The organism is Amycolatopsis xylanica (assembly GCF_900107045.1).
Taxonomy (GTDB): Bacteria; Actinomycetota; Actinomycetes; order Mycobacteriales; family Pseudonocardiaceae; genus Amycolatopsis; species Amycolatopsis xylanica.
This window is the reverse complement of record NZ_FNON01000001.1, coordinates 690,032-745,327: the sequence shown is the minus strand read 5'-3', so window position 1 is coordinate 745,327 and position 55,296 is coordinate 690,032. Positions and strand designations below refer to the sequence as shown.

At 69.8% G+C, this 55,296-nt stretch carries 60 protein-coding genes and 2 riboswitches (2 of these 62 only partly in view); of the genes, 25 read left to right on the top strand and 35 right to left on the bottom strand.

The annotated features are described in order from the left end of the window. Both BLV57_RS03205 and BLV57_RS03200 read right to left on the bottom strand, forming a co-directional pair. Nucleotides 1-879: the 5' portion of a glutamate-cysteine ligase family protein gene (locus BLV57_RS03205; protein ID WP_091287841.1), read on the bottom strand. Its footprint begins 372 nt before the window's first position; 879 of the gene's 1,251 nt are visible here — the first part of the coding sequence; its start codon is at nt 877-879; its stop codon lies beyond the left edge, outside the window. A 116-nt stretch (nt 880-995) separates the two neighbouring features. Further along, on the bottom strand, nt 996-1,904 hold the full coding sequence (locus BLV57_RS03200) for a LysR family transcriptional regulator (protein WP_091286355.1): 909 nt from the start codon (nt 1,902-1,904) through the stop codon (nt 996-998). 100 nt (nt 1,905-2,004) lie between these two features. On the opposite strand from BLV57_RS03200, the gene BLV57_RS03195 reads away from it, so the two are divergent. The 7 genes from BLV57_RS03195 (at nt 2,005) to BLV57_RS03165 (ending at nt 8,860) form a co-directional block, all read left to right on the top strand. Next, nucleotides 2,005-3,198: a Glu/Leu/Phe/Val dehydrogenase dimerization domain-containing protein gene (locus tag BLV57_RS03195; protein WP_091286353.1), complete on the top strand. Its 1,194-nt coding sequence runs from the start codon at nt 2,005-2,007 to the stop codon at nt 3,196-3,198. 187 nt (nt 3,199-3,385) lie between these two features. Beyond that, on the top strand, nt 3,386-3,982 hold the full coding sequence (locus tag BLV57_RS03190) for a TetR/AcrR family transcriptional regulator (protein WP_091286350.1): 597 nt from the start codon (nt 3,386-3,388) through the stop codon (nt 3,980-3,982). 27 nt (nt 3,983-4,009) lie between these two features. Further along, a complete protein-coding gene (locus BLV57_RS03185; RefSeq protein WP_091286347.1) occupies nt 4,010-4,582 on the top strand; it encodes a TIGR03086 family metal-binding protein in 573 nt (190 codons plus the stop codon). Between the two features lie 138 nt (nt 4,583-4,720). Further along, the gene (locus BLV57_RS03180; RefSeq protein WP_091286344.1) at nt 4,721-6,061 is read left to right on the top strand and encodes a hemolysin family protein; all 1,341 of its coding nucleotides are present in this window, start codon (nt 4,721-4,723) and stop codon (nt 6,059-6,061) included. Beyond that, nucleotides 6,058-7,101 (top strand): hemolysin family protein, encoded by a 1,044-nt coding sequence (locus tag BLV57_RS03175; protein ID WP_091286341.1) that lies wholly within the window; start codon nt 6,058-6,060, stop codon nt 7,099-7,101. The genes BLV57_RS03180 and BLV57_RS03175 overlap by 4 nt, the downstream gene beginning before the upstream one ends. After that, nucleotides 7,098-7,958, top strand: coding sequence for a 3-methyladenine DNA glycosylase (locus tag BLV57_RS03170; protein ID WP_091286339.1), 861 nt, complete (start codon nt 7,098-7,100; stop codon nt 7,956-7,958). The genes BLV57_RS03175 and BLV57_RS03170 overlap by 4 nt, the downstream gene beginning before the upstream one ends. 209 nt (nt 7,959-8,167) lie before the next feature. After that, on the top strand, nt 8,168-8,860 hold the full coding sequence (locus BLV57_RS03165) for a hypothetical protein (protein WP_245757126.1): 693 nt from the start codon (nt 8,168-8,170) through the stop codon (nt 8,858-8,860). 6 nt (nt 8,861-8,866) lie between these two features. On the opposite strand, the gene BLV57_RS03160 is transcribed toward BLV57_RS03165, so the two are convergent. After that, nucleotides 8,867-9,697, bottom strand: coding sequence for an aldo/keto reductase (locus BLV57_RS03160; protein WP_091286335.1), 831 nt, complete (start codon nt 9,695-9,697; stop codon nt 8,867-8,869). A 27-nt stretch (nt 9,698-9,724) separates the two neighbouring features. Beyond that, a complete protein-coding gene (locus BLV57_RS03155; protein WP_091286334.1) occupies nt 9,725-10,525 on the bottom strand; it encodes a helix-turn-helix domain-containing protein in 801 nt (266 codons plus the stop codon). A 116-nt stretch (nt 10,526-10,641) separates the two neighbouring features. Between BLV57_RS03155 and BLV57_RS03150 the strand changes: the two genes are divergently transcribed. Next, nucleotides 10,642-10,995: a nuclear transport factor 2 family protein gene (locus BLV57_RS03150; protein ID WP_091286331.1), complete on the top strand. Its 354-nt coding sequence runs from the start codon at nt 10,642-10,644 to the stop codon at nt 10,993-10,995. 350 nt (nt 10,996-11,345) lie between these two features. On the opposite strand, the gene gcvP is transcribed toward BLV57_RS03150, so the two are convergent. Both gcvP and BLV57_RS03140 read right to left on the bottom strand, forming a co-directional pair. Next, entirely contained in the window at nt 11,346-14,228 is a 2,883-nt protein-coding gene (gene gcvP / locus BLV57_RS03145; RefSeq protein ID WP_091286329.1) for an aminomethyl-transferring glycine dehydrogenase, read from the bottom strand. Nucleotides 14,229-14,264: 36 nt separating this feature from the next. Then, nucleotides 14,265-14,384: riboswitch (glycine riboswitch) on the bottom strand. Further along, a riboswitch (glycine riboswitch) is annotated at nt 14,385-14,484 on the bottom strand. Nucleotides 14,485-14,517: 33 nt separating this feature from the next. Then, nucleotides 14,518-15,096, bottom strand: a complete 579-nt coding sequence (locus BLV57_RS03140) for a MerR family transcriptional regulator (protein ID WP_091286327.1) — start codon at nt 15,094-15,096, stop codon at nt 14,518-14,520. A 244-nt stretch (nt 15,097-15,340) separates the two neighbouring features. Here BLV57_RS03140 and BLV57_RS03135 point away from each other — a divergent pair, with 244 nt between their 5' ends. Further along, nucleotides 15,341-15,964: a TetR/AcrR family transcriptional regulator gene (locus BLV57_RS03135; protein WP_091286325.1), complete on the top strand. Its 624-nt coding sequence runs from the start codon at nt 15,341-15,343 to the stop codon at nt 15,962-15,964. Between the two features lie 50 nt (nt 15,965-16,014). Here the strand turns inward: BLV57_RS03135 and BLV57_RS03130 are convergent, their stop codons facing one another. The 6 genes from BLV57_RS03130 to BLV57_RS03105 all read right to left on the bottom strand — a co-directional run bounded on the left by BLV57_RS03130 (nt 16,015) and on the right by BLV57_RS03105 (nt 19,299). Next, nucleotides 16,015-16,488, bottom strand: coding sequence for a bifunctional nuclease family protein (locus BLV57_RS03130; protein ID WP_091286322.1), 474 nt, complete (start codon nt 16,486-16,488; stop codon nt 16,015-16,017). 241 nt (nt 16,489-16,729) lie between these two features. After that, nucleotides 16,730-17,485, bottom strand: coding sequence for a transcriptional regulator FtsR (gene ftsR, locus BLV57_RS03125; RefSeq protein ID WP_176968478.1), 756 nt, complete (start codon nt 17,483-17,485; stop codon nt 16,730-16,732). Next, a complete protein-coding gene (gene garA, locus BLV57_RS03120; protein ID WP_091286317.1) occupies nt 17,482-17,952 on the bottom strand; it encodes a glycogen accumulation regulator GarA in 471 nt (156 codons plus the stop codon). The genes ftsR and garA overlap by 4 nt, the downstream gene beginning before the upstream one ends. A 136-nt stretch (nt 17,953-18,088) precedes the next feature. Then, on the bottom strand, nt 18,089-18,469 hold the full coding sequence (gene gcvH / locus BLV57_RS03115) for a glycine cleavage system protein GcvH (RefSeq protein ID WP_091286316.1): 381 nt from the start codon (nt 18,467-18,469) through the stop codon (nt 18,089-18,091). Between the two features lie 49 nt (nt 18,470-18,518). Further along, nucleotides 18,519-19,130 carry a cardiolipin synthase ClsA gene (gene clsA / locus BLV57_RS03110; RefSeq protein ID WP_091286313.1) on the bottom strand — a complete coding sequence of 204 codons (612 nt, stop codon included), beginning with the start codon at nt 19,128-19,130 and terminating at the stop codon, nt 18,519-18,521. A 22-nt stretch (nt 19,131-19,152) separates the two neighbouring features. After that, nucleotides 19,153-19,299: a hypothetical protein gene (locus BLV57_RS03105; protein ID WP_245757125.1), complete on the bottom strand. Its 147-nt coding sequence runs from the start codon at nt 19,297-19,299 to the stop codon at nt 19,153-19,155. A 285-nt stretch (nt 19,300-19,584) separates the two neighbouring features. Between BLV57_RS03105 and BLV57_RS43830 the strand changes: the two genes are divergently transcribed. Together BLV57_RS43830 and BLV57_RS03095 are read left to right on the top strand one after the other, a co-directional pair. Next, complete coding sequence (locus tag BLV57_RS43830) at nt 19,585-20,067, top strand: hypothetical protein (protein ID WP_245757124.1); 483 nt, start codon at nt 19,585-19,587, stop codon at nt 20,065-20,067. A 20-nt stretch (nt 20,068-20,087) separates the two neighbouring features. Continuing rightward, nucleotides 20,088-20,501: a hypothetical protein gene (locus BLV57_RS03095; protein WP_091286309.1), complete on the top strand. Its 414-nt coding sequence runs from the start codon at nt 20,088-20,090 to the stop codon at nt 20,499-20,501. Nucleotides 20,502-20,557: 56 nt separating this feature from the next. On the opposite strand, the gene BLV57_RS03090 is transcribed toward BLV57_RS03095, so the two are convergent. The 3 genes from BLV57_RS03090 to BLV57_RS03080 form a co-directional block, all read right to left on the bottom strand. Continuing rightward, nucleotides 20,558-21,433, bottom strand: a complete 876-nt coding sequence (locus BLV57_RS03090) for a bile acid:sodium symporter family protein (RefSeq protein ID WP_091286307.1) — start codon at nt 21,431-21,433, stop codon at nt 20,558-20,560. A 247-nt stretch (nt 21,434-21,680) separates the two neighbouring features. Continuing rightward, on the bottom strand, nt 21,681-23,354 hold the full coding sequence (locus BLV57_RS03085; RefSeq protein WP_091286304.1) for an AMP-binding protein: 1,674 nt from the start codon (nt 23,352-23,354) through the stop codon (nt 21,681-21,683). 9 nt (nt 23,355-23,363) lie between these two features. After that, nucleotides 23,364-24,203, bottom strand: coding sequence for a crotonase/enoyl-CoA hydratase family protein (locus BLV57_RS03080; RefSeq protein ID WP_091286301.1), 840 nt, complete (start codon nt 24,201-24,203; stop codon nt 23,364-23,366). A gap of 87 nt (nt 24,204-24,290) precedes the next feature. Between BLV57_RS03080 and BLV57_RS03075 the strand changes: the two genes are divergently transcribed. Further along, complete coding sequence (locus BLV57_RS03075) at nt 24,291-25,187, top strand: alpha/beta fold hydrolase (RefSeq protein ID WP_091286300.1); 897 nt, start codon at nt 24,291-24,293, stop codon at nt 25,185-25,187. Nucleotides 25,188-25,216: 29 nt separating this feature from the next. On the opposite strand, the gene cobA is transcribed toward BLV57_RS03075, so the two are convergent. Genes cobA through rpmB form a run of 5 tightly spaced genes read right to left on the bottom strand, consistent with a single transcriptional unit; the run spans nt 25,217 to nt 27,422 of the window. Continuing rightward, complete coding sequence (gene cobA, locus BLV57_RS03070) at nt 25,217-26,434, bottom strand: uroporphyrinogen-III C-methyltransferase (RefSeq protein ID WP_091287838.1); 1,218 nt, start codon at nt 26,432-26,434, stop codon at nt 25,217-25,219. Nucleotides 26,435-26,486: 52 nt separating this feature from the next. Then, complete coding sequence (gene rpsR / locus BLV57_RS03065; protein ID WP_218134571.1) at nt 26,487-26,708, bottom strand: 30S ribosomal protein S18; 222 nt, start codon at nt 26,706-26,708, stop codon at nt 26,487-26,489. Between the two features lie 5 nt (nt 26,709-26,713). Beyond that, a complete protein-coding gene (gene rpsN / locus BLV57_RS03060) occupies nt 26,714-27,019 on the bottom strand; it encodes a 30S ribosomal protein S14 (protein ID WP_091286294.1) in 306 nt (101 codons plus the stop codon). Continuing rightward, nucleotides 27,019-27,186, bottom strand: coding sequence for a 50S ribosomal protein L33 (gene rpmG, locus BLV57_RS03055; protein WP_091286291.1), 168 nt, complete (start codon nt 27,184-27,186; stop codon nt 27,019-27,021). The genes rpsN and rpmG overlap by 1 nt, the downstream gene beginning before the upstream one ends. Continuing rightward, the gene (rpmB, locus tag BLV57_RS03050) at nt 27,186-27,422 is read right to left on the bottom strand and encodes a 50S ribosomal protein L28 (protein ID WP_091286289.1); all 237 of its coding nucleotides are present in this window, start codon (nt 27,420-27,422) and stop codon (nt 27,186-27,188) included. The genes rpmG and rpmB overlap by 1 nt, the downstream gene beginning before the upstream one ends. Before the next feature lie 49 nt (nt 27,423-27,471). Between rpmB and mrf the strand changes: the two genes are divergently transcribed. The 4 genes from mrf to BLV57_RS03030 are packed head-to-tail and all read left to right on the top strand — an operon-like array spanning nt 27,472 to nt 30,150. Next, entirely contained in the window at nt 27,472-28,701 is a 1,230-nt protein-coding gene (gene mrf / locus BLV57_RS03045) for a ribosome hibernation factor-recruiting GTPase MRF (protein ID WP_091286286.1), read from the top strand. Then, a complete protein-coding gene (locus BLV57_RS03040; RefSeq protein WP_091286283.1) occupies nt 28,698-28,949 on the top strand; it encodes a type B 50S ribosomal protein L31 in 252 nt (83 codons plus the stop codon). Before mrf ends, BLV57_RS03040 begins: the two co-directional genes overlap by 4 nt. Next, nucleotides 28,949-29,107, top strand: coding sequence for a 50S ribosomal protein L32 (gene rpmF / locus BLV57_RS03035; protein ID WP_091286280.1), 159 nt, complete (start codon nt 28,949-28,951; stop codon nt 29,105-29,107). Before BLV57_RS03040 ends, rpmF begins: the two co-directional genes overlap by 1 nt. Then, a complete protein-coding gene (locus tag BLV57_RS03030) occupies nt 29,104-30,150 on the top strand; it encodes a GTP-binding protein (protein ID WP_091286277.1) in 1,047 nt (348 codons plus the stop codon). The genes rpmF and BLV57_RS03030 overlap by 4 nt, the downstream gene beginning before the upstream one ends. Here BLV57_RS03030 and BLV57_RS03025 read toward each other — a convergent pair. The 7 genes from BLV57_RS03025 to BLV57_RS02995 form a co-directional block, all read right to left on the bottom strand. Then, complete coding sequence (locus BLV57_RS03025) at nt 30,147-30,443, bottom strand: hypothetical protein (RefSeq protein WP_091286274.1); 297 nt, start codon at nt 30,441-30,443, stop codon at nt 30,147-30,149. The two genes, BLV57_RS03030 and BLV57_RS03025, sit on opposite strands and share 4 nt — an antisense overlap. 101 nt (nt 30,444-30,544) lie before the next feature. Next, nucleotides 30,545-31,945 (bottom strand): pyridoxal phosphate-dependent decarboxylase family protein, encoded by a 1,401-nt coding sequence (locus tag BLV57_RS03020; RefSeq protein WP_091286271.1) that lies wholly within the window; start codon nt 31,943-31,945, stop codon nt 30,545-30,547. Then, a complete protein-coding gene (locus tag BLV57_RS03015) occupies nt 31,938-33,251 on the bottom strand; it encodes an MFS transporter (RefSeq protein ID WP_091286268.1) in 1,314 nt (437 codons plus the stop codon). Before BLV57_RS03015 ends, BLV57_RS03020 begins: the two co-directional genes overlap by 8 nt. Nucleotides 33,252-33,289: 38 nt before the next feature. Continuing rightward, entirely contained in the window at nt 33,290-34,228 is a 939-nt protein-coding gene (locus BLV57_RS03010) for a sphingomyelin phosphodiesterase (protein ID WP_091286264.1), read from the bottom strand. A gap of 12 nt (nt 34,229-34,240) precedes the next feature. After that, nucleotides 34,241-36,262 carry a neutral/alkaline ceramidase gene (locus BLV57_RS03005; RefSeq protein ID WP_091286262.1) on the bottom strand — a complete coding sequence of 674 codons (2,022 nt, stop codon included), beginning with the start codon at nt 36,260-36,262 and terminating at the stop codon, nt 34,241-34,243. 741 nt (nt 36,263-37,003) lie between these two features. Beyond that, on the bottom strand, nt 37,004-38,029 hold the full coding sequence (locus tag BLV57_RS03000; protein ID WP_091286259.1) for an LLM class F420-dependent oxidoreductase: 1,026 nt from the start codon (nt 38,027-38,029) through the stop codon (nt 37,004-37,006). A gap of 9 nt (nt 38,030-38,038) precedes the next feature. Beyond that, on the bottom strand, nt 38,039-38,947 hold the full coding sequence (locus BLV57_RS02995; protein WP_091286257.1) for an oxygenase MpaB family protein: 909 nt from the start codon (nt 38,945-38,947) through the stop codon (nt 38,039-38,041). Nucleotides 38,948-39,033: 86 nt separating this feature from the next. Here BLV57_RS02995 and BLV57_RS02990 point away from each other — a divergent pair, with 86 nt between their 5' ends. The 7 genes from BLV57_RS02990 to BLV57_RS02960 all read left to right on the top strand — a co-directional run bounded on the left by BLV57_RS02990 (nt 39,034) and on the right by BLV57_RS02960 (nt 45,199). After that, the gene (locus tag BLV57_RS02990; protein WP_091286254.1) at nt 39,034-39,621 is read left to right on the top strand and encodes a TetR/AcrR family transcriptional regulator; all 588 of its coding nucleotides are present in this window, start codon (nt 39,034-39,036) and stop codon (nt 39,619-39,621) included. Nucleotides 39,622-39,655: 34 nt separating this feature from the next. After that, nucleotides 39,656-40,417: an IclR family transcriptional regulator gene (locus tag BLV57_RS02985; RefSeq protein WP_091286252.1), complete on the top strand. Its 762-nt coding sequence runs from the start codon at nt 39,656-39,658 to the stop codon at nt 40,415-40,417. Between the two features lie 81 nt (nt 40,418-40,498). Beyond that, nucleotides 40,499-42,283, top strand: coding sequence for a hypothetical protein (locus BLV57_RS02980; RefSeq protein WP_091286249.1), 1,785 nt, complete (start codon nt 40,499-40,501; stop codon nt 42,281-42,283). A gap of 13 nt (nt 42,284-42,296) precedes the next feature. Next, nucleotides 42,297-43,124 (top strand): DUF4397 domain-containing protein, encoded by an 828-nt coding sequence (locus BLV57_RS02975; protein ID WP_091286247.1) that lies wholly within the window; start codon nt 42,297-42,299, stop codon nt 43,122-43,124. After that, on the top strand, nt 43,111-43,692 hold the full coding sequence (locus BLV57_RS02970; protein WP_091286245.1) for a class F sortase: 582 nt from the start codon (nt 43,111-43,113) through the stop codon (nt 43,690-43,692). Before BLV57_RS02975 ends, BLV57_RS02970 begins: the two co-directional genes overlap by 14 nt. 81 nt (nt 43,693-43,773) lie before the next feature. Continuing rightward, the gene (locus tag BLV57_RS02965) at nt 43,774-44,589 is read left to right on the top strand and encodes an alpha/beta fold hydrolase (RefSeq protein WP_091286243.1); all 816 of its coding nucleotides are present in this window, start codon (nt 43,774-43,776) and stop codon (nt 44,587-44,589) included. A 34-nt stretch (nt 44,590-44,623) separates the two neighbouring features. Beyond that, nucleotides 44,624-45,199: a TetR/AcrR family transcriptional regulator gene (locus BLV57_RS02960; RefSeq protein WP_091286241.1), complete on the top strand. Its 576-nt coding sequence runs from the start codon at nt 44,624-44,626 to the stop codon at nt 45,197-45,199. Nucleotides 45,200-45,445: 246 nt separating this feature from the next. On the opposite strand, the gene BLV57_RS02955 is transcribed toward BLV57_RS02960, so the two are convergent. Genes BLV57_RS02955 through BLV57_RS02930 form a run of 6 tightly spaced genes read right to left on the bottom strand, consistent with a single transcriptional unit; the run spans nt 45,446 to nt 52,319 of the window. Then, nucleotides 45,446-46,597, bottom strand: coding sequence for an LLM class flavin-dependent oxidoreductase (locus tag BLV57_RS02955; RefSeq protein ID WP_091286238.1), 1,152 nt, complete (start codon nt 46,595-46,597; stop codon nt 45,446-45,448). Beyond that, nucleotides 46,597-47,598, bottom strand: a complete 1,002-nt coding sequence (locus BLV57_RS02950) for an ABC transporter substrate-binding protein (protein WP_091286236.1) — start codon at nt 47,596-47,598, stop codon at nt 46,597-46,599. The genes BLV57_RS02955 and BLV57_RS02950 overlap by 1 nt, the downstream gene beginning before the upstream one ends. Next, entirely contained in the window at nt 47,585-48,268 is a 684-nt protein-coding gene (locus BLV57_RS02945; RefSeq protein WP_091286234.1) for an ABC transporter ATP-binding protein, read from the bottom strand. Before BLV57_RS02945 ends, BLV57_RS02950 begins: the two co-directional genes overlap by 14 nt. Continuing rightward, complete coding sequence (locus tag BLV57_RS02940) at nt 48,253-49,065, bottom strand: ABC transporter permease (protein WP_091286231.1); 813 nt, start codon at nt 49,063-49,065, stop codon at nt 48,253-48,255. The genes BLV57_RS02945 and BLV57_RS02940 overlap by 16 nt, the downstream gene beginning before the upstream one ends. 24 nt (nt 49,066-49,089) lie before the next feature. Then, nucleotides 49,090-51,159 (bottom strand): acetate--CoA ligase family protein, encoded by a 2,070-nt coding sequence (locus tag BLV57_RS02935; RefSeq protein WP_091286228.1) that lies wholly within the window; start codon nt 51,157-51,159, stop codon nt 49,090-49,092. Then, nucleotides 51,159-52,319 (bottom strand): acyl-CoA dehydrogenase family protein, encoded by a 1,161-nt coding sequence (locus BLV57_RS02930; protein ID WP_091286225.1) that lies wholly within the window; start codon nt 52,317-52,319, stop codon nt 51,159-51,161. Before BLV57_RS02930 ends, BLV57_RS02935 begins: the two co-directional genes overlap by 1 nt. A 93-nt stretch (nt 52,320-52,412) precedes the next feature. On the opposite strand from BLV57_RS02930, the gene BLV57_RS02925 reads away from it, so the two are divergent. Continuing rightward, complete coding sequence (locus BLV57_RS02925; RefSeq protein ID WP_091286223.1) at nt 52,413-53,168, top strand: IclR family transcriptional regulator; 756 nt, start codon at nt 52,413-52,415, stop codon at nt 53,166-53,168. Further along, on the top strand, nt 53,165-53,911 hold the full coding sequence (locus tag BLV57_RS02920; protein WP_091286221.1) for an esterase/lipase family protein: 747 nt from the start codon (nt 53,165-53,167) through the stop codon (nt 53,909-53,911). The genes BLV57_RS02925 and BLV57_RS02920 overlap by 4 nt, the downstream gene beginning before the upstream one ends. Here the strand turns inward: BLV57_RS02920 and BLV57_RS02915 are convergent. Together BLV57_RS02915 and BLV57_RS02910 are read right to left on the bottom strand one after the other, a co-directional pair. Next, nucleotides 53,901-54,728, bottom strand: a complete 828-nt coding sequence (locus BLV57_RS02915; RefSeq protein ID WP_091286218.1) for an ABC transporter permease — start codon at nt 54,726-54,728, stop codon at nt 53,901-53,903. The genes BLV57_RS02920 and BLV57_RS02915 overlap by 11 nt on opposite strands. Further along, nucleotides 54,725-55,296, bottom strand: partial view of an ABC transporter ATP-binding protein gene (locus BLV57_RS02910; RefSeq protein ID WP_091286215.1) — the 3' portion only. Its footprint extends 340 nt past the window's final position; 572 of the gene's 912 nt are visible here — the last part of the coding sequence; its start codon lies beyond the right edge, outside the window — the gene reads right to left on this strand; its stop codon occupies nt 54,725-54,727. The genes BLV57_RS02915 and BLV57_RS02910 overlap by 4 nt, the downstream gene beginning before the upstream one ends.

Below are 55,296 nucleotides of genomic sequence, written 5' to 3'. Positions count from 1 at the left end.
GCCGGCGCCGCGGCCGTCGATCCAGTCGGCGAAGCTCAACCCGTCCGGCGCGTCCCAGGGCGCGTTTTCCCTGGGCAGCACCATGAGCGGCGTGTCGAGCAGCCTTTTCGCCCAGGCCGACGGCGGGTCCGTTGTGGACAGCGACCCCGTGGTCTGGGTGCGCACCGGCTCGGTGTTCATCACCGCGAGCCAGCGCGCCGAGGCGTGGCCGGTGTCGGCCCCCGCGTGCACGCGGGAGTTCGCGAACAGGGCCAGCAGCGGCGGGCCGAGCGCGTGCACGGCCGCCCAGCGCTTGGCCAGCTGGGCTTCCTCACCCGCGTCGACGCAGATCTGCAGACCGGCGGTGGCCGCCATCATCGTGATGCCGCCGGTGCCGATCGGGGCGAAACGGCGCTCCATGGCCTCGTACCGGTCGGTGCGCAGGCGGCGGACGGGCGGCCTATGGGCGTCTATGCCCGTTTCGCCCAGGCGCAGGCCGCGTCGGGCGAGAAGTTCGGATAGTCGGGCCAGGTCCGTGGAGACCACCTCGGCCAGCGCGCTCAGCGAAGGCTGGGGCTGGGCGGAGATCTCTACCTGCAGGCCGGGTTCGAGGCTCATCGGCGAGCCACCCGGCAAGGGGACGGCGGGGCTTTCGGGGCGGAGCGTCCTGGGGGTGTGCGGACCGAGCGCGGCCGCCAGGTCGTCCGGGCTCAAAGGTCTTCGTGGGTCGTCCGCGTAGTGCACCGTGTACTCAAGTTCGACGCCGAGCAGCTTCGGTGGCCCGTGCTTGAAACAGACCGAAGCGACATAAGCCTCGCCCGCGGCTCTGTCCGCGAGCACCCTGGCCGTGCGGTTCACCGCACTCCCGGACTTCTCCGGGAATTCACGTACCGCCGTCATGTTCATTTCACCGCCATCCGCTGAGTGGGAAACCTCCTTCGGACGCTACACGCGGGGTACGACAATTCGCAGCACTCGGCTCGCGGGTGCCCGCACGGGTCCGCGGACCGTAAGAACTAGACGGCCAGGCCGAGCTCGGCGGCCGCGCCGCGCACGGCCTCGATGACCAGGTTCAACGCGGGGCGGCGCGAGGCCTTCGTGCGGTAGGCGATGGAGACGGTGCGCAGCAGCGGCGTCGTCAGCGGCACCACATCTATACCCGGAGGGCGCAGCGTCAGCCCGAGATCGGACACGAGCGTGACGCCGAGGCCCGAAGCCACCATGGCCATCGCGGTGAACTGCTCCTCGACCTCGTGGTTGATCTTCGGCTCGAACCCGTGGCGCGCGCAGGCGACCCGCACGGCCTTGCCGAAGTGACTCTTCGGGCTGGCGAGGATCCACGGATGCTCGGCGAGGTCGGCCAGCGCGGCGGCCCCGGACGGCACCGACCCGATCGGCACGGCGGCGTGCAGCCGCTCGACCGCGATCATGACCCGTTCCAGCCCGGGATCCCAGCGGGTCGGCGCGTCGCTGTAGTCGAGCACGAACGACAGGTCCAGCGTGCCGTCGCGGACGGCGTCGGCGGTGTCCTCCGGCGCGAGTTCCCTGGTGCGGACCTGGATCCCGGGATGTTCACCGGCCAAGGTCGTCAGCGCCGACGGCAGCAGCCCCGACGCCACCGAGGCCCAGACGCCCGCGGTCAGCTTGACCGTGAGCGGCTCCTGCGCCTCTTCCAGCGCGTGGGTCGCCCGTTCGACCGAACCGAGGATCTCCTCGGCGTGCTCGGTCAGCAGCCTGCCGAGCTCGGTCAGCTGGACACGCCTGCCGAGCCGTTCGAACAGCTTCGCCCCGACGTCGCGCTCGAGCTGGGCGAGCTGCTGGGACACCGCGGAAGCCGTGTAGTGCAACGCCGCGGCGGCCGCCGTGACCGTGCCCCTGCGGTGCAGCTCCCGGAGCATCCGCAAGCGGTGCAACGAAAGCTCCATGCAGAAACCCTAAACAACTTCGTGCACTTTCGTTAACTGGACGCGCGCGCCGCGCCCCCCGCACGCTGGTGGCAGGCGGGAAACGCGACGAAGGGTGGAGATGTTGAGAAGGCAGGACTCCGAGCCGCTGGCCAGGACCACGTGGATCGACCCGGTCACCGGCGCGCACGGCTACCTGGTCATCCATTCACTGGTGTCCGGGGTGGCGACCGGCGGGACGCGGATGCGCGCAGGCTGCACGCTGAGCGAGGTGGAGGACCTGGCCCGCGGCATGGCGAACAAGACCGCGACGTTCAACCTCCCGGTCGGCGGCGCCAAGGGCGGCATCGACTTCGACCCGAAGGACCCCCGCGCCGTCGAGGTGCTGGAGCGGTTCTGCGCCTTCTTCCGGCCCTGGCTCGACGCGCACTGGGTGACCGCGGAGGACCTCGGCGTCCCCCAGCACCTCATCGACGACGTGTTCGCCCGCCTCGGCCTCGAGCAGTCGTATCACGCGGCGATCAGCCGGTCGGCCGATCCCGCCCGCACGCTCCGCCGGGTCCAGGCCGGGCTCAACGCCCCCGTCCCCGGCGGTCTCCTGCTCGGTGACGTCGTCGGCGGCTACGGCGTGGCACAGGCCTGCCTCGGTGTCTCGGCGGCGTGGGAGCAGGAGTGCGCGGCGACGACGGTCGCGATCCAGGGCATCGGCACCATGGGCGGCGGAGCGGCCTTCTACCTGCATGAGGCCGGCATGAAGGTGATCGCCGTGGCCGACGCGGCCGGCACCCTTTATCACCCGGACGGCCTAGACATCCCGGCGCTGCTCGAGCTGCGCGACGGCTTCGGCGAGATCGACCGGTCCCAGGTGCCCGCCGGGGTGTCGCTGCTCCCCCGCGACGCGGTCCTGTCGATCGAGGCCGACCTGTTCGTCCCGGCGGCGATCTCGTACGCGATCACCCCGGGCAACCAGGGTTCGGTGGCGGCCCGCGTGGTCGTCGAAGCCGCCAACGCGGCGACGACCCCCGAGGCGGAGGGCATGCTCACGGCCCGCGGCATCCCGGTGATCCCCGACTTCGTCGCCAACGCGGGCGCGGCGGCCTGGGCCTGGTGGCTCCTGCTCGGTGAGGTCGGCGCCGACCCGGCCGACTCGTTCCAGCGCCTGCGCACCGAGATGCAGTCCAAGGTCGCGCTGCTGCTGAGCGCCTGGTCGATGGACCGCATCCCGCCCAGGGTCACCGGCTGGCAGCTCGCGGAGGACAACCGCGTCCAGACCGCGGCCTCCCCCGAGACCGCGCCCGTGCTCACCATTCCCTAGCCCGGGGCTTGGGGGTCGTGAGTGTTGCGGCCGGTTCTAACCGGTCTGAACACTCACGACCCCGGGCGTAACGAACGCCGCTTCCCCGACGCTGAAGGGTGGGAAGCGGCGTTCGCGCGTTCGACGGAGTGCAACAAACCGTACGTACGGATTGCTAAGTCGGGGCTCGCGGTGTTAAGAACTAAGGATGCCACGAGTGAGCCAGGATCACCTCGACGCACGACGCCGCCAGATCCTCGATGGCTCCCGGGTGTGTTTCGCCCGCTTCGGGTACGAGGGCGCCACCGTGCGCAGGCTCGAAGAGGCGACCGGTCTTTCGCGCGGCGCGATCTTCCACCACTTCCGCGACAAGGAGTCGCTGTTCCTCGCGCTCGCCGAGGACGACGCCGTCCGGATGGCCGACGTCGTCGCCGAACAGGGCCTCGTGCAGGTCATGCGCGACCTGCTCGCCGAGGGCAGCGACCACCCGGCCGACTGGCTGGGCACGCGGCTGGAGGTGTCGCGGCGGCTGCGGACCGATCCCGAGTTCCGGGCGCGGTGGGCCGAGCGGTCGCAGCAGCTCACCGCCGCCACCCGCCAGCGCCTGCTCCGCCAGCGCGAGGCTGGCAACCTGCGCGATGACGTCGACGTCGCCGTGCTGACCAGTTTCCTGGAGCTCGTGCTCGAAGGCCTGGTCTCGCATCTGGCCATGGGTCTGCCCGCCGACAACCTGGGCCCGGTGCTCGACCTCGTCGAGGAATCGGTGCGAAGGCACCGGGTGAGCGCGCAGGTCCGCCCGGCATAGCCACCCCGATCGTGGTGAACTGTCCTGGTGGCCCTTCTCGAAGCGCACAGCGCCGCCATGGACTCGTTCGACCGGGTGCTGCGCGGCGTCGGCGCCGAGGCCTGGCACTCGCCGACCCCGTGCCGTGAGTGGACCGTGCGCGACCTGGTCAACCACCTGACCGCCGAGCAGCTCTGGGTGCCGCACCTGCTCGCGGGCGCGACCATGGACGACGTCGGTGACCGGTTCGACGGCGACGTGCTCGGCGACGATCCTCTCAAGACCTGGGAGCAGGCGGCCGCGGCCGCGCGCGAGGCGTTCCACGAGCCGGGGGTGCTGACGCGCAACGTGCAGGTGTCGAGCGGGCTGATCGAGTGCTCGGACTACGGCTGGCAGATGACCATCGATCTCGCGGTGCACGCCTGGGACCTCGCGACCGCCATCGGGCGGCCGAACCCGATCGACCCGTTTGTGGCCGCCGAGCTGCTGGAAGTCGTTCGCCCGCAGCTCGACGCGTGGCAGGGCCTCGGCATTTTCGACCCGCCGGTGGCCGTCTCGCGCCACGCCGACGCGCCCACCCGGCTGGTCGCGTTATTGGGACGAACGCCATACCGCGCGTAGAAGCGCTGGTCACCCGGTAAGATTGAGCTCGCCGCAAACATCTTCTCGAGGAGTGACTCTTTTCGTGCGCGACGCGCAGTCACCTGGTGACAGTATCGAGCCGGGTGGCGAACCCGGCTTTCCCCCCGGCGGGCGACGATGATGGACGTCCTTCTCGCCGTTCTGGGCGTCTTCTTCTTCCTGCTGCTGACCATCGGCACCGGCCTCGCCGTCGCCGCTGAGTTCTCGCTGACCGCGCTCGAGCGCTCGACCGTGGACGCGAACGTCCGCCAGGTCGGCGACAAGCGGGCGATCACCGTGCAGAAGGCCCATCAGAGCCTTTCGTTCCAGCTCTCCGGCGCGCAGGTGGCGATCACGCTCACCACGCTGATCACCGGATACCTGGCGGAACCGCTGATCGGCGAGCTGCTGCGGCCGCTGCTGACCGGGATCGGCCTGTCCGACGCGGTCGCGTCCGGAATCTCGCTCGCGGTGGCGCTGCTGCTCGCGACCTCGCTGTCGATGCTGCTCGGCGAGATGATCCCGAAGAACCTCGCGATCGCGCGCCCGCTGCAGACCGCCCGCGCGGTCGCCGGGTACCACTCGCGGTTCTCGGCGCTGTTCCGCTGGCTGATCACGATCATGAACAACAGCGCGAACTTCCTGGTGCGCAAGTTCGGTGTCGAGCCGCAGGAGGAACTGCGCTCGGCCCGCTCGCCGCAGGAGCTCGGCTCGATCGTGCGCTCCAGCGCGGAAAGCGGCACGCTCGACACGTCGACCGCGGAGCTGCTCGACAAGTCGCTGCGCTTCGGCGAGCGGACCGCGGAAGAGCTCATGACCCCGCGCGTCCAGCTCGAATCGCTGACGGTCGACCAGTCCATCAACGAGCTCATCGCGCTGTCCCGCGAAACCGGGTTCTCCCGTTTCCCTGTCTACTCCGAGGATCTCGACGACGTGCAGGGCGCGGTCCACATCAAGCAGGCGTTCACCGTCGCGGGCCCCGAGCGCGACACGGTTCGCGTCGGCTCGGTCATGCGCCCGGTGCCGACGGTCCCCGAATCACTGCCGGGCGACTCGCTGCTCAACCGCCTGCGCGACTCGCGTTTCCAGCTCGCCATCGTCGTCGACGAGTACGGCGGCACGGCGGGACTGGTCACGCTCGAGGACGTCGTCGAGGAGATCATCGGCGACGTCCGCGACGAGCACGACGGGCGCGAAACCCCGGCGGCGCAACGACTCGGCGCCGACAGCTGGATGGTGTCCGGGCAGCTGCGCGCCGACGAGGTGACCGACGTCACCGGCTTCCGCATGCCGGACGGTGACTACGAGACCATCGCCGGGCTCATCCTCGAACGCCTCGGCAAGATCCCGGCCGAGGGCGAGTGGACCGATGTGGACGGCTGGCGGCTCACGGTGACCACCATGGACCGCCTGCGCATCGCCGAGGTCAACGTGCGCTCACTCGAACTCACCCAGGCCGAGCAGGAGCTGGTCCGATGAGCGACTGGTTCTCGATCTTCCTCGTGGTCGTGCTGCTGCTGGCGAACGCGTTCTTCGTCGGCGCCGAGTTCAGCCTCATCTCCTCGCGCCGCGACCGGCTGGAAGCGTTGCTGGAGCAGGGAAAGACCCGCGCGCGCACGGTCATCAACGCGTCGAAGAACGTCTCGCTGATGCTGGCGGGCGCGCAGCTGGGCATCACCATCTGCTCGCTGCTGCTGGGCAGGCTCGGCGAACCGGCGATCGCGCACCGGCTGGCGCTGTTCTTCGACCTGTTCGGCGTGCCCGAGGTGCTGCGGCACGCGATCTCGTTCGCGATCGCGCTGGCGTTCATCACCATCGCGCACGTGCTGATCGGCGAGATGGTGCCGAAGAACCTCGCGATCGCCGAGCCCGAGCGGCTCGCGCTGTGGCTGGTGCCGCTGCACGTGGCATGGGTCAAGCTGGCGAACCCGTTCATCTGGCTGCTGAACTTCATCGCCAACTCGGCGCTGCGGCTGGTCAAAGTGGACCCCAAGGACGAGCTCGAAACCGCTTACACCTCAGCGGAACTGGCGGAGCTGCTCAGTGAGTCGCGCCGCGAGGGCCTGCTGGAGCAGTCCGAGCACCAGCGCCTGACCCAGACGCTGTCGTCGGTGCGCAAGACCGTCGCCGACGTGCTGGTGCCGACGTCGGAGCTGAAGACGCTGCCGAGCATGCCGACGCTGGGCGACGTCGAGGCGATCGTGTCCTCGACCGGCTTCTCGCGGTTCCCGCTGCGTGCCGAAACCGGTGAGCTGATCGGCTATCTCCACGTGAAGGACGTGCTCGACCAGGCGGGCGAAGACCCGTCGAGCACCATCCCGGCGACGAAGACCCGGGCGCTCACCGAGCTGCGCGCCGACGCTCGGCTCGACGTCGCGCTGTCGGCGATGCGCAAGGAAGGCAGTCACCTCGCCCGCGCGCTCGACGCCGACGGGAAGGCGATCGGCGTTGTGGCGCTGGAAGATCTGGTCGAGGAGTACGTCGGCACGGTGCGCGATGGGACGCACGTGCGGGCATGAACGTGCTGACCGAACCCGAGTGGCGAGCCCGCGAGGAGGCGCACGCCGAGCGGATGCGGCACTGGACGGTGCCGCACACGCAGCGGCGCGCGAGGCAGGAAAAGCACCCGGTGCTGGACTTCCTGTTCACCTACTACTCGCACAAACCGTCCCATTTGGAGCGGTGGAGCCCAGGGCTCGGCGTGGTGCTGGAAGGCGCGCAAGCGCGGCGGTTCCTCGATCGCAAGGGCTACCGCGAGGTGCCCGGCGGGATCACGGCCGACCCGTCCGCCGCGTCGCAGCGGACGGTGACCTACATCGGCGCGCTGCTGAAGGCGACCGCGTCGCGCGCGCCGCGGCTGAGCTGTTTCGGGCTGCACGAGTGGGCGATGGTCTACCGGCAGCCCGCGAGTGAGATCCGCCATGCCCAGTTGCCGCTGAGACTCGGCTCACCCGGCACCGACGAGGTGGTCGAGTCGATGGGCGTGCGCTGCGGGCATTTCGACGCGTTCCGGTTCTTCACACCGGAGGCGCGCCCGCGCAACGAGCTGCAGCCCACCAGGGAGACTCAAGCGGACTTCGAGCAGCCCGGCTGCCTGCACGCCAACATGGATCTCTACAAGTGGGCGGCGAAGCTCGATCCGTTCGTCCCGGCGGAGCTGCTCGGCGACTGTTTCGCGCTGGCGGCGGAAATCCGGGAATTGGACATGCGTGCCAGTCCGTACGACCTGGCGGACCACGGGTACCCACCGGTCCGTATCGAGACTCCGGACGGACGGCGTGAATACGCCCGTAAGCAGGCGGAATTCGCACGCCGGGCGGCGCCTTTGCGCGAAAGAATTTCCGAAATCTGCGGAGAGTTGACCATTCTTTTCTGAATTCTGCCGTTTGGCGACCCCGCAGCGTGAGGGGCCTGTCACGCCGCGCCTATCGTTACCTGAGCTAAAGAAAAGTCACACGGCAGGCTTGTTGACACCGCATGCTAAAACTGTGCGTCACCGCATTTTGCCCCTTGAATACACCTGTTAGAGTGATAACGTTTTGATTGCGCCTACGGAGCGCACGTACCGGTAGCGAAAGGACAACGATGGGGCGTCACACCCTGGCCGAGGAACCGCTGCCTCACCCCCTCGACCCGCCCGCCCGTCGTGCTCAGGCCGGTAGCGGGGAGAGCACCGGCTCCCACCGCATCGTCGGCAAGAAGGCGCCGCGCCGCCGGATGGCCAAGTGGCCCATCGCCTGCCTCGTGTTCGTCCTGCTGGCCGGCCTCGGTGTCGCGGGCTGGAACTGGCTGGACAGCATGTCCAACAGCCGCGCCGAGGCGCAGGCGGTCAGCTGTGACGCCGGTAACTCCAACATCCGCGTGATCACCACGCAGTCGATCGAGAAGCCCGTCTCGCTCGCCGCCGCGAAGTGGAACAAGGCCAAGACGGTCGTCCGCGACCACTGCGTCCACGTCGACGTCTACGCGTTCAAGTCCTCGGACGTGCTCGCCTCGCTCACCGGTGAGGCGCCGATGGACAAGATCGGCGGGCTGCCCACCGCCTGGGTCCCCGAGTCCTCGTTCTGGGCGGGCGAGCTGCAGTCCAAGAAGCCGGAACTGGTCAGCGCGCCGCCGCTGTCGGTCGCCAACGCGATGTCGGCGGACTACCCGTACGTCGGCCTGGGCGACAGCACCGTCGACGACACCCAGAAGCGCGCCGCGCAGGCCTTCCGCGACTTCCTCAAGCAGCCGGATCAGCAGAAGGACTTCGCCGGCGCCGGTATCAAGGGAACCTGAGGCCCGTCAGGCGTAGTCGAAGGTGTCCGGATCGGGCCCGGTCCGGGTGCCGTCGTCCAGCTCCGCGATGACCAGCATGTCGTCGTCGGCCAGCTCGAAGTCGAAGACGTCGATGTTCTCCGCGATCCGTGACGGGGTGACCGACTTCGGGATGGCCACGTTCCCGAGCTGAAGGTGCCAGCGCAGCACGATCTGCGCGGGGCTTTTGCCGTACTTGGACGAGAGCGCCGTGATGGTCTTTTCGCCCAGCAGTGAGCCTTTCGCGAGCGGGCTCCAGGCCTCGGTGACGATCCCGTGCTCGGCGTGGAACTCACGCAGCGGCACCTGCTGCAGCGCGGGGTGCAGCTCGACCTGGTTGACCGCGGGCACGATCTCCGTCTCCTCGAACAGCGACCGCAGGTGCGCGGCGGTGAAGTTCGAGACGCCGATGGCGCGGGCCCGGCCGTCGCGGTGGATCGCCTCGAGCGCGCGGTAGGTCTCCCCCGCGCTGCCGCGCCGGGGCAGCGGCCAGTGGATCAGGTACAGGTCGATCTGCTCGAGCCCGAGCGCGGCCAGGCTCGTGTCGAACGCCTTGAGCGCCTTGTCGTAGCCGTGGTGGGCGTTCCACAGTTTGGTGGTGACGAACAGTTCCTCACGCGGGATGCCCGAGGCGCGGATCGCCTCGCCGACACCCGCCTCGTTCTGGTACATCGCGGCGGTATCGATGCTGCGGTAGCCGGCTTCCAGCGCGGTGGTGACGACCTTGGCCGTGCCGTCGGCGGGCACCTGCCAGACACCGAACCCGAGCTGGGGGATCTTGACGTCGTTGTTGAGGCGGATGGTGGGCACGTCGGCCATGGCGTGGCGTCCTCACGTCGGATTCCTCTACCCCCGCGTATCCTGCCATCCCCGCCGCAGATACTCAGCCGTCGGCGTGTCGGCCGGGAAGAAGGATTCGATCACCAACTCGGCCAGTGTGATGTCCAGCGGTGTGCCGAAGGTCGCGACCGTGGAGAAGAAGGTCAGTTCGGTGCCGTGGTGGCGCATCCGCAGCGGGATGATGATGTCGCCGGGCGCCGGGATCTCGACATCGGGCACCGGCTGGTCGCACGGATAGCCGCGCAGCTCGTCGAGCAGCTCCGTGAGCACCGGGTCGGCGGTCTGCGCGACCTGCCTGCGGAGCCGTCCCAGCAGGTGTGCCCGCCACTCCCCCAGGTTGACGATGTGCGGCGCCATCCCGTCCGGATGCAGCGTCGCGCGCAGGACGTTGGTGAGCAGCGACGGGTCGACGTTCTCGACCATGATCCCGATGCTGGTGTTGGCCTCGACGAGGTTCCAGTGCCGGTCGACCACCGCGGCGGGGTACGGCTCATGGCTGGTGAGCAGCTGGCGCACGGCTTGGCGGGCGGCGGCCATCTCGGGGTCGGCGAGCCCGGTCTCCGCGTAGGCGGGCGCGTAGCCCGCGGCGAGCAGGAGCTGGTTGCGCTCGCGCAGCGGCACGTCGAGGTGCTCGCCGAGCTTGAGCACCATCTCGCGGCTCGGCTGCGAACGCCCGGTCTCGACGAAACTCAGGTGCCTGGTGGAAATCTCCGCTTCGATGGCCAGGTCGAGCTGGCTGATGCGGCGGCGATCCCGCCATTCACGCAGCAGCTGGCCGACGGGCCGTTGACGCGTCGCTGTGGTCACGACCGCGACGCTACGACAGTTCGCGGTGCGCCCGCCATTACCTCCGGCGTAATCGACGGGCGGCGGGTCTCCCGGACAAGGTTGTGCCAACACACCGAACGAAAGGGGTTCACACCATGTCCGACATCGCCGACCGCTACCTCGCCGTCTGGAACGAGACCGACCCGGCCCGCCGCCGCGCCCTCATCGCGGACACGTTCACCGAGGACGCCTCCTACACCGACCCACTCGGCGCGGTCCGCGGCCACGACGGCATCGACACCTTCATCGCGGGTGCCCAGGCCCAGTTCCCCGGCCTCGTCTTCACCCTGCCAGCCGAGCCGGACGCGCACCACAACCTGGCCCGCTTCCAGTGGCACCTCGGCGCTCCCGACGCGCCCGAGCCCCTGGTCATCGGCTTCGACGTGGTCGTGGTGACCGACGGCCGCATCAGCGCCGTCGGCGGCTTCCTCGACAAAGTCCCTGCCTGACCAAGGTCGTGAGTGTTCCGGCCGGTTCTAACCGGCCATACCACTCACGACCCCTGCGCTGGGGGAACCTGGGGGTCGTGAGCGTTGCGGGCGGTTAGAACCGCCCGCAACGCTCACGAGCCCCTACCGCGACCACCCCTGGCCGCGTGGGCACCCTTCACCCACCCAGGAAGCGCAAACATGCGTACGGGGAACGCAAACATGCGTACGCGAGCAGCAAAGACTCGCCCTCGCGTGTTTGCCCCTCGCGCACGCATGTTTGCCGCTCGCGTACGCGTGTTTGCCGTTGCGGTGACCGGGGTCGTGAGTGGTATGGCCGGTTCTAACCGGCCTAAACACTCACGAGCCTGTTAGTCGGCGAAGGCTTCGAGGGGTGGGCAGGAGCAGATGAGGTTGCGGTCGCCGGAGGCGCCGTCGATGCGGCGGACCGGGGGCCAGATCTTGGTCGCGGTGAGACCGGCCGGGAAGACCGCGACCTCGCGGGAGTAGGCGCGGTCCCACTCGCCGGAGACGCAGCGGGCGGTGTGGGGGGCGTTGCGCAGGGGGCTGTCTTCGAGCGGCCAGGTGCCCGCGGCGACGTGGTCGATCTCGCGGCGGATGGAGATCATGGCTTCGCAGAAGCGATCCAGCTCCGCGAGGTCCTCGCTCTCGGTCGGCTCGACCATGAGCGTGCCCGCGACCGGGAACGACATCGTGGGCGCGTGCAGGCCGTAGTCGGCGAGGCGCTTGGCGACGTCGTCGACCGTGACGCCGGTCTGCTTGGTGATCGCGCGCAGGTCGAGGATGCACTCGTGCGCGACGAGGCCGTCGTGGCCCGAGTACAGCACGGGGAAGTGCTCGTTCAGCCGCCGCGCGATGTAGTTGGCGCCCGCCACCGCCGTCAGCGTCGCGCGGCGGAGGCCGTCGGCGCCCATCATGCGGACGTAGGCCCACGAGATCGGCAGGATCGACGCGCTGCCCCACGGCGCCGCGCTGATCGGGCCGACCCCGGTGGCCGGACCGGCCAGCGGCTGCAGCGGGTGGTTCGGCAGGAACGGCGCCAGGTGCGCGCGGACGCCGATCGGGCCGACGCCCGGCCCGCCGCCGCCGTGCGGGATGCAGAAGGTCTTGTGCAGGTTCAAATGCGAGACGTCGGAGCCGAACTTCCCGTACTGGGCGAGGCCGATCAGCGCGTTGAGGTTCGCACCGTCCACATAGACCTGACCGCCCGCGTCGTGCACCAGCCCGCACACCTCGCGCACGGTGTCCTCGTACACACCATGGGTCGACGGGTAGGTGATCATGATCGCGGCGAGGTCGTCCGCGTGCTCCGCGACCGAGGTCTTCAGGTGATCCAGGTCGATGTTGCCCTGGTCGTCACAGCGCACGACCGCGACGCGCATGCCCGCCATGACCGCGCTCGCCGCGTTGGTGCCGTGCGCGCTCGACGGGATCAGGCACACGTCACGCGCGCTCTGCCCACGCGAACGGTGATACGCGCGGATCGCCAGCAGCCCGGCGAACTCGCCCTGGCTGCCCGCGTTGGGCTGCAGCGAAACCGCGTCATAGCCGGTGATCCGGGCGAGCCAACTCTCCAAATCGGACACAATGCGAAGCAACCCGCTGGCATCCTCGGCGGGCGCGAACGGGTGCAGGCCCGCGAACTCCGGCCAGGTGATGGGTTCCATCTCGGCCGCCGCGTTGAGCTTCATCGTGCACGAGCCCAGCGGGATCATGCTCCGGTCGAGCGCGACGTCCTTGTCCGACAACGTGCGAAGGTACCGCAGCAGCGCCGTCTCGGACCGGTGCGTGCTGAACACCGGGTGCGTCAGGAACGGCGACGTCCGCGCGAGTTCCGGATGCAGGCCGTCGGCGGTGTCGGCGTCGAGAGCGTCCACATCGGACACCGCGACCCCGAAAGCCTTCCACACCAGCGAAAGATGCTCACGGGTCGTGGTCTCGTCGCAGGCGATGCCGACGTGATCGCCGTCGACGAGCCGCAAGTTGACGCCCAGCTCCCGCGCCGTCCCGACGATCGCCGAAGCCCGCCCCGGCACGACGGCGGTCACGGTGTCGAAGAATTCCCCGTGCAGCACCTCGATCCCGGACTCGGTGAGCCCGCCGGCGAGCACGGTCGCCATCCGGTGCGCGCGCAGCGCGATCGTCCGCAGGCCCTCGGGCCCGTGGTACACCGCGTACATCGACGCGATCACCGCGAGCAGCACCTGCGCGGTGCAGATGTTCGACGTCGCCTTCTCGCGGCGGATGTGCTGCTCCCGCGTCTGCAGCGCGAGCCGGTAGGCGGGCGCGCCGTCGGCGTCGACCGAGACACCGACCAGACGGCCGGGCAGCTGCCGCTCGAAACCCTTGCGCACAGCCATATACGCCGCGTGCGGACCACCGAAGCCCATCGGCACGCCGAACCGCTGTGTCGACCCGATGACGACGTCCGCGCCGATCTCGCCGGGCGGGCGGAGCAGCGTCAGCGCGAGCGGGTCGGCCGCGACGACGACCGAGGCGCCGCAGGCGTGCGCCTCCTCGATGACCCGCTCGTGGTCACGGACCGCGCCCGAAGCGCCCGGGTACGACAGTAGGATGCCGAAGAAGTCGCCGCCGAGACCCAGCCCCTGGATCCCCTGCGACAGGTCGGCGAGCACGATTTCGATGCCGAGCGGCTCGGCGCGGGTGCGCACGACCTCGATGGTCTGCGGCAGCGTGTCCTCGTCGACCACGAAGCGTGCCGACTTCGCCTTGCCCGCGCGGCGGACCAGCGTCATCGCCTCGGCGGCGGCGGTCGCCTCGTCGAGCATCGACGCGTTCGCGATCGGCAGGCCGGTCAGGTCGGCGACCATGGTCTGGAAGTTGAGCAGCGCCTCGAGACGGCCTTGCGAGATCTCCGGCTGGTACGGCGTGTAGGCCGTGTACCAGGCCGGGCTCTCCAGCACGTTGCGGCGGATGACCGGCGGGGTGATCGTGTCGTGGTAGCCGAGCCCGATCATCTGGATCATGGGCCGGTTGGACGCGGCCAGCGCGCGCAGTTCGGCCAAGGCCTGGGCTTCGGTGGCGGGCGCCGGAAGGTCCATCTCGGGCGCAGGGTCACGCAAGGAAGCAGGCACCGCGCGCTCGGCGAGGTCGTCGAGCGAGCCGACGCCGATGACTTCGAGGATGCGGGCCAGTTCTTCGGGGCGGGGCCCGATGTGCCGGTCCGCGAACGGGGTTCCCTGTTCCAGGTCGGACAACGAGAGACGGGCCATTGCGACCTCCGGACGGCGGGGAAAGGGCCGGTTGGCCCTCCCCACTCTGTCCGTGTCCTTCGAGGACGCCTGAGAGTTTCACCCGAGGTTGAGCCGGGCTTGCACCGTCGGCGGGGTTACCCGGAGATACCCGGGCAATCCACTTTCCAGAGGCGTCTGACCCACGCGGTCCTTTGTGCCTGAGAGGTTCCGGGGAGGACTTGCTCCTTCGGCGCCGGGCTCAGTGTTCTGACCCGGACTCTCCCGCGCGGGGTCGGCGACTACGTCCGAGAGCCTACCCTGCGCGTGATCATCCCGTGCGGCGGGCGTTGCGTCGCTGGGTGAGCTCGTCGGGCGTCATCGTCTCGATCACGCCGCCGTCGGCGCGCTCGGCGGGGAACTCGTGGATGGTGCCGCTGATCTCCTGCATGGCGCCGCTGACGGCGATGCCGAACACGCCCTGCCCGCCCTGCAGTAAATCGACGATCTCCTCGGGCGAGGTGCACTCGTACACCGTGGTCCCGTCGGAGAACAGCGTGACCTTCGCGAGGTCGCGGACCCCGCGCACGGCCAGGTGCTCGACGGCGACGCGGATGTTCTGCAGTGAGACTCCGGTGTCCAGCAGCCGCTTGACCACCTTCAAGACGAGGACGTCCTTGAAGGAGTACAGCCGCTGCGAGCCGGACCCGTGCGCCGTGCGGATGCTCGGCGCGACCAGCTTCGTGCGCGCCCAATAGTCGAGCTGGCGGTAGGTGATCCCCGCGATCTGGCACGCGGCCGGGCCGCGGTAGCCCACCAGCTCATCCGGCAACGAGGCATCCGGGAACAACTCACCCTGCTCGGCGACCTGGCTCGGCTCCGACGCGGAGTGGTGACCAGCCTCGACCACAGTATGCCTCCCCTCGCCCGACCAGGCGGCCGGCGAACACGCCGAGTATCCCCATGATCGGGACGCTCGGTATGGCAACACGCCACGACAGTCCCCAGGAGTCGAATCACATCGTGGCGATTTACCGCCTTTGACGGTAAGCCGCCGCGCGAGACCGGTCAACGCGACGCGCGGAGACCTCAAGTTCTCGTTGAGAGTTTACTACCCACTTGCCTCGGTTACTCGGTCGTGTTAATTTTTACTCATGCAGATAACACCCGAGACGCAACCGGAGCTTGGCCTCTCCGTGACCGAGCAGGCACGCCGCGCGCAGATCATCAGCGCCACCATCGCGACGATCGCCGAGCTCGGCTACCGCAAGACCTCCTTCGCCAAGATCAAGGAGCGGGCCGGCCTGTCGAGCACCCGCATCATCACCTACCACTTCACCAACAAGGCCGGGCTGATGCAGAACGTGCTCACCTCGGCCATCGCGCCGAAGGAGCAGTTCCTCGCCGACCGCGTCGCCGACCTCAAGGACCGGTCGGAGCTGCTGCGCGCCTACATCGACACCGAGATCGAGTTCCTGCGCTCGCACCCGCAGTTCGTCCGCGTGCTCACCGAGCTGGCCGCGAACTCGGGCGACGAGGACGGCTGGTTCATGACCGGCCCGACGATCGAGCAGCTGCGGACCGGCCGGATCGAGCGGCAGCTGGTCCAAGGCCAGCGCGAAGGCGCGTTCGGCGCGTTCAACCCGAAGGTGATGGCCATGTCGATCGCGCAGGCCATCGACGGGGTCGCCGCCGCGGCCGCCGCCGACCCTGCCATCGACTACGACGCCTACGCCAAGGAGCTCGGCGACCTGTTCGTCAAGGCCACTCAAGCGTGAAGGCCCCCGGCACACCAGGTGCCAGGGGCCTTACGCGATGCGAGTGCGGCTTAAGTGTCGGCGCCTCGGAAGTCTTCGGGGGACACGGAGTCGAGGAACTCGCGGAACTTCTCCACCTCGTCCTCTTGCTCGTCCGGGATGATCAGGCCTGCCTCTTCGAGCACGGAGTCCTCGGCGTGGATCGGCACACCGATCCGCAGCGCGAGCGCGACCGAGTCGCTGGGGCGGGCCGAAACCCGGATGTCGCCGTCGAACACCAGCTCCGCGAAGAAGGTGCCTTCGCGGAGGTCGGTGATGACGACCTGTTCCAGTTCCCTGCCGAGCGCTCCGATGACCTCTTTGAGCAGGTCATGGGTGAGCGGGCGAGCGGGGCGGACTCCCTGCTGCTCCAAGGCGATCGCGGTGGCTTCGACCGAGCCGATCCAGATCGGCAGGTACCGCTCGCCTTCGGTCTCCCGCAGCAACAAGATCGGCTGATTCGCGGGCAGTTCGACCCGCACTCCGACGACGCGCATTTCGCTCATCGGGCCTCGCCTCCCTCTCGTGCACACGGGCTTCAGCGTCCTCTTTTCGACAGGACGCCCCGGCAGTAACAGACACTGTCGACGCTACCCGTCTTGACGGCGCTGTGCTCGTCATCCGGACCATCGGCGGGTTCACGCTACGCAAACCCAGGTATAACCGTACGGCATTGACAGCCGCATATTCAGTCATTGACATAGGGCGTGACACCAGGCATGCGGAATCGACACTCCGCGCTCCGCCTCAGCCGCCGGTGACGCCTCGGATGCCGGCCTTGACCAGCAGCGTATGCAGCGCCACGGAGAGTGCCGCCAGCTCTTTGACCATCTCGTCCGCGCGCGCTTTCGCGTCGGCGTCACGGTGGCGATACACCGGGGTCACGATCTGCTCCAGCAATCCGACTTCCCGGTCAGCGGAAGCCCGGAACGCGCGCAGATGCCTCGGCTCGATACCGAATTCCGTCATCGCCTTGACGGTCTTCGCGACCAGCACCGCGTCCGGGTCGAAGAAACCGGCCGCACCGGGACGAATCAGGCCGAACTGCTGCAATTCCCCGAGCATGGCCGGATCGATCCCAGCCTGTGAGAGCAGTTCCTCCTGCGTCAGCCGGATCTCCCGCTCGGTGGCGAAATCGTCCGGGCCCGGCATGCGCGCGCCGAAGTCCTCGTTCCCGCTCAGATCGAGCGAGACGAGCTTGCGCGGCGGACGCGGGCCCGCCGCGACCGCCGCGTGCCCGCGGTCGGCCGCGTCCAGCTGCTCCTTGATGACCTTCAGCGGCAGGTAGTGATCCCGCTGTGCGGACAGCACAAAGCGCAGGCGCTCCACGTCCGCCGCGGCGAACTGCCGGTACCCGGAGGGGGTCCGGCCCGGCTGGACCAGACCCTCGGACTCCAGGAACCGGATCTTGGAGATGGTGACATCGGGGAAGTCGCCGCGCAGCTGCGCCAGCACGGCCCCGATGCTCAACCCATCGCGCTGTGGCCGCCCGGCCGCCGTCACTGCGCCCCCTGACCCCCGGTGCCGGAGCCGGTCAGGAAGACCAGGCGGAACTTGCCGATCTGGACCTCGTCGCCACCGGTCAGCACGGCCTGGTCGACCGGCTCGCGGTTGACGTAGGTGCCGTTCAGGCTGCCGACGTCGATGACCACGAACTCGCCACCCTCACGCCGGAACTCGGCGTGGCGGCGGGAAACCGTGACGTCGTCGAGGAAGATGTCGCTGTCCGGGTGCCGGCCCGCGCTCGTGGTGTCCACGTCGAGCAGGAAACGCGAGCCCGCGTTCGGGCCACGCTTCACGACCAGCAAGGCCTGGTTCGCGCGGAGCGCGTCCAGACCGGCATCCTGCGTCGCGGGGGCAGGCTGCGCGGCCTGCTGACCCTCGACATCGGCCAGGAAGTCTGCGCGGAAGACAGACGTCCGCTCCGGAGAAGACTCCGGGGGAACGCCGGGTCCGTCGTTCGTGCTCACCTGAGCTCTCCTCACCCGCTGATGTTGCTTTGCCTCAAAAGAACGTGTGTGTGCAAACGTACCGTGCCTGATCGATCAGGGCTGCCGCGGCTCCCCCAACCGGACCCGCGGCCTCCCAGCCAGGCACGATCCGGTGCTAGTCCTTGGTCAACGCCTGGTACGCCTCGGCTTCCAGCAGGCTCTCGACGCTCGTCGGGTCGTCGAGTTTGATCTCGATGAGCCAGCCCTCGCCATAAGGGTCGCTGTTGATCAGCTCGGGCTGGTCGGCGACGCCGTCGTTGACCGCGACGATCTCGCCGTCCAGCGGCGCGAACAGCTCGGAGACGCTCTTGGTGGACTCCACCTCGCCGAACGCGTCACCGGCGCTCACCTGGCGCCCGACCTCGGGCAGGTCGACGAAGACCACGTCACCGAGCTGGTCCTGCGCGTACTCGGTGATGCCGACGCGCACGGTCTCGCCGCGGGTCGCGACCCACTCGTGTTCTTCGGTGTAGCGGAGTTCTTCTGGAGTGGTCAAAGCCGCTCCCCTTTCGTGCTCTGACAACGGCTGGCGCGGAGTCTCTCACCTACGCCGCGGCGGGCGCATCCCGATCCCCACCGCCGCGCACGGCCTGCACGCACTGGATGACATAGAGGGCGCCGGACCAGACATAGAGCACGCCGCCCCAGGTGGTGAAGGCGTACGCGATCGGGCGGCAGAACGCGGCCAGATCCGAGGTGCCGGTGGTCAGCAGCAGGAAGGGGAAGGCGTACATGAGCACGAACGTCGCGCCCTTGCCGATGTAGGTGACCTCGGGCGGCGCGAAGCCGTTGCGGCGCAGCACCAGCACGCAGACGGCGAGCACGGCCTCGCGCAGCACCAGCGGGGCCACCACCCACCACGGCACGATGTCGCGGATCAGGAAGGCGACGAGGGTCGCGAGGATGAACAGCCGGTCGGCCGCCGGGTCGAGCAGCTGGCCCAGCCTGCTCATCTGGTTGAGCCAGCGGGCGAGCTTGCCGTCCAGCCAGTCGGTCAGCGCGCTGAACATGAGCAACGCGAGCGCCCAGCCGTCTTCCTCGGGCCCCAGCAGGAGCCAGAGGAAGACGGGGACGAGCGCGAGGCGCAGGATGGAGAGCAGGTTCGGCACGTTGAACGCCTGCCGAAGCAGTGAAGACTCTTCAGGGGTGGTGCTCACCCGCTCAGCCTAGGACGCGCGGCTAGCTGGCGCGGCGGTGGCTCCAGCCCCTGCGGGCCAGCTCAGCGCGGGTGAGGGCCTGCGGCCTGCCGCGGGTGTCGGTGCCGACCCAGCGCGGGCGGCCGGACGGCGCCTCGAGCACGAAGGGGCGGCCGTGGCTCCACACCACGGAGCACGGGTCTGTCGGAGGGTTGTCTGCGGCGGGGACTTCGGAGTTACTCATGGCTCTCACGGGTCGGGGGACGGCGGGGTGTTCACTGTCCTTGTCGGCTGTCGTGGCCGGATCGTTAGCCCCGGCACGCGGATTTCACCCTTTAGGACAAAGCGATTCACCCGGCTGACCGTCCACAGTGGACGATTTGTCGGCGTCACCGGAGGTCACCGCGCCGAACGGCTCCTCCTGCCGACCGGGTACCCTCCGTACCTTCGGTTCACACCACGCCGGGAGGGTGGCATGACGCACGGACGCGCCGTTCTGGCGTGCCTCGCGCTGGCCGCGCTCGCGGCGGGCTGCTCCGGCGATCCGGCGCCAGCGCCCGCTCCGCCGCCGCCTCCCGCACCGGTGCACGCCTCCCTTTCGACGACGCCGTCGCTGCCCCCGATCCCCGCCGAGACCACCGCGTCCACGGCCAAGCCGCCGAAGACGACCGCGCCGCCCGCCGACGGCACCTGCGGCACCGTGACCGCCGCGAGCGGGCTGACCCTGCAGGTGCTCGGCGGGCAGGCGGGCGGCGGCGTCGACTGCGCGACCGGTAAGAAGATCGTCGAGCAGTTCCAGCGCAAGATCGCGGGCAAGCAGCCCGCCGAGTCGAACGAGCCGGTCAGCGACACGGTCGACGGCTGGCTCTGCGTGTCCGGCGCGCCCGCCGCGCAGGGCGGCACCACCTGCAGCAAGGACAACGCGACCGTGCTCGCCGCGGTCGTCCCCACCGAGTAACCATTCACCAAGAAGGGCACATGTCCAGAGTCACCGTGTTCTGCCTGCTCGCCGCATCGCTCGCGCTCGCAGGCTGCGGCAGCGACGCCGCGACGCCGCCGCCTGCCCCGTCGTCGCCCGCGGCCGCCGCTCCCCCGTCCGGCCCGGCGCCCAGCCCCGCCGCGAACCCGGCGGCCGCGGGCACCCAGTGCGGCGAGGTGCCCGCCAAGGACAAGCAGGCCAAGGTGACCGTCCGCGGCGGAGCGGTCGACTGCGCGCAGGCGACCCAGGTCGTCACCGAGTACTTCCGGAAGCTCACCCCGGCCGAGGCCAAGTCACCGCAGGGCCCCGGCCCGATCGCGGTCGGCGAGTGGACCTGCGGCAGCGGCCCCAACGACCCGGTGACCACCTGCTCCACCGAGGATGACCGCCAGGTCGAGGGGACCATCGCCTGACAAAGGGGTCGTGAGTGGTACGGCCGGTTCTAACCGGTCGTACCACTCACGACCCTTTAGCTCACGCTCACGAGCTTCTCGGAGCGCTTGCGGGTCAAGGCGTAGGCGGCGATCGCGGCGGGCACGAACATCACCGAGCCGTAGATCCCGGCCGGGACCGCCATCGCCTCACTGCCGAGCACCGACACGGCGACGGTGATGGCCAGCGCGGCGTTGTGGATGCCGATCTCCATGGCCGACGCGATCGCCTGCCGCCGCTCCACCCGCAGCAGCCGCGGGACTCCGTAGCCGACGGCCAGGCTGAGCACGGACAGCAGCAGCGCCACCGGGCCGAGCGTGTCGCTGTTGTCCAGCAGCAGCTTGAAATTCCCGACGATGGAGAACGTGACCGCCAGCGCCAGCACCACCACGGACGCGATCTTGACCGGCTTCTGCATCTTTTCGGTCCACGCGACGTAGCGGTGCCGCACCCACATGCCGATCGCCACCGGCACCAGCACGACCGCGAACACCTGCAGCAGCTTCGCGGGCTGCAGCCCGATCGACGCGTCGTCCGCCATGAACCGCGCCACCGACAGCGCGACCACCAGCGGCAGCGTGAACACCGCGAGCACGGAGTTGATCGCGGTCAGCGTGATGTTGAGTGCGACGTCCCCGCCCGCGAGATGGCTGAACAGGTTCGCCGACGTCCCGCCCGGCGAGGCGACGAGCAGCATCATGCCGACCGCCAGCACGCCGTTGAGCCCGAACAGCGCGACCAGGCCGTAGCAAATCGCGGGCAGCACGACGATCTGGCACGTCAACGCCACAATGGCGGCCTTGGGGTACTTCACCACCCTGGCGAAGTCGGCCGGGGTCAGCGACAAGCCGAGGCCGAACATCACCAGTGCGAGCGCCGCCGGCAGGAAAACCGAAAAGATCTGCGAACCCATCCGAACCTCCGCGAGTGCGAGAACCGGCTGCAATCGTGCCCTCGCGAAGGCGTGATCTTTCTCCTTGTGTGCGCCGAATGTCCTATTTGCAACCTTCGCCCGGCCCTTTGACGAAAGGACAGGCCGCGAAACCCGAGTTCTGGCCACTGGATGGCCCAAACTCGGGTTTCGCGCACTCGTGCTCGCCGGGTGAGCGTGGGGCCGAGGGGTCGTGAGTGTTGCGGGCGGTTAGAACCGCCCGCAACGCTCACGAGTCCTTGAAGTCCTCTTCGCGGAACTCGCCCGTGGGGCGGAGGTCGGCGTCGCCCGCGCGGTTCCGCAGCTCGACGCGGCGGATCTTGCCCGAGATCGTCTTGGGCAGCTCAGCGAACTCGAGGCGCCGGATTCGCTTGTAGGGAGCCAAATGCTCGCGGCAGAAGGCCAAGATGGACTGAGCCGTCTCGGCTGTCGGCGTGTGACCGGCCGCGAGGACCACGAAGGCCTTCGGGACCGCGAGGCGGATCGGGTCGGCGGCCGGGACCACCGCCGCCTCGGCGACCGCGTCGTGTTCGAGCAGGACGCTCTCCAGCTCGAACGGCGAGATCCGGTAGTCCGACGCCTTGAAGACGTCGTCGGTGCGGCCCACGTAGGTGATGTAGCCGTTCGCGTCGACCGAACCGACGTCGCCAGTGTGGTAGTAGCCGCCCGCGAACGCCGCCTCGGTCCGCTCGTCGTCGTCCGCGTAGCCGGTCATCAAGCCGACCGGACGCGCCGAGAGGTCAAGGCAGATCTCGCCTTCGGAAGCCACCTCGCCGCTGACCGGGTCGACCAAAGCCACCTTGAACCCCGGCAACGGGCGGCCCATCGAGCCGGGCACGACGTCCTGGCCCGGCGTGTTGGCGATCTGGACGCTGCTCTCCGTCTGGCCGAAGCCGTCGCGGATCGTCACACCCCATGCCTTGCGCACCTGGTCGATGACCTCGGGGTTCAGCGGCTCCCCCGCGCCGACCACCTTGCGCGGCGGCGTCTTCAGCGCCGTCAGGTCGGCCTGGATGAGCATGCGCCACACGGTCGGCGGCGCGCAGAAGCTCGTGATGCCGCATCGGTCCATCTGCGCCATCAGCGCCGCCGCGTCGAAGCGCGTGTAGTTGTACAGGAACACGGTCGCCTCGGCGTTCCACGGCGCGAAGACGTTGCTCCACGCGTGTTTCGCCCAGCCCGGCGAGGAGATGTTCAGGTGGACGTCGCCCGGCTCGAGGCCGATCCAGTACATTGTGGACAGATGGCCGACCGGGTAGGACACCTGGGTGTGCCGCACCAGCTTGGGTTTCGCGGTCGTGCCGGACGTGAAGTACAGCAGCAGCGCGTCGTCGGCCTTGGTCGGGCCGTCCGGCCTGAACTCCGCCGGAGCGTCCTGCGAATCCGAGTAGGACACCCAGCCGTCGACCGCGTCACCGACCGCGATCCGCGTGTAGTCCCCCGCCACGGTCGCGAACTTGGCCGTGTCCTCCGCGCGGATGACCACGTGCTTGGCCGCGCCGCGCTCGACACGATCGGTCAGGTCGGCGGGCCCGAGCAGGGTCGACGCTGGGATGATGACCGCGCCCAGCTTGATCGAGGCGAGGATCGTCTCCCACAGCTCACCCTGGTTGCCCAGCATGAGGATCAGCCGATCCCCACGCCGGACCCCCAGTGACCGCAGCCAGTTCGCGACCTGGTCGGACCGCCGCGCCATCTCCGGGAACGTCCAGCGGTTCTCGGAGCCGTCCTCTTCCACGATCCAGAGCGCGTACCGTTCGGCGTTGGCCGGATCGCGGGCGATCTCGTCGAACCAGTCGAGCGCCCAGTTGAACTCCGTGAACCGCGGCCACTCGAAGTCCCGATAGGCCGTGTCGTAGTCCTCCCGGTGCGCCAGCAGATAATCCCTCGCCGCACGGAACACGCGTTCTCCTCACTCGCCCTTGTACTCGGGTGCCCTTCGCTCCATGAAGGCCTGTACCGCCTCGGCCAGGTCCTTGCTCGGCAGGAACGCCGAGTTCCAGGCGCCGACGTACCGCAGACCCTCGGCGACCTGGCGCTCGGTGTTGACCGAGAGCACGTCCTTCACACCCTGCACCACGAGCGGCGGATTCGCAGCGATGTCGGCGGCGAGTTGCCGTGCGGCCTCAAGCGCGGCCTCCTGGTCGGGGTAGACGTCGTTGACCAGACCGATCTTCTCGGCGCGCGCGGCGTCGATGTCCTTGCCGGTCAGCGCCAGCTCACGCAGGTGGCCGTCGCCGATGATCGGCGCGAGCCGCTGCAGGCTGCCGAGGTCCGCCACGATGGCGACCTTGACCTCGCGGACGCTGAACTTCGCGTCGGCGCTGGCCACGCGCACGTCCGCGGCGGCGATGACGTCGACACCACCGCCGATGCACCAGCCCGAGATCGAGGCGATGACCGGCTTGCGGCACCGCGCGACCGAGTTGACGCTCTCCTGCAGCTCACGGAGGTGCCCGAGGAACTCCGTGCGCGGGCCGGCGAGCGACTCGCCGCCGAGGATCGGCGCCCAGCTCGGCATCATCGCGGGCAGGTCGAGGCCGTACGAGAAGTGCTTGCCACTGCCGGTCAGCACCACGGCGCGCACCTCGGGGTCGGCGTCGAGCGCGCCGAACACGATCGGCAGCTCACGCCAGAAGTCCGGGCCCATGGCGTTGCCCTTGGACGGCCCGAGCAGGGTCACTTCGGCGATGTGGCCGGTCACCTCGACCTTGAGCGAGACAAGATCGGGCAGCTTTGCGGTAGCGGTCATGGCAGTCATCTTGACTCATCCGGTTGACGCTGTGCCAACTTGGTCTGGGCATGATTTCCTGGAGGGGTAGGAACGAGGGGAGTTCGGATGACTGTCACGGCACTGTCGACAACGGTGAGCCGTTTCCCGCGGCGGCGGCGTTCCGCCAGGCGGAACCGGCCGATCGAACTGTCCGGCTCCTTCACCCACCAAGGGCACCGCCTGCACTACACCGAGTACGGCAGCGGCCCCCGCGTGGTGGTCCTGATGCACGGCATCATGCTGACCAGGCGCATGCACGCCCCGCTGGCCAGGCGCCTCGCCCGTGAGGGCTTCCGGGTGATCACCATGGACCTGCTCGGGCACGGTGAGTCCGAGCGCCCGCCCGAGTCCTGGCACTACTCGATGACCGCGTTCGGCGAGCAGGCGATCGCGCTGCTCGACCACCTCGACATCGACCAGGCGGTCATGGGCGGCACCTCGCTCGGCGCGAACGTCTCCCTCGAGGTGGCCGTCGCCGCGCCGGACCGACTGCACGGCATGGTCGTCGAGATGCCGGTGCTGGACAACGCCATCGTCGCGGGCCTGCTCGTCTTCGGCCCGCTGCTGCTCGCCGCCCGGTTCGTCCCGATCAGCGTGCGCGCGGTGGCGCTGGCCGCGAGCCTCGTGCCCCACGGCAGCCAGTGGGTCGACGTCGTCACCGACACCCTCGAGCAGGAGCCCGCCGGCATGGCCGCGCTCCTGCACGGCGTGCTCTTCGGCCGGACGGCGCCGCCCAAGTCGATCCGCAAGCAGATCACGGTGCCCACGCTGGTGATCGGTCACCAGGGCGACCCGATCCACCCCTTCGGCGACGCCGACACGCTCGCCGCCGACATGCCGCACGCGGAGTTCATCCAGGCCCGCAGCCCGGTCGAACTCCGCATGGACCCGCAGCGGCTCTCCACCGCCATCGCGTCTTTTTGCGGCCGCTGCTACGAATTCGACGAAAGCCAAGCCGTATAGGCCATTATACGCCCGGGATAAAGCCCGCTTTATCCCGTCCCGACGAGGCCGGCGACGGGGCCGATGACGATGACCGCGGGCGGGCGGACGCCGGCGGCCTTCGCTTCGGTGGCCACGACGTCCAATGTGGACCGCAGGACGCGCTGGGTGCGCATGGTGCCGTCCTCGATGATCGCGACCGGGGTGTCCGCGGGGCGGCCGCCGTCGAGCAGGGCCTGCGCGAACTGGGGCAGCCGCTCGACGCCCATCATCAGCACGATCGTGCCCTTGAGCTTCGCCAGCGCGGGCCAATCGGTCAGCGAGGCGGCGTGATCGGGCGCGACGTGGCCGGAGACGACCACGACCTCGTGCGCCACGCCGCGGTGCGTGACCGGGACGTCCGCGATCGCGGGGACGGCGAACGCGCTGGTGATGCCGGGGACCATGGTCACCGGGATGCCCGCGTCGACGCAGGCGAGGTACTCCTCGAAGCCGCGGCCGAACAAGTACGGGTCGCCGCCTTTGAGCCGGACGACGAACTTGCCCGCCTTGGCCGCCTCGATGATGGTGCTGTTGATCACTTCCTGGCTCGCGGCCCGGCCGTACGGGATCTTCGCGGCGTCGACGATCTCGACCTCGGGCGCGAGCTCGTCGAGCAGCTCGCGCGGGGCGAGGCGGTCGGCCACCACGACGTCCGCGCGGGCCAGCAGCCTGCGGCCGCGCACCGTGATCAGCTCGGGATCGCCCGGTCCCCCGCCGACCAGCGCGACACCCGGCAGCTCCGCCGGCGCGACGCGGCCGTCGTCGACGGTGCCCGCGCGCAGCCCGTCGAGGATGCTGTCGCGCACCGAGGCCGACCGCAGCGGCGTGCCGCCCGACAGCACGCCCAGCAGCAGCCCGCCGTGGCGGCCGGACGCCGGGGTGACGGCCGTGCCCTGGGTGCCGTCGTCCGCGCGGACGCAGAACACGCGGGAGCGCTCGGCTTCCGCGCAGACGGCGGCGTTGACCTCGGGGTCATTCGTGCAGGCCAGCGCGTACCAGGCGTCGGCCAGGTCGCCGTCCCGATAGGCCCGCGCATGCCAGACGATCTCGCCGGCGTCGGCCATCGCGCTGACCGACGGGGTGGTCTCCGGGGAGACGACTTCGACGCGCGCGCCCGCGCCGACGAGCCGGGGCAGCCTCCGCTGCGCGACGGTTCCGCCGCCGACCATCACGACACGGCGGCCGGTCAGGTCGAGCCCGGAGAGATAGTGCGGGTCATCTGGCATGGCGAACAGCATGCCTGCCGCGTGCGCACAGCGCACACGGAGGTGCGCCTTCTCACGGGTACGGGAGCAAGGCCATCTCCCGCGCGTTCTTGATCGCGACGGCCACCTGCTTCTGCTGCTGCGGCGTCAGCCCGGTGACCCGCCGCGCGCGGATCTTGCCGCGGTCGGAGATGAACTTGCGCAGCAGGTTCACGTCCTTCCAGTCCACTTCCGACACGCCCTCGGCGAGGAGCAGGTTGCGCTTGCGCTTGAGCGGGGTCCGTTGCTTTTTCACCGGCGTCACCAGCTCGACTTCGACACGCCGGGCAGCTCGCCGTTGTGCGCCGCCTGCCGCATGCGGACCCGGGACAGCCCGAACTTCCGCAGATAGCCACGCGGACGGCCGTCGGCGGCGTCGCGGTTGCGCACCCGGGTGGCGCTCGCGTCCCTGGGCATCTTCTGCAGCGCGGACACGGCCGCGGCCTTCTCCTCGGCGGACGAGCGAGGCGACGCGATGACCGCCTTCAGCTCGACGCGGCGTTCGGCGTACCGGGCCACGATCGCCTTGCGCTGCTCGTTCTTGGCGATCTTCGACTTCTTGGCCATCAGCGCTCCTCCTTGAAGTCGACGTGCCTGCGCACGACCGGGTCGTACTTCTTCAGCACCATCCGGTCGGGATCGTTGCGCCGGTTCTTCTTCGTCACGTACGTGAAGCCGGTGCCCGCGGTCGAGCGCAGCTTGATGATCGGCCGGACGTCGTTGCTCTTGGCCATCAGAGCTTCACCCCTTTCGCGCGCAGCTCGGCGACGACCGCCTCGATGCCGCGCTTGTCAATGGTCTTCATGCCCTTGACGGACAGCCGCAGCCGGATCCAGCGGTTCTCACTGGCCAGGAAGTAGCGGTGGACCTGCAGGTTCGGCTCCCAGCGCCGGGACGTCCTGCGATGCGAGTGCGAGACCTGCTTGCCGTAGCCCGGCTTGCGGCCGGTGACCTGGCACACGGCGGACACATGCCCTCCCAAGTTGGTAGTGGTTATCGTTTTCATCTACTCTACACGCGTGATCGAAAACCAGCGAGTGCCCCTCGTCCTCATCAGCGGCCTGTCCCCCTGCAGCGGCACCCTCGCCGCCCTGCTGCGCACCGAAGGCACCGCGGTGGTCCACCACAACCTGCGCGAGATCACCGCCGGCGTGGTGCGCCGCCGCGTCCAGCTCAACGGGCGGGACCAGACGACCACGCTCGAACTCTCGCACGGCTGCGTGTCCTGCACGCTGCGCGAAGACCTGCTTCCCTTGCTGCGCAAGCTTTCCCGGATGCCCCAGGTGACCAGGATCGTGCTCAAGCTCGACGAGGCCATGGAGCCGGAACCCGTCGGCTGGGCGCTGCGCAACGTCCTCGTCGGCGAGACCCCGGTGATCGAGGACGTCGAGCCGGTCGGCGTGTTCACGGTGGTCGACTGCGCGACCTGGCTCGACGACGTCTCCGGTGACGACCTGCTCGGCGAGCGCGGGCTGCTCGCCAGCCCCGAGGACGAGCGCACGGTCGCGCAGGTCGCGCTCGCCCAGGTCGAGACCGCGGACGTGCTCGTGCTGAGCGGCGCCGCGCCCGACGCGTGGACTGCGGCCAAGGCGTCGGCCATCCTCGACCGGGTCGCGCCCTCGATCCCGCGCGTCGAACTGTCCACTCTGGACTCGACGGCCGTGCTCGGCCTGGTGCCTCCGGACGCACGCCTTGGCGCCCCGTCCGACATGCACGGCGCGCTGCTGCGCGGCCAGCCCCCGCTGCACGCCGACTGCGGCATCGCGCTGCTGTCGTTCACCGCCCAGCGCCCGTTCCACCCGGAACGTCTCCACGAGGCCATCGACGTGCTGCTCGACGGCGTCATCCGCACCCGCGGCCGCGCCTGGGTGGCGAGCCAGCCGGACGTGGCGTTCTGGATCGAGTCCGCAGGCGGCGGGCTCGGCATCGGGCACGCCGGGCCGTGGCTCGCGGCCGAGGACGGGCCTGACTGGGCTGACGTCTCTCCTGAGCGCCGCACGCTGGCGTCGCTGCGCTGGCACCCGGAGCACGGGGACCGCGCGCAGGAGATCGTGGTCGTCACCGACCGGGCCACCCCGGACGAGGTCGAGGCCGCGCTGACCGGCGCGCTGCTGACCGACGAGGAGCTCGCCGCCGGGCCGCCCGCGTGGCGCTGCTACCCCGACCCGTTCGGCTCCTGGCACGAGGAACCGTGCGAGGACACCGAAGACCTGCAGCCCGTCTCGAACCGAAAGGAAGAAAACCAGTGAAACCCGGCATCCATCCCGACTACCACCCCGTGGTCTTCAAGGACACCGCGAGCGGTGAGGCGTTCCTGACCCGCTCGACCATCACGTCCGAGCACACCATCGAGTGGACGGACGGCAACACCTATCCGCTGGTGAACGTCGAGGTCAGCGCCTACTCGCACCCGTTCTGGACCGGCACCGCCCGCGTCATGGACACCGCGGGCCAGGTCGAGAAGTTCCACCGCCGCTACGGAAGGCGGACCAGGTAATGGCCGTGCCCAAGCGCAAGATGTCGCGCAGCAACACCCGCTCACGCCGCGCGCAGTGGAAGGCCGCCGTGCCGGACCTGGTGCCGATCAAGGTCGACGGTGTCGAGCAGCTCGTGCCGCGACGGCTGATCAAGCATTTCCAGCGGCTCGCCAAGTGACCACGCCGGTCACCGTGCTCTCGGGCTTCCTCGGCGCGGGCAAGACGACGCTGCTCAACCACGTGCTCGCCCACCGCGGCGGGCTGCGGGTCGCGGTGATCGTGAACGACATGAGCGAGATCAACATCGACGCCGCGCTCGTCCGCTCCCGCACCGAGGAACGCCTGGTCGAGCTGACCAACGGGTGCATATGCTGCACGCTGCGGGAGGACCTGCTCGACGAGGTGGCCCGGCTGTGCGCCGAGGACCGCTTCGACTACCTGCTCATCGAGTCGAGCGGGATCTCGGAGCCGATGCCGGTCGCGGCGACGTTCAGCTTCCTCGACGTCGCCCGGCTCGACACCATGGTCACCGTGGTCGACGCGGTGCGGTTCCTGGCTGAGCTGGCCGCGGGCGATTCGCTGGCCGAGCGCAGGCTCGACCAGTACGACGGCGACACCCGCACGGTCAGCGATCTGCTGATGGACCAGGTCGAGTTCGCCGATGTGTTGCTGCTCAACAAAACAGACCTGGTCCCGGCGTCCGAAGTGGACCGTCTGGTCGCGACATTGGGGCGGCTCAACCCGGCGGCGCGGGTGCTGGTCTCCAGCCACGGCGAGGTGCCGGTCGAGCAGGTACTCGGCACCGGCCGGTACGACGCGCTCCGCGCACAGGAGGCGCCGGGCTGGGTGGCCGAGCTCAACGGCGACCACGTGCCGGAGACCGAGGAGTACGGCATCTCGAGCGTGGTCTTCCGCGCCGACCGGCCGTTCGATCCCGGTCGGCTGTGGACGTTCGTGAACTCGCTGGACGCCAAGGAGTTCGGCACCATCCTGCGGTCCAAGGGCTTCTTCAGCCTGGCCTCACGGCCCGGTGTGCTCGGCCTGTGGTCGCAGGCGGGCTCGGTCGCCCGGTTCGAACCACACGGCGTCTGCGAGGCACCCCGGCAGGAACTGGCGTTCATCGGCACCGAGCTGGACAAGCCGGCACTGCTCGGCGCGCTCGCCGACTGCCTGATCGGGGACGACCTCTTCCCGGAGTGGGACGCCCCGCACCGGCACTAGTGGTCGTCGTAGTGGTCGCCGTGGCGGGCGTGGCGGTGGCCGTCGTGCAGGTAGTCGACGTGGTCGCCGTGCGGGACGGCGGCGTGGCCGCAGCCCTCGCCGTGCACGTGGTCGTGTGCCTCGTGCACGGCGTGGTCGGCGGGCTCGCACTCGTCGTAGTGCCCGTCGTGCGCGCGGTGCAGATGGCCGTCGTGCACGTAGTCGACGTGATCGGCGTGCGGGACCGCGACGTGGCCGCAGCCGTCGCCGTGCAGGTGCGGATGGTCGGTGTGGGCCGAGTGCGTCAGTGTCATGGCGGCGCGCCCCTTTCTGTCCGAAGTGGACGCGACGCTAGCACTCCAAGATCGACTTTTCCGGCCAGAACCGGCCTCCCTCACCCTTCCGTGCGACACCTTCAGGGGGTGTAAAGCGCGCCCAGGAACTCCAGGAGCAGGCGTTCGCGCAGGCGGGCTGGCGCTGTCGCGAGCAAGGCGTTGATCGGGGCCATGCGTTCGGGCAGCCCGGCCGCTCCCCCGAGTCCCGCCGCGGCGAGCAGGCCAGCGAACTGGTCCGGGGTAAGGGAATCCGGGTCCAGTGCGGCGACGAAAGCCGCCACGTTCTCGTCGACGACGACCGGTCCCGCGGCGCGCGCGGCAGCGACCGACGCGGCGAAATCGCCGAGGAATTCCTTTTCGTGGCCACGATTGGCCGCCGTGATCGTCAGATGCAGGTTCACCGGCGACGACAGGTGCGCGAACTGCGGCTGGACGTACCAACCACGGGCCTTCATTTCGTCGGCCACGGTGAACAAATCGAAATCCGGGCCGGCCGCCGCGATCGACAGCAGCGTCGAATCCGGCGAGCCGAGCACGCGCAGGCCGTCGATCTCGCCGACACCGGCGCGAATCGCGCGGACGGCGTCCCAGACATCCGCGGCCAGCTTGGCGTAGCCGTCGTCGCCGATGTGGCGCAGCACGGCCCAGGCCGCCGCGAGCGGGCCACCCGAGCGGGTGCTCTGCAAGGTGGTGTTGAGCATCGTGTAACCCGGCCAGTCCGCGCTCGCGAAGTACTGCGAGCGGCGCAGCGCGGCGTTGGCGTGCAAGAGGACCGACACGCCTTTCGGGCAGTACGCGTACTTGTGCAGGTCCACCGACATGCTCGTGACACCGGGCACCCGGAAGTCGAACGGCGGCACCGGCGCGCCCAAGCGCTTCAAGTACGGCAGCACCCAGCCGCCGATGCACGCGTCCACATGCATCCGGACACCTCGTGCCGCGGCGACGGCCGCGATCTCCGGGATCGGGTCGACCACGCCGTGCGCGTAGGACGGCGCGCTGGCGACGACCAGCACGGTCGTCTCGTCGATCGCGGCGGCCATCGCCTCCGGGTCGGCGCGGAACCCGGCGTCCACCGGCACGGCGATCACGCGGACCCCGAAGAAATGGGCCGCCTTCAGGAAAGCCGCGTGCGCGGTGACCGGCAGCACCACCGACGGCGCCGAGATCTCGGGGTGCGCGTCGCGGGCCGCCAGCACGGCGAGCATGCACGACTCGGTCCCGCCGGAGGTCACCGAGCCGACCTCGCCGCCGAGCAGCGCGATCGCGGCCGCGACCAGGTCGTTCTCCATGCGCAGCAGGCTCGGGAACGCGGTCGGGTCGAGCCCGTTGGCCGAGGACGCCATCGCGTGCGCGGACGCGGCGAGTTCGTCGACCCCGGCGAGGCCGCTGTCGTAGACGTAGGCGAGCGTGCGGCCGCCGTGCGTGGGCAGGTCGCCCGCGCGCAGGGCCTTGAGCTCGGCGAGCACGTCGTCAGGCACTGATGTGCTCCTCCAGCACCGAGCGGCGCAGCAGCGGGATGCCCAGTGAGATCAGGATCGCGGGCAGCACGGTCGCGCCGAGCAGGATCGCGGTGATCGCGCTGTCCGGCTGGGTCACGACCGTGTTCGCGTCGCTCGACAGGTACCCGCCCGCCGCGAGCACGCCGCTGAACAGGAACGGCCCGACGGCGAGCCCGAGTGTCTCCGAGGCCGTCCAGACCCCGGCCGCGATGCCCGCGCGGGTGGCGCCGGTGCGTTCCTCCTCCGCGCTGATCAGGTCGGGCAGGATCGCCAGCGGAAACACGGAAATGCCCGCGTAGCCGACCCCGGACAGCGCCGCGAACACGAGCGAGAGCCACACCGGGAAGACCAGCCCGCCGAGCAGCCCGACGAGCGCGACCCCGAAGATGGCCGTCGCGAGGCGGAAACCGGCCAGCTTGCCCCAGCGTGAGCCGACGATCGGCCATGCCGGCATCATCCCGAGCGCGGGCAGCACGAACACGGCGAAGATGACCGTGCGGTAGCCGGAGTCGCCGAGGATGTGCGAGGCGTAGTAGCTGATCCCGGCGAGCACGGTGCCGACGCCCAGCGCCTGCACGAAGTACACGCCGAGCAGCCAGCGGAACGGCCGCCAGCCCGCGATCGTGCGGACGAGTTCGCGGAAGCTCACGGTGTTCGGGCGCAGCGAGCCGACCGGCGCGCCCTTCAGCCCGAAGTAGACGACCAGCGTGCCGCCGAGGGTCACCAGGCCCATGACCACGCCCATGACCCGGTAGCCGCCCGCGCCGCCGATGAGGTCGGTGATCGCGGGCGCGCCGCCACCGGCGACGAGGATCGCGACCGCGAGGAAGCCGATCCGCCAGCTCGTCAGCTTGGTGCGTTCGGCGGGCGATTCGGTGAGTTCGGCGGGCAGCGCGTTGAACGGCACCTGGAAGAACGCGTACGCGGTGGCGCACAAGAAGAACGTGATGACCACATAGGTCGCGTCGAGCGCGGGCTTGCCGAAGCCGGGGTGCCCGAACATCAGCGCGAACAGGACCGCGACGCCGATGCCGCCGCCGAGCAGGAACGGGCGCCTGCTCCCCCGTTTCACCAGGCTCGCGTCGGACAGCCTGCCCGCGATCGGGTTGAAGACGACGTCCCACGCCTTCGGCACCAGCACGATCAGCCCGGCCGCCGCGGCGGGCACGGCCATCGTGTCCGTGAGGTACGGCAGCAGGAGCAGTCCCGGCACGGTGCCGAAGGTCCCGGTGACGAACGAGCCGAACGAGTAGTTGAACCTCGTGCTTGCTGGCAGCGCCGCCATGGTCCTCCTGTCACGGGTCACCCCGAATCTCCAGGAGATCAGTACTGGAGCTTCGCAGCCACGGGATAGTGGTCGGAGGGAATCGTGCCACCGTCGTAATGCACCACTCGTACCGGGCCGACCCCGGCGGGTGCGCGGCCGGACACGGCGCCGACGTAGTCCAGCGCATCGCGGTACCCGGCCGGCGCGGCCTTCGGGTTGGTCACGGCGTCGAAGGTGTAGCCGGGAGCGGTCGAGAGCGTGCCGCCGAGCGCGGCCTCGCCCTGCTGGATCTGGGTGCGGCCCTGCGCGTCCGTGCGCTGCTGCCCGGCGAAGTACTCGATGTTCAGATCGCCCGCGACGCTCACCGGCTCGCTCGCCGGCGCGTATTTCGCGACCAGGTCCCGGAGTTCGGCCAGCTGGGCCATCCGCGTCTGATGCGCCTTCGGCAGCGTCTCGGGGCCTTCGTCGGCCTGCATGTGGGTGCCCGCGATCCACAGCGGACGGCCGTTCGCCACGATCCGGACGAGCGCGGCGCCCTTGTTGGACCAGTTGTCCCAGGTGCCGCTCAAGGAGTTGCGATAAACCAGCTGATGCTTCTCGGTAATGGGATATTTGCTCAGTACGGTGACACCGCCGTTGATGACGAACGGCGACGACGAGCAGTTCCCGTCGACGGTCGTCCAGCCCGGCGAGGTCGAGCAGTACTGCCCGACGAGCGGCGTCTGGTGCGGCCACGTGTTCGTCAGCCGGGCGCGCAGGTCTTCGGCTTGCGCGCTGAACGCCTCGGAGAGCACCACGACATCGGCGTCCTGCGCGCGGATGACGGACTCGGCGGCGCGGGCCCTGGCCTCCTTGTCGGAGGTGTTCGGGTTCGCGATCCACGGCAGCTGCCAGATGTTGAACGCCAAGACGCTCAGCTCGCCCGCCGCGTGCGCGGGCACCGCGAAGCCGAACAAGGCAGCGATAACCGCGCCGAACACACCGATTTTCCGCACAGGTTCCCCTTTTTACGAGACTATGAAGGCGCGGGACGCGCCGCTGAACGAGCTGATCGCGCCGTTCCAGCCGTTCTTCCAGTCCCCGAAGTGCACCACGCGATACTTGCCCGCCGGGGCATTCGGCGGGACATCCCAGGTAATGGTGGCTTTCGAGTCGGCGACGCCGGTGCGGGTCCACCGGTACTTCGTGTCCCAGTCGCCGTCGTCGGCGTGCCGGGCCCACTGGCCGTTTTCGTAGCGCTGGACCTCGAAGAACGTCGGGCGGAGCTTGTTCTTCGGGTGCCCGGTGACGAACTCGACGGTGACGGTCTCGCCGCGCTGGTAGGTCGCGGCGGCGTCGGTGAGCACGTCGCCGAAGTTCTTGAACATCGGCGCGCTGTCGAACACCACGCCGGTCTGGAAGTTGATCAGCTTGCCGCGCAGGTCACGCGGGGTCGGCCCGTGCGGCACCGGGGCGCCCGCCTTCATCGCGGCCGCGAGCTTCCCGAATTCCTGTTGGTACGCGGGCAAAGTGTTCCGGCCGAACAGCGTCGACGCGCCCTCGTACTGCTGCGAGTCGTACTCCTCCGGCGTCGTGACGTACTGGCTGTAGGCGTTGGCGTAGCCCTGCACGAGCACGTTCTCCAGCGGCACCCCGAGTTCGGCCGCGACCGTGCGGCGGATGCGCAGCCCGGCCACGATGGTGAACTCGGCGGGCCCGCCGACGACGTGGAGCTGTCCGATGCGGATGATCTGCAGCGGCAGCACTTCCGGCGCCCACGGATACGGTTTCATCAGCCCGAACGGCACCGCGACCACCTTGGGCGCCTGCGCGTCGGCCAGCGCCTGCGGGATCGGCGCGTCCGCGCCGCCGAGCCAGTCGATGAACGGGTTCTTGACGCCCTCGGGCAGGATCGGGATGCCGGGCCCGTCCTCGACACTGCCCGCCAGCATCGAGACGCCGATCGCCGCGGCGCAGGTGCGCTGCTGCTTGCCGCTGGTGGTGTACCTCCCGTCCACGACGACCGCGGACATGTCCACATAGGTCATCCGATGGTCGACCCCGCCGGTCACCGGCTCGCGCGCCGCGTCGAACGCGCGCTTGGCCGCCTGGAACTGCAGGTCGCCGATCGTCTTGGTGCGGGTGAGCTCCTCGGCGGTGGTGCTCGGCTTCAAGTCGAGGTTCGGCGACATGTCCCCGGAGTTCGTCTGCGGGAAAGCGGCCACGAACTCGGCGGGCCCGTCGAGATAGCGGACGCCCCGGTTGTCGTGCTCCCACTCGTACGCGGCGTACCCCTTGTTGTCGCCGCTGATCAGCTGGTTCGCGTTGTTCATCGAGGTGCCGTGGGTGGCGAACCAGCTGATCGCGCCGACATCGGCGCTGCCCTGCCGGAACCGCAGCACGGTCACGGCCGGGTCGATGGCCTTCGGGAAATGCGCCTTGTCCGCGGCCGGGTTCAACTCGAAGGCAGGCCGCGACCGGTTCACGCTGGCGTTCTCCAGCGTGGTCCTGCCGAGGGTGAGCGTGCCGGGCTTGAGGTCGCGGTGCGCGGCCGAGATCGCCTCGAAGATCCCGTCGACGACGGCGTTGTAGGTCTGCTCCTGGAATCCGAGTATCGACAGGTCGTAGGCGGCGTAATGCGAGTCGCCGCCGCAGGCCGCGTGCGTGTGCGTGGCGTTGAGCAGCAGGTTGCGTTCGGTGTAGAGGTCACCGAACGCGGCGGCGAGCTTGCGCAGTACGCCTTGGTGCACCGACTGGAAGATCGCGCCGAGATCGGCGGTCACGAACACGATCCGGGTGGTCCCGTCCGCGACGATGAACGCGCGCGCCCGGGTCCGCAGATGGATGCCCGCGGTCTTCTGCTGCGGCATGGAGTAGCCCATCATGCCGTTCTCCGCGGCGGGCCCGGTGACGTCCGCGATGCCGACGCCGACCAGGTAGCCGTCCTGCGCGGCCTGGGCGCCCTGAGCCGCTCTCGCCTGTCCTGGCAGACCCGCGACCAGCGGCAATGCCGCGGCTCCAGCCAGCACGTGCCTACGGCTCACCGTCATAGCGCCTCCAAACGCGAACTACTTTCACGTTAAGTGATCCGCGTCACGGGCGCAAGCGCCGGGAGTGGTACGGCCGGTCAGAGCGCACTTCGCCAGGTCGGGCAGGGCGCCTTCACGTGTCGGGCAGGCTTCGAGTGAGGGAGCCATTGGGTGCGTAGTAGGCACTCGGGGGCACCCTCACTTCGCTGGCAGGGTCGCGAGTGGTGACTCCGCTGCATCCAACGGAGCAGCGTTACCACTCACCCCACCGAACGAGAGGCCCCCGCAGCAGGGAACCCTTCGCCCGCATGAAGGCTCCCCTCATCCAACCGCGACTGGATGAAGGCTCCCTTCATGCCGCTATACGCGATGAAGGCTCCCTTCATCCAGCCAAACCTGGATGAAGGGAGCCTTCATACACAAAAGCGGCAGCGAGGGCCTCCCTCACCCAGCTATGCGTGGTGAGGGCCTCCCTCACCCAGCTGGGCCTCCCTCACCCAGCTTCTTGGGTGAGGGCCTCCCTCACCAAATCGGGATCACGCAAAGGGCCTGCGCGAGGTAGGTCGTGCGCGTTGCGGGCGGTTCTAACCGCCCGCAACGCGCACGACCCCGGTCTCGGCGAAGCCGCGGGTTGGTGGCCGCGGCGACTGCTGGTGCGTGCGCGTTTTGGGACGTAGGGCGGCCCAAAACGCGCACGCTCGGCTCTGCGCAGGGCGGCTTGGCTTCCCGCCGATACCGGCAAGACCACTCACGACCCCGGCCTTACGAAAGAACCTCCGCGACCGAGCGCAGCGTTCCCGCGTCACCACGCAGCAAGAGCGTCGTGACCACTGTGGACTCCCACCGCGCGAGTTCTTCGCGGATCTTGGCGGCCGGTCCGATCAGCGCGGTGTCCTCGACCAGCGAGGTCGGGATGGCCGCGGTCGCTTCGGCCTTGCGCCCGGCGAGGTACAGCTCCTGCACCTTGTCCGCGACGTCCTCGTAGCCCATCCGCGCGAAGACGTCGTGGTGGAAGTTGACCTCCTTGGCCCCCATCCCGCCGATGTACAGCGCGAGCGAAGGCTTGATAAAGCCGGCAGCCGCCTCGACGTCGTCGTGCACGATGACCGGCACCGAAGCCGCGACCTCGAAATCGTCGATGGTGTGCCGCGCACCCGGCCGCGCGAAGCCTTCCTCCAGCGCGGCGCGGTAGAAACCGTCCGTCTTGGGCGAGAAGAACAGCGGCAGCCAGCCGTCGCAGATCTCCGCCGACAGGGCGACGTTCTTCGGGCCTTCCGCCGCCAGGTAGATCGGGATCTCCTTGCGCAGCGGGTGCACAGTGGACTTCAGCGGCTTGCCGAGCCCGGTCCCGCCCCGCAGCGGCAACTGGAAGAACTGGCCGTCGATGGTCACCGGTTCCTCGCGCGCGACGACCTTGCGCACGATCTCCACGTACTCGCGGGTGCGTGCCAGCGGCTTCGGATACGGCTGGCCGTACCAGCCCTCGACCACCTGCGGGCCGGACGCGCCGAGCCCGAGCACGAACCGCCCGCCGGAGAGGTGGTCGAGTGTCAGCGCGCTCATCGCGGTCGCGGTCGGGGTGCGCGCGGACATCTGGACGATGTTGGTGCCCAGCTTGATCCGCTCGGTCGACGCGCCCCACCAGGCGAGCGGGGTGAACGCGTCCGAGCCGTAGCCCTCCGCCGTCCACACGGAGTCGAAGCCGAGCGACTCGGCCGTCTTGATCGTCTCCAGCGCGTCCGCGGGCGGACCCGAGGACCAGTACCCGAGGTGATAGCCCAGTTTCATAGTCAATGCCTACACCTTCGGCGAGTAGTGCGCGGGATTGTCGCGCCGTGAGATCGGCGGCAGATTGCGCCGCGGCGTCTCCACCAGCGGCGCGTCGGGCGGGATCTCGCCGCGCACGCGCCGCCAGCCCGCCCGCGCCCTCGGGTGGTAGCGGCGATCGAACGGCACGAACCTGAACGCGAAGCCGATCGCCTTCCCGGCCCTGCGGTGCCAGCGCTCGTCCCGCGCGGTCCACCGGTATCCGAGCAGGTCACGGATCGACTGGTCGTACAGCCCGACGGTCAGCCAGACGAAGTTCCGCGCGACGAGCACCCGCATCGGCCGCCACACGAAGTCCGGCAGCCAGCGGATCGGCTTCTCCAGCCCGCTCAGGTCCAGCACGTCGCGGGTGGCTTTGTTGTCCTCGAGCACTTCCTCGCACATGTGCTTCCAGTAGACCTGGAACGCCTCCCAGCTCTCCGGCACCGGCCGCATGCTCATGTCGTACATCCGGTACCACTGGACATGCTCGTCGAACAGCCGCCGCTTCCCGGCCTCGTCGAGTCCGCCCATGAAGTGGTCGGCCATCAGCACCACGCTCATGAAGAACGTCGAGTGCGCCCAGTAGAAGGTGTCCGGGTTCAGCGCGTGATAGCGGCGCCCGTGTTTATCAACGCCTTTGATCATGTCGTGATAGCCGCGCACTGCCAGCGCGGTCGCGTGTGCCCGCGGCCCGTCGTAGACCACTCCCCCGATCGGGTATAGCGAGCGGAACAGCCGCTGCCAGCGTTCCTCGAAGAATCGGGAGTGCTCCTCGACGCCCGCGCCCAGCTCGGGGTGCATGTTCTGCATCGACCCGGCCCAGAGCCCGATCAGCAGGCCCCGCCAGTCGCCGAAGTACTTCCAGGTGAGCGAATCGGGGCCCAGCGGTTCCGGCATGACCACTCCTCGTCGAGATGGTTAACTGACCACGCGCGTTGTCAGACTAGGATTGACAACAACCGTAGTCAACTGAGGAGTAGGTAATGAGCACCTGGGCGGGCACCAAGCTCGAGGACCGCAAGGCCGCCCGCCGCGCCCAGCTCCTCGACGCGGCCGTCGACCTACTCGGCGCCTCGGACGGCCCCGCCCTCAGCGTCCGCGCGGCCTGCCGCCACGCGAAACTCACCGAGCGCTACTTCTACGAAAGCTTCCCCGACCGCGAAGCACTGGTCGTCGCGACCTACGAGCATGTCGGAGCGCTGGCGCACCAAGTGCTCGTCGACGCGGTCCAAGCCGCCCCCACCCCGGACGCCCGCGCCGACGCCGCGGTGACCGCGTTCGTCGAGCTGATCGTCGACGACCCGCGCAAGGGGCGGGTGCTCTTGCTCGCCCCGATGACCGAGCCCGCTTTGAGCAGGCGCGGGGTCGAGCTGCTGCCCGCTTTCGCGGCGCTCGTGCGGGGGCAGCTGTCGAGCGGCGCCGACGACCTCGACCGGCAGATGACCGCGATCGGATTGGTCGGGGCGCTGGCGAACCTTTTCATCGCCTATCTCGATGGGACGCTCGAAGTGCCGCGTGACCGGCTGGTCCGCCATTGCGTCGCATTGGTGCTCAACGCCGACAAGCCGTGACCCGGCCGAGGCCGGAATGCGGCACACTCACCTCATGTGTGCCGCTGTGCGGAACGAAGCCGAGAACGACGCCGGGGTGACCGCGCTGCGGCTGACCGCGGTGCTGACCGCGTTCGGGCCGGGTGACGGGCCGCTCGGGGTGTCCGAGCTGGCGCGGCGGACGGGGATCGCGAAGTCGAGTGTGCACCGGCTGATCGGGCATCTGGTGGGCAACGGCCTGCTGGAGCGGGACGGGACCTCGGTGCGGCTGGGGCTCAAGCTGTTCGAGATCGGGCAGCTGGCGATCCGGCAGCGGGGGCTGGTCGACGCCGCGCGGCCGCATCTGGCGGATCTGCGGGAGGCGACGCGCAACACCGTCCATCTCGCGGTGCTCGAAGGGGCCGAGGTCGTCTATCTCGACATCCTGCGCGGGCCGGACGCGCCCCGGCTGCCGTCGCGGATCGGGGGCAGGTTCCCGGCGCACGCCACCGCGGTCGGGAAGGCCATCCTCGCGTTCTCCGAACAGTCCGAAGTGGACGGTGTGATCGCGGGCGGGCTGGCGCGGGTGAGCACCAGGACCATCACCGCGCCCGGATTGCTGAAACGGCAGCTGACCAAGATCCGTGCCGAGGGAATCGCTTACGAGCGTGAGGAATCCGGGACCGGCGTGGTGTGCGCGGCGAGCCCGGTGCTCGGGGGTGATGGGAAACCCGTGGCGGCACTGTCGATCTCGGGCTGGGTCAACCGGGTGCGCACCGAGCGCGTCGGCCCGGCGGTGCGCACCGCGGCGCTCGCGCTGTCGCGCGCGCTGACCTGATCTTTGTTATCTCCCAACAAAATAACGGAACGCCGATAGGCCGTATCGGTGACGCCCGGCTGGACGCTTACTTCCGTGCGAATGGCGGACTACGCTGTGCCGACGATGACTCAGGTCGCGCTCAGTGAACCCTCGACGGCGCACCGGGCTTTCGGGCGGCGCCGGCTCGAGTCCGTCGATGTCCTGTTGGCGCTGCTGGCGCTGACCGGCGGGCTCCGTCTCGTCCATCTCGCGGTGGGACGGCCGGATTTCGAAGCCCAGCCGGTCGCGCGGGTGTTCGCGCTCAGCCATCTGCAGTCCTATCCCGGGGTCCCGACCGGGACGTCGAGCCCGTTCGGCTGGGCGCAGCTCGCCGGGTACGACCTGCTGACCCGCGCGTTCGACCGCCAGTCCCCCGTCAACGCCGTGCGCGAGGCCGCCGTCGTCGCGGCGCTCGGCACGGCGGTGCTGCTGTGGCTGCTCGCCAAGCGCCTCGGCCTGCCGAGCTGGGTCGCGACGCTCACGGTGGTCGTGCTCGCGATGTCCCCGCTGGCGATCGGCGTGCAACGGCTGGCTCTCGCGGAAAACCTGGCCGTGCTCTGGCTTCTCGCCGCGCTGACGCTGATCTGCTCCGCGCGCGGACTCGTCGGTGAGTTGCTGGTCGCGGCGTTCCTGCTGGCCGCAGTGCTGACTTCACCGCTCGCGTTCGCGATGCTGCCGACGGCGGGCTGGCTGCTGCTCAGGCATCGAGACCCGAACCGCGCGGTGACGGTCGGGGTGACGTTCACCTTCGCGCTCGGCATCGCTTTCGGCCCCGCCGCGGGCCTGCTGCGGCCGTCGCTCGGCCCGGGTTCCGGTTTCGCCGCTTGGGTCGGCCTCGATCCGGTCGTCGCGACGATCGCGCTCCTCGTCTCCGTGGCCAGCCTGTGGTCACGGGCATGGCGGCCGTTCGGCGTTGGCGTGCTGTCGCTCGCGATCGCGGCTTGGTGGCAAGGTCCCGGCGCCTTGACGCTGGCTGTGCCTTTCGCACTGCTCACGACCGCGGGCACCGTGCACGCCGCCGCACTGGCCAGGACGCCCCACCAGCGCAAGCATTCCGGCAGGCGGCGCCGGTATTCGATCCCGCGGGTGATCGCGGTGTACCTGGTGATCGCGGCGACCGCCGCGAGCTGGCTGAGCGGGTTCGCGAAACTGCGCGTGGGAGAGCCGTCCTCTCCGCTGGCCGGAGCCGGGGAATGGTTGCGGGACAACGCTTCCGGCGCCCGGGTGCTGACCGACGACGCCGGCTGGACCGAGCTCGCCGCCGCGGGCTGGCCGACCGGTTCACTGATGGTGGCGTCGGCCTGCGCGGCCGACTGCGAAACCGCCGACTGGGTGCTTTCGACGCCCGCGCTGCGTGACCAGGTGCCCGCGCTGCCGGGACTCGCCACCGTGCTCACGTTCGCGAAGCCGGCCGCGAAGTTCGGCGACATCGAGGTCTCACGCGTCAGCATCGTCGACGCGACGCCGGCGCCGAAGGAACAGGGTTCCCGCGCGCGGGCGGGCGCGATGCTCGCGGCATCGCCGCGTATCCAGCTGCTCGCCGACGCGGAGACCTTGCGCGGCGGCCACGCCGACCCGCGACTGCTGGCGACGATCGCCGCGTACGTGTCGCTCGATCCGCTCAAGATCGTCGCGCTGCCCGAGATCCCCGGTGAGGACGCGGCGGGCCAGCCGCGCCGTCGCGCGGTGCTGACCGGCGACGATCCCGCCAAGATCGCGCGGTTCTTCGGCGGCCAGCGTGACATCTACCGTCCCGCGGCGGTCGCCACCGCGGACGACCGGGTCACGGTGACTTACCCCCTGTTCCCGCCGGGCGGCCTGCTCGCGCCGTTCGACACTCCGTGAAAGGCAGTCCGAAATGGAGCGCTTCCGAAGACTGGCGGCGGTGCTGCTGCTCGCCGCGCTACCCCTCACCCCGTCCGTCGCCGAAGCGGCGACCGGGCCAGGCCCGTCGGTCGGCTGGATCAGGGTCGGCCACCTCTCCCCGAAGGTGCCGCCGGTCGACATCTACGTCGCCGCCTTCGGCCGCCAGGAAAAGGTGGTCATCCGCAAGGCGGGCTACGGCGCGGTGACGCCCTATTCTTCGCTCAACCCCGGCGCGTACACGCTGTCGATGCGCCCGGCGGACGCGGCCGCGTCGACGCCGCCCGCGCTCACCGCGACCGTGTCGATCAGCGCGCAGACCGCGTATTCGCTCTTCGTGTTCGCCAACGGCCCCGACGGGACGTTGAAGGGTGAGCTGATCACCGACGACCTCACCCAGCCGAAAGCGGGCTCCGGCCGCGTGCGGCTCGTGCAGGGTTCGGCCGCGATCGCGCCGGTGACGGTCAACGGCCCCAACGGAATGGTCGTCGCGAAGGACGCGGCCTACGGGCTGGCGACGCCGTACGCGGACGTCCCGCAAGGCCGGTGGCCGTTCCAGCTGACGGGCGGCGGCACGTCGGCGCAAGCCTCCGTCGACGTCCGTGCCGGCTCGGTCACGACCGTGCTGGTGACCGAGAATCCGGGCGGTGGCTTGAAAACCGAGTCGCTCGCCGACGGCGCGACGATGGCCGACCCGCCCAAGATGGGCATCGAGACCGGTGGCGGCGGAACCGCGCCAGGTGGCTACGGAGGCTGGCTCGCGCTGGCCTCGGGTGTCCTCTTAGGACTCGGCTGGCTCACCTGGCGCCGTGCGACGCGCTGAGTTCTTCCTGCTGTGCCTGGTGTTCGCCGCGGGCTGCGCCGCACCCGCTCCCCCTCAGGTCCAGCCCGCGGCGGCACCGGCTCCCGCGACCGTGGAGCCGGTGCCGCCGCGTGGTGACGTGCGCCCGGTCGGCCTGTCCATCCCGGCGATCGGCGTGGAGGAGTCGCAGCTCGTCCCGCTCGGCCTCGACCAGGCCGGGCAGCTGACCCCGCCGTCGGATTTCCGGCGCGTCGGCTGGTACACCGGCTCGCCGGTGCCGGGTGACCCGGGACCGGCCGTGCTCGCCGGGCACGTCGACTCGCGCTCCGGCCCGGCGGTCTTCTTCCGGCTGCGCGACCTGAAACCCGGCGACCAGGTGACCGTGCGCCGCTCGGACGGGCGGTCCGCCACGTTCCGCGTCGACACCGTGCAGCGCTACCCGAAGGACGCGTTCCCGACCGCGGCCGTGTACGGCCCGGCGCCGGGCAGCGCGCTGCGGCTGATCACCTGCGGCGGCGGCTTCGACGCGGCGAAACGGTCGTACCGCGACAACATCGTGGTCTACGCGTCGACGCACTGGGACGACTGAACGTGACCTGGGTCACTTCGCTTGCCCATTTCAAGACGACCGGTCATATTGAAATGACCGACCGCTTGAGAGGACGAGGACATGAGCGAGATCAAGACCCGGTTCCGCACCATCGACGGGATTTCCATTCGCTACACGGAAAGCGACGGTCCCCGCGACGTCGAAGCGCTGCTGCTGAGCCCCTGGCCGGAAAGCCTGTACGCCTTCGACGCGACCTGGGCGAAGCTGGCGGACCACGCCCACCTGATCGCCGTCGACCTGCCGGGCTTCGGGCATTCCGAACTGCGCGAAGACCTGCTCTCGCCGCGGGCGATGGGCGAGTTCATCGTCCGGATCGCCGACGAGTTCGGCCTGGTGAAGCCACACGTGGTCGGCCCGGACATCGGCACCAGCGCGGCGTTGTTCGCCGCGGCCGCCCACCCGGACCGCTTCCGCAGCGTGACCGTCGGCAGCGGCGGCGCGGTGATCCCGCTGCAGCTCGGCGGCGTGCTCGAGGAATGGGTGCTCGCCGAGGACCTGGCGCCGTACCGGGCCATGGGCCCCAAGGACGTCGTGACGGTGGCGATCAACAGCATCGAAGGTTACGACCTGCCCCAAGACGTGCGTGAGGACTATTTGGCGGCGTATTGGGGCGAGCGGTTCGCCGACCAGATGCCGTACGTCCGCGCCTACCCGGCCGAGCTGCCGGTGCTGGCCGGGCTGCTGCCGTCGATCACGACGCCGGTCCAGATCATCGCGGGCGCCAAGGACCCGGTCGTGCCGGTCGCGAACGCCGAGTACCTGCACGACAACCTGCCGGGCAGCAGGCTGACCGTGCTCGACGTCGGCCACTTCACCTGGGAAGAGGACGCGCCGGGCTACGCCGAAGCCGTCACGACCTGGTGGCGGGCGAACTAAGCTGGAGACGACCACTCATCTTGGAGGGATCCCCATGGCCAGGGCCAGCCTGCGCGAGCAGATCGTGGACGCCGCGTACGAGCAGTTCCATCAGCACGGCTACCACGGCTGCGGCGTCAAGCTGATCACCGACAGCGCGGGCGTGCCCAAGGGGTCGTTCTACAACCACTTCGAGAGCAAGGAAGCGCTGGCTCTCGTGGTGATGGAGCGCTACGGCGACACGCGGCGCGTTCCGGACCTGGTGAACCGGGACGCCGCCGAGCCGCTCGCGCGGCTGCGGGCGCACTTCGAGTTCCTGGCGAGCGACATCGAGAAGCACGGCTACCGGCGCGGGTGCGTGTTCGGGAACTTCGCGAACGAGGCGGCCGACCACAGCCCGGTGATCAGGGCTGGCCTGGTGGCGGCCTTCGACAGCTGGTCGGAGGCGGTCGTGTCGGCGATCCGGGAGGCGCAGGCGGACGGCTCGATCACGTCGACGCAGGACCCTGAGGTGCTGGGCCGGTTTCTGGTCAACGCCTGGGAAGGCGCGATCGTCGGCGAACGCGCGGCGAAGGACGGCTCGTCCTTCGCGGCGTTCTTCGCCGTCGCGTTCGACACGCTCCTGCGCTAAGCGGTCGTGAGTGTTGCGACCGGTTCTAACCGGCAAAAACACTCACGACCCCGACGGCCAGCAGGCCCCGGGACGAAGTCGGCCTTGGTCGCACGAAAGCGGCGTATGTAACGCCCCAAACCGCACACACCAAGGCCCCTGCGACAGCGGGATAAAGCGGGCTTTATCCCGCCCGCGCAGGCCAGTCACGCCCGGAGGTCGTGAGTGTTTTGGCCGGTTAGAACCGGCTGGAACACTCACGAGTCCTTACAGGGCGGAGATGGTGCGCTCCGGGTGGGTCGGCGTGCGCAGGGCGGGCACACCGTCGAGCAGGCCCCGGCGGGCGAGTTCCGGGCGGACGCCTTCGCCGAACCAGTACGCCTCCTCCAGGTGCGGATACCCGGACAGGACGAACTCGTCGACGCCGTGCGAGTGGTACTCCTCGATCAGGTCCGCGACCTCGGCGTGGCTGCCGACCAGCGCGGTCCCCGCGCCGCCGCGTACCAGGCCGATGCCCGCCCAGAGACCGGGGTGGATCTCCAGCCCGCGCACGCCCGCGTCCAATTTCCCCTGGTGCAGCGCGACCATGCGCTGCTGGCCCACCGACTCGCTCGCCGCCAGCTGACGCTGCGCCTGCTTCACCTGCTCGGGATTCAGGGCGTCGAGCAGCTTTTGCGCTTCGGCCCACGCCTCGGCCGACGTGTCCCGCGAGATCGTGTGCAGGCGGACGCCGAAGCGCACCGGCCGGTCGCCCGCCAGCGCGCGCACGCGGGCGATCTTCTCGGCGACCGCCGCGGGTGGCTCGCCCCAGGTCAGGTAGACGTCGGCGTGGCGGGCGGCGACCGGCAGCGCGGCCGAGGACGAGCCGCCGAAGTAGATCTCCGGCAACGGTTTCGGGACCGCCAGGGTGGTGGCGCCTTCGACGCGCAGGTGATCGCCGTGGAAGTCGAAGGGCTTGCCGGACCAGACGCCGCGCACGATCGAGAGGAACTCGTCGGTGCGGGCGTAGCGGAGGTCGTGGTCGTGCCAGTCGCCGAACCGGCGCTGCTCGATGTCGTCGCCGCCGGTGACGATGTTCAGCAGCAGCCTGCCGCCGGAGATGCGCTGATACGTGCCCGCCATCTGGGCGGCGAGCGTCGGCGAGATGATGCCCGGCCGGAAGGCGACCAGGAACTTCAGGGTCGAGGTCTCGCCGATGAGCGCGGCCGTGGTCAGCCAGGCGTCCTCGCACCAGGTGCCGGTCGGGGTGAGCACGCCGGTGAAGCCGAGGCGCTCGGCGGCCTGCGCGACCTGGGTCAGGTAGCCGATGTCCGGGTCGCGCTGGGCGGTCGGGCCCTGCGACTTGTTGGCGTGGAAGCGTTCCACGATCGTCCGGCCGTCACCGGAGGTGGGCAGGAACCAGTGCAGGGTGACGCCCATCAGTTGCTCCTCGCCGCGTCGAGGTCGGCCGCGTAGCGCCGGTCGACGAACTTCACGAAATCGACCTTGCCCGGCAGCACCTTGTCGTCGGTGAAGGCGTCCGCCAGCTTCTGTTCGGACTGGACCACCTCGTCGTCCAGCGGTGTCGGCAGGTCACGGCCCGCGTCGATCGACTTGCGGGCGACTTCGAGCTTCAGCCCGGTCTCCGCCGCCCAGGCCTGCGCCCACTCCGCGTGATGACTGTCGGCCCATTTCTGCGCCTTGACCACGCGGGTGAGGTAGTCGCCGATGGCCGCGTTCTTGCCGGGGTCGGCGAGTGCCGCGGTCGCCGCCGTCTGGAAGGCGTAGCCGTTGGACGCGCCGCGTCCGTCGGCGAGCACCTTGGCGCCGGTCTCCAGCTGGGCCTGCGCGGTGTACGGGTCCCAGATCGCCCAGGCGTCGACGCTGTGCTGAGTGAACGCGCTGTAGGCCTCGGACGGCTGCAGGAACGAGATCTTCACGTCCTTTGTGGACAATCCGGCGTTACGCAATGTGTTCAGCAGCTGGCCGTGCGCCGAGCTGCCCTTCGCCACCGCGATCGTCTTGCCGCGCAGCGAAGCGACGTCGGTCAGCGGCGAATCGGACGGCACCAGCAGCGCTTCGCGTTCGACGTTGCTCTTCGCGACGCTCACCACCGCGATCTTGGCCTTGGCCGCCGCGGCGAAGATCGGCGGCGTGTTGCCGACCCTGCCGAGGTCGATCGCGCCCGCCGAAGCGGCTTCGAGCAAGGGTGGCCCGGAGGTGAACGTCGCCCACTCGATCTTGTACGGCAGCCCGTCGAGCTGACCGGCGGCCGTGAGCATCGACTTCACGCCGCCCTTCTGGTCGCCGACCTTGAGCACGACCTTGGCCAGGTCCGCCGCGCTCACCGGCGCGGGCACCTCCGACGCCGGTTCGGCCTTGCCGCACGCCGTGAGCGCCAGCAGGCCTGTCGCCGCGACGACCAAACTACGCAAACGCACTGTCTGTCACTCCCAAGTCGGTCAGCACCTTGTCCCGGACATCGGCGTGCCCGGGGTATTCGGAAACGATGTGCCCGTCGGCGAGCACGAGCACGCGGTCGGCGAGCAGCAGCGCCTCGTCCACGTCATGGGTCACCAGCAGCACGCCGGGCCGGTGCCGCCGCCACAGATCGGCCACGAGCCGGTGCATGGCGATCCTGGTCAACGCGTCGAGCGCGCCGAACGGCTCGTCGAGCAGCAGCAGCTCGGGCTCCCGCACGAGTGCCCTGGCGAGCGAAAGCCGTTGTGCCTCACCGCCGGAGAGGGTGCGCGGCCAGTCGTCGGCGTGGTCTTCGAGCCGGACCTCCGCCAGCGCGCGCACCGCGAGGTCGCGGTCGGCGCCGTCCTGCCGGAGCCCGAGCACGACATTGCGCCACACCTTGCGCCAGGGCAGCAGCCTCGGCTGCTGGAACGCGACGGACACCGTGCCGTGCACGTCGTAGGAGCCTTCGACCTCGGTGTCGAGCCCGGCGAGCACCCGGAGCAGCGTCGACTTGCCCGAACCGCTGCGGCCGAGCAGCGCGACGAACTCCCCGCGCCCGATCGTGAGATCGAGCGAGCGCAACACCGTCCGCTCGCCGAACCGCTTGGTCAGCCCGCGTATCTCCGCGACGTTCACCTCGCCCGCCATCGCAGCGCCCTCCGTTCCAGCAGCCGGACCACGGCATCGGTCAGCAGGCCGAGCGCGGCGTAGACGATGAGCCCGACGACGATCACGTCGGTGCGCAGGAACTCCCGCGCGTTGTTGATCAGGAACCCGAGGCCGGCGTCGGCGTTGACCGTCTCCCCCACGATCAGCGCGAGCCAGGCCAGCCCGAGCGACTGGCGCAGCCCGACCAGCGCCTGCGGCAGCGCGCTCGGCAGGACCACGTGCCACAGCCGCTCCGCGCCGGTGAACCCGAGCGCGCGGGTGGCTTCGATCAGCTGGTCGTCGACGGCGCGGATGCCGGAGTGGACGTTGAGGTACAAGGGAAACGCGACACCCAGCGCGACGAGCGCGATCTTGGGCTCCTCGCCGATGCCGAACCACAGGATGAACAGCGGGATGAGTCCGAGGAACGGCAGGGTGCGCAGCATCTGCACCGGCGGGTCGACGAGCACCTCGCCCCACTTGAACAGCCCGGAGATCGTGCCGAGCAGCACACCGGCGGCCCCGCCGATCAGGAAGCCGAAGGCCACCCTGCTGATCGACACCGCGAAGGCGTCACCGAGCTCGCCGCTGCGCACGACCTCCGCGCCCGCCTGGAGCACGGTCCAGGGTGAGCTGAGCTTGTCCGGGGGCAGCACGCCGGTCGCGCTCGCCAGCTGCCACAACGCGATGAGCACGACCGGGCTGATCCACCGCCGCAGGTCCGGTAGCCGCCGCCGGACCCGCGCCGGAGCGGCCGTTTCCGGGCGCGCGAGCACCGCTGTGGGGGATATCGCCATGGCCGCAACATTCGAGCCGTGGCCTCAGGGTGTCAACGCGGTCCCGGTATCTGGACGGAGGCGGATGACCGCGTCGACGGCGAGTACCCCGCGCGCGAACACCAGGAGCGGATTGACGTCCAGTTCGGCCAGTGTGTCCTTTATGGACGTCGCGTAGGCGGCGATGGCCTCGACCGCGTCGAGGACGGCCGCCAGATCCGCCGGTGGTTTCGAGCGGAAGCCGGTGAGGAGCCGATACACGCGGAGTTTCTTCACAGCCGCGGAAATGTCCTCGCGACGCGCCGGCAACAAGAGTGTCACCGAGTCACCGATGAGTTCGACCAGTGTGCCGCCGCTGCCGATCGTCAGCGCGAGGCCGAACCTCGGGTCGGCGCGGACGCCGACGATCAGCTCGGCCAGCACGCCGGTCGCCATCTGCTCGACGAGCAGCCGCGAGGAGAGCCGCCGCAGGTACTTCGCACCGATCCGGACCGACTCGGCGTCGCGCAGGTCGAGCTTGACCGCGCCCGCCTCTGTCTTGTGCGCGAGTGTTTCCGAAACCGCCTTGAGCACCACGGGGAAACCGAGTTCGCACGCCGCGTCCGGGGCCTCGTCGGCGTCGACGACCACGCCGTGCGGGACCGGGACACCCACCTCGGCGAGTGCGCGTTTGCTCTCCCACTCGTCGAGCTGGCGCACCGGGCCGGAGGCTTCACTACCGGCAAATGGCGGCTCTTGTTCGCGCACTTGGCCGATCTCGCGCGCGGCGCGGATCGCGTCGAGGCATTCGGCCATGCCCTGCATCGGCGCGATGCGGGCTTCGAGCAGCTTCGCGCCGACCTCCTCGGGGATGCCTTCGGGGAGCATGCTCACCACCGACGCGGGGGCGCCGGTGGCCGCGCGGGCGGCGATGAAGGAGTCCACTGTGGAGTGCCAGTCTTCGCCGTGACAGCGGTCGAGCCTCGGGTAGTCGAGCACCAGCAGGTGCTGGTCGAACCCGGCCGACAGCAGGCCGCTGAAGCAGTCGAGCTGCCTTCCGGCGTCGCCCCAGATGTAGGTCTGGTAGTCGAGCGGGTTGGCGACGCCGACCTTCTCACCCAGTGCCACGGTGAGCTTTTCCCTTGCCGCGACGGGAAAGTCCGGCATTTCGAGACCTCGGGCCGACGCCAGGTCGGCCACCAGCGCGGCCTCGCCGCCCGAACAGCTGGCCGACGCGATCGTCCCGCCCGGCAGCGGGCCGTGGACGTGCAGGAACTTCAGGGTTTCCGCGAGCCCGGCGAGGTCGTGGACGCGCGCGATGCCGCAGCGTTCGAACAGCGCGGTGCACAGATCGTCCGAAGTGGACAACGCGCTGGTGTGGCTCAGGTTGGTCCTGGCCCCGAGCTCGGACGAGCCGGACTTCAAGGCCACGACCGGCACGCCACGGCGCAACGAGCGTGTCGCCGCGCGTGCGAGCGCCTGGACGTCGTCGATGGCTTCGAGATAGAGGCCGATCGCGGTGACCCGGTCGTCGTCGACCATCGCGTCGATCAGCTCGGGGATCCGGGTGCACGCGCTGTTCCCGACGGTCACCACGTGCGCGATCGGCAGCGACCGCCGCTGCATGGTGAGGCTGTGCGCGACGTTGCCGCTCTGGCTCAGTATCGCGACGCCGCGCTCGACGCGGTGCCCGCCGTGCTGGTCCGGCCACAGCGCGACGCCGTCGACGTAGTTGAGCAACCCGAAGCAGTTCGGCCCGATCACCGCGAGGTCACCGGCCGCTTCGACCAGTTCCGCCTGCAGCGCGCTGCCTCGCGCACCGGTCTCGGCGAATCCGGACGCGTGGCAGACCACGCCGCCCGCGTCCACTTGGGACAGTGTCGCTACGAAGTCCACAGTGGACCGGGCGCGGACGGAGACGAACGTCGCGTCGGGAGCCTCCGGCAGTGCCCAGACGTCCGGGAAGCACGGGACACCGGCGATCTCGTCACGCTCGGGATGCACCGGCCAGATCTCGCCGGCGAACCCGATCTGCTTCGACTGCCGGATCACCTCGACGGCGGCCGCTCCCCCGGCGACCGCGATGTGCCGGGGCGCGAGCAGCCGCCGGAGGTTGCGGCGCGTCACCCCGCCCATCAAGCACCTCTCGGGCGGAGCAGGGCACGGGAGATGATGTGGCGCTGGATCTCGCTGGTGCCGTCCCAGATCCGCTCGAGCCTGGCGTCGCGCCAGTACCGCTCGATCCTGGTCTCGGCCATCAGCCCGAGCCCGCCGAAGACCTGCACGGCCTGGTCGGTGATCCGGCCGAGCGCCTCGGACGCGAACAGCTTCGCCATGGCGACGTCGGAGTCACTCATGGTGCCCTGGTCGCATTTCCACGCGGCACGCAGTGTCAGCAGTTCCGCGGCATCAAGCTCGGTCGCGAGGTCCGCGAGCGGGAACCCGACGCCCTGGAACCGGCCGATCGGCTGGCCGAACTGCTCGCGCTGAGCCGCCCAGTCCAGCGCGAGGTCCAGCACCCGCCGTCCGCGGCCGACGCAGGTCGCGGCCACGCTGAGCCGGGTCGAGCCGAGCCAGGTGTTCATCAGCTCGAAGCCCTGGCCCTCGTCGCCGAGCCGCTTCCACGCGGGCACGCGCACGTTCTCGAAGAACAGCTCACACGTGTGGTAGCCGCGGTTGGACACGCACGCCGGGCCGCGCCGCACGGTCACGCCCGGCGAGTCGAGATCGACCAGGAACCCGGTGATCAGCGCCTTTTTGCCGTGCGAGGTCTGCTGGACGCCGGTGGCGGCGAACAGGATCACGTAGTCGGCGACGTCCGCGTGCGAGATGAAGTGCTTGCCACCGGTGATCACGTAGTCGTCGCCTTCGCGAACCGCGCGAGTGGTCATCGAGCGCACGTCCGAGCCCGAGCCGGGCTCGGTCATCGCGAGGCAGTCGATCCGCTCGCCGCGCACGGTCGGCAGCAGGTAGTCGTCGCGCTGCCTGCCCTCGCAGGCCAGCAGGATGTTGCTCGGCCGCGCGACCAGCGAGTGCAGCGCGTACGAGGCGCGCCCGAGCTCGCGCTCGGCCAGCGCGACCCCGACCGCGTCGAGCCCGCCGCCGCCGATCTCGGCGGGCATGTTCGGCGCGTAGAGCCCGGCTGCGAGCGCTTTCTCGGTGATCTGCTTCTGGAGATCGGCCGGCACCTCGTCCAGCCGCTCGACTTCGTCCTCATGGGGATACAGCTCTTTTTCCACGAAATCCCGGACGGTGCCGACGATCAAGCGCTGCTCGTCGGTCAGGTCGAACTGCATGGGCCTGTCCTCGCGTCTCATAATGTGCAACACTGCACCGAATAATGAAACGGTAACCGTGGCCGGATCGACGCGTCAAGAGAGGAAATCTCCATGGACGCCGACGCTCGTGTGCAGTCCCTCGACCGGGCTATTGCCCTGCTCAACGCGGTGGCGGACACTCCGCCCGGCGGCGAGTCGGCGGCCGCGCTCGGCGCCAGATGCGGGCTCAACCGGGCGACCGCGTGGCGGCTGCTGGCCACCCTCGAACATCACGGAGTACTCGAACGCGACCCCGAGACCGGCAACTTCGCGATCGGCTTCACCGTCGAGCGCTGGGCCTCCGAAGCCGGTGTCGAGGGACTCGTCCGCCGCGCGCACCCGATCGTCGAGCGGATCGCGGCCACCACGGGCGAGACGGCGAATTTGGCGCTGCCCCGGCGTTTTGGACTGACCTATGTGGACGAAGCGGTCCCGCATTCGGTGCTCAGCGCGCGCTGGCTCGGCTGGCAGGCACCATTACATGCGACGTCGACCGGCAAGGCGTACCTCGCCTGGCTGCCCGAAGACGAAGTGAGCACGTTGCTTTCGGGCGAGCTGAAGTCCTACACGGCCAAGACGATCGCCGACCGGCGAGAGCTGCGCGATGTGCTCATCCGCGTCCGCGAGCGCGGGTACTCGGTCAGTGTCGGCGAGATGGAAGACGACTTGTTCGGCGTCTCAGCCCCCGTGCTCGGGACCCGCGGACGGCCGCTCGGCGTGGTGAGCGTCTGGGGCGCGCTGAGCCGGGTCGGCGAAGCGGAACTGCCCGAATTCGGTGAGCTCGTGGCGGAGGCCGCGGGCCAGATCGCTGCCATCATGAACGGGTGAGCCCACGCAGGCGGTTGTTCTTCGGCATCCTCACCGTGGTGCTCGCGCTGCTCACCGCCTGGGTGACCGTGAGCGCGCTGCGGCCCGGCGCGCCGCAGACCGGCAGGCCGCCGCAGGAACGGCTCGGCCCGGTGCTGCTCGTGCCCGGGTACGGCGGCGGGCGCGACGCGCTCGAGGCGCTGGCCGACCGGATCCGCGACGAGACCGGCCGCGACACCCGCGTGCTCACCTTGGACGGCGACGGCACCGGCGACCTGCTCGCCCAGGTCAAGGTGCTCCGCGACGCGGCGGCCGACGCGCCGTCCGTCGACGTCATCGGCTACTCCGCGGGCGGGGTCGTGGCCAGGCTGTGGACTTCCCGCGACGGCGCGCATCAGGCGCGGCGGATCATCACGCTCGGCGCGCCGCTGCACGGCACCCGCGTCGCCGCGATCGGCGGCGCGATCGTGCCGGGCGGGTGCCCGACGGCGTGCCAGCAGCTCGCGCCCGGCAGCCCGGTGCTGGCCAGGCTGGACGCCGAGAAGCTGCCGTCCGGGCTCCCCTGGCTTTCGGTGTGGAGCCGCGACGACCGGACGGTCACGCCGCCGGAATCGGCCGAGTTGGACGGCGCGCTGAACCTCGCGGTCCAAGACGTCTGCCCGGGCGCCGTTGTCCAGCACGCCGAGCTGCCGACGCATCCCGTGGTGGTCAGGATGGTGCTGGACGCGCTCGGCACCGAGCCGCTGAGCGTGCCTAGCTGCTGATGTCCTTGGTGGCGAAATTCGCCCACGCCGCACCGAAGAAGACCACCAGGTAGCCCGCCTGCAGCCAGAGCCCGCTGGTGATGTCGCGCCAGAACAGCGGGTCTCGGAAGAAGTCGATCCACGCCAGCCAGTAGTGCGTCGGCAGATAAGGCTTGACGACCGCGGCCGCGTCGAGCGTCTCCAATACCGAGCTGGTGATCAGCACGGCGAGCGCGCCGAGCGCCGCGCCCAGTCCCGAGTCGGTGACCGTCGAGAAGAACAACGCGATGGCGCCGAAGCCGAGCATTGACGCGACGACATAACCAATCGCGCCGAGCAGCCGTGTCGCGAGATCACCGGTCGACAGCGCGGAGCCGGACAGCGAGGTCACGGCGCCCGGCTGGCCCACCGCCTCCGCACCGCTGCCGAACAACGCGGTCCCCAGCAGATACGAGGTGAGCACGACGAGGATCACGGCGATCAGCGTGAACACGGCGAGCGCGCACATTTTGGCCGCCAGCAACCGGGTCCTGCCGACCGGGCGCGCCAGCAGATACCGCAGCGTGCCGCCCGCCGCTTCGCCCGCGATGGCGTCGCCCGCGAGCACCGCGACCGAGATCGGCAGGAAAACGGGCAGCACCAAGGCCAGCGCGGCGGCCGGATACAGCGCTCCGTTGCTCATCACCGCCGACAGGAACGCGCCGCCTTGCCCCGGCGGCGGCGCGAAGTCCGCCGTGGCGAGGAAAACCGCGACCAGTGCGGGCAGCGCGCACAGCAGGACCACGCTGACCCACACGCGCGGGCGCAGCGCGAGCTTGCGCAGTTCGACGGCGATCACGGCTTGCTCCCGTCGAACCGGTCGGCGCCGGAGCTGGTCGCGTCGAGCACGACCTGTTCCAGCGAACGGAATTCCGGCTCGATCGCGGCGACCCGCACGCCGGATTCGACCAGCCAGGTGTTGAGCCGCGCCGGGTCCGGGTGCCGGATGAGCAGCCGGTCGCCGTCGCGCCGCTCCAGCTGGCCGTCGAGCAGCAGCACGGCCGCGGACGCGTCCGGCGTCTGCACGATGACCCGGCCGGTCGGCGAGCGCATCGCGCCGAGTTCGTCCTGCAGCACCAGTTTCCCCCGGTCGACCACGCCGACGTGCGTGCACAGCTGCTCGACCTCGAACAGCAGATGACTGGACAGGAACACGGTCGTGCCCTCGCGGTTGAGCCCGATCAGCAGCTCGCGGATCTCTTTGATGCCTTGGGGATCGAGCCCGTTCGTCGGCTCGTCGAGTATCAGCAGGCGTGGTTTGCGCAGCAGCGCGGCGGCCAGCCCGAGCCGCTGCCGCATGCCGAGCGAGTACGCCTTCACCGGGCGCCGGTCGATCCCGGCGAGCCCGACCTGTTCGAGCGCTTCCT

Coding starts and splice junctions, on each gene's coding strand:
- BLV57_RS03180 (WP_091286344.1), top strand. CDS start 4,721: ATGATGGACGTCCTTCTCGCCGTTCTGGGCGTCTTCTTCTTCCTGCTG.
- BLV57_RS03135 (WP_091286325.1), top strand. CDS start 15,341: ATGCAGATAACACCCGAGACGCAACCGGAGCTTGGCCTCTCCGTGACC.
- BLV57_RS03195 (WP_091286353.1), top strand. CDS start 2,005: ATGTTGAGAAGGCAGGACTCCGAGCCGCTGGCCAGGACCACGTGGATC.
- BLV57_RS02945 (WP_091286234.1), bottom strand. CDS start 48,268: ATGGCGGGCGAGGTGAACGTCGCGGAGATACGCGGGCTGACCAAGCGG.
- BLV57_RS02955 (WP_091286238.1), bottom strand. CDS start 46,597: ATGGGCGTCACCCTGCACTGGTTCCTGCCCACCTCCGGTGACGGCCGG.
- BLV57_RS03005 (WP_091286262.1), bottom strand. CDS start 36,262: ATGACGGTGAGCCGTAGGCACGTGCTGGCTGGAGCCGCGGCATTGCCG.
- BLV57_RS03130 (WP_091286322.1), bottom strand. CDS start 16,488: ATGAGCGAAATGCGCGTCGTCGGAGTGCGGGTCGAACTGCCCGCGAAT.
- gcvP (WP_091286329.1), bottom strand. CDS start 14,228: ATGGCCCGTCTCTCGTTGTCCGACCTGGAACAGGGAACCCCGTTCGCG.
- BLV57_RS43830 (WP_245757124.1), top strand. CDS start 19,585: ATGACGCACGGACGCGCCGTTCTGGCGTGCCTCGCGCTGGCCGCGCTC.
- BLV57_RS03000 (WP_091286259.1), bottom strand. CDS start 38,029: ATGAAACTGGGCTATCACCTCGGGTACTGGTCCTCGGGTCCGCCCGCG.
- BLV57_RS03075 (WP_091286300.1), top strand. CDS start 24,291: ATGACTGTCACGGCACTGTCGACAACGGTGAGCCGTTTCCCGCGGCGG.
- BLV57_RS02965 (WP_091286243.1), top strand. CDS start 43,774: ATGAGCGAGATCAAGACCCGGTTCCGCACCATCGACGGGATTTCCATT.
- BLV57_RS03165 (WP_245757126.1), top strand. CDS start 8,168: ATGGGGCGTCACACCCTGGCCGAGGAACCGCTGCCTCACCCCCTCGAC.
- BLV57_RS02925 (WP_091286223.1), top strand. CDS start 52,413: ATGGACGCCGACGCTCGTGTGCAGTCCCTCGACCGGGCTATTGCCCTG.
- BLV57_RS02960 (WP_091286241.1), top strand. CDS start 44,624: ATGGCCAGGGCCAGCCTGCGCGAGCAGATCGTGGACGCCGCGTACGAG.
- BLV57_RS03015 (WP_091286268.1), bottom strand. CDS start 33,251: ATGGCGGCGCTGCCAGCAAGCACGAGGTTCAACTACTCGTTCGGCTCG.
- BLV57_RS03025 (WP_091286274.1), bottom strand. CDS start 30,443: ATGACACTGACGCACTCGGCCCACACCGACCATCCGCACCTGCACGGC.
- BLV57_RS03175 (WP_091286341.1), top strand. CDS start 6,058: ATGAGCGACTGGTTCTCGATCTTCCTCGTGGTCGTGCTGCTGCTGGCG.
- rpsN (WP_091286294.1), bottom strand. CDS start 27,019: ATGGCCAAGAAGTCGAAGATCGCCAAGAACGAGCAGCGCAAGGCGATC.
- BLV57_RS03090 (WP_091286307.1), bottom strand. CDS start 21,433: ATGGGTTCGCAGATCTTTTCGGTTTTCCTGCCGGCGGCGCTCGCACTG.
- rpmF (WP_091286280.1), top strand. CDS start 28,949: ATGGCCGTGCCCAAGCGCAAGATGTCGCGCAGCAACACCCGCTCACGC.
- BLV57_RS02935 (WP_091286228.1), bottom strand. CDS start 51,159: ATGGGCGGGGTGACGCGCCGCAACCTCCGGCGGCTGCTCGCGCCCCGG.
- BLV57_RS02930 (WP_091286225.1), bottom strand. CDS start 52,319: ATGCAGTTCGACCTGACCGACGAGCAGCGCTTGATCGTCGGCACCGTC.
- BLV57_RS02940 (WP_091286231.1), bottom strand. CDS start 49,065: ATGGCGATATCCCCCACAGCGGTGCTCGCGCGCCCGGAAACGGCCGCT.
- BLV57_RS02975 (WP_091286247.1), top strand. CDS start 42,297: ATGGAGCGCTTCCGAAGACTGGCGGCGGTGCTGCTGCTCGCCGCGCTA.
- BLV57_RS02985 (WP_091286252.1), top strand. CDS start 39,656: ATGTGTGCCGCTGTGCGGAACGAAGCCGAGAACGACGCCGGGGTGACC.
- BLV57_RS02995 (WP_091286257.1), bottom strand. CDS start 38,947: ATGCCGGAACCGCTGGGCCCCGATTCGCTCACCTGGAAGTACTTCGGC.
- rpmG (WP_091286291.1), bottom strand. CDS start 27,186: ATGGCCAAGAGCAACGACGTCCGGCCGATCATCAAGCTGCGCTCGACC.
- BLV57_RS03170 (WP_091286339.1), top strand. CDS start 7,098: ATGAACGTGCTGACCGAACCCGAGTGGCGAGCCCGCGAGGAGGCGCAC.
- cobA (WP_091287838.1), bottom strand. CDS start 26,434: ATGCCAGATGACCCGCACTATCTCTCCGGGCTCGACCTGACCGGCCGC.
- BLV57_RS02980 (WP_091286249.1), top strand. CDS start 40,499: ATGGCGGACTACGCTGTGCCGACGATGACTCAGGTCGCGCTCAGTGAA.
- BLV57_RS03080 (WP_091286301.1), bottom strand. CDS start 24,203: ATGACCGCTACCGCAAAGCTGCCCGATCTTGTCTCGCTCAAGGTCGAG.
- BLV57_RS02990 (WP_091286254.1), top strand. CDS start 39,034: ATGAGCACCTGGGCGGGCACCAAGCTCGAGGACCGCAAGGCCGCCCGC.
- BLV57_RS03190 (WP_091286350.1), top strand. CDS start 3,386: ATGCCACGAGTGAGCCAGGATCACCTCGACGCACGACGCCGCCAGATC.
- BLV57_RS03150 (WP_091286331.1), top strand. CDS start 10,642: ATGTCCGACATCGCCGACCGCTACCTCGCCGTCTGGAACGAGACCGAC.
- BLV57_RS03160 (WP_091286335.1), bottom strand. CDS start 9,697: ATGGCCGACGTGCCCACCATCCGCCTCAACAACGACGTCAAGATCCCC.
- BLV57_RS03095 (WP_091286309.1), top strand. CDS start 20,088: ATGTCCAGAGTCACCGTGTTCTGCCTGCTCGCCGCATCGCTCGCGCTC.
- BLV57_RS03200 (WP_091286355.1), bottom strand. CDS start 1,904: ATGGAGCTTTCGTTGCACCGCTTGCGGATGCTCCGGGAGCTGCACCGC.